This is a genomic window from Ruegeria aquimaris (assembly GCF_025751555.1).
GTDB classification, from domain to species: Bacteria; Pseudomonadota; Alphaproteobacteria; order Rhodobacterales; family Rhodobacteraceae; genus Ruegeria_B; species Ruegeria_B aquimaris.
In genome coordinates this window covers 57,435-111,760 of the sequence record NZ_JAOWLB010000005.1, presented here as the reverse complement: position 1 = coordinate 111,760, position 54,326 = coordinate 57,435, and the positions used below count along the sequence as shown (strand labels likewise).

Here is a 54,326-nt window from a genome sequence, read left to right as displayed (position 1 = left end):
TTTTGGCGACAAGGCCAGCGGCCCCAACCATGTGCTGCCCACTTCGGGCGCGGCCCGCTATACCGGCGGACTCAGTGTGCACAAGTTCCTGAAGACCGTGACCTGGCAGCAGGTCGAGCCGCGGGCGCTGCCCGATCTGGCCCGCGCCACCGCCGCCATCTCGCGCGCCGAAGGGATGGAGGGGCACGCCCGCACCGCCGATATCCGGCTCGACAAACTGCGCCCCGCGCTCAGGCAGGTCGGCAACGGCTGAGCAAACGAAAAGGCGGGCCCCAAGCCCGCCTTGCGCTGCAAAACCCCATTACTGGCAGATCGCCTGCGCCAGCTCGCCGAAGGCCTTGTAGCGCTGCCACAGCGCCTCGTCGCTGCTCTTGTCCGACATTCGCACTTCCTGTGCCTGATGCGGGTCCTTGAACCATTTGGCGACCTTGCGCCGGTCCGACCGGGTCAGCGCCTTGTTGGCGGCCTGCTGAATGCAGCCGCAGCGCTGCGGCGTCGCCTCGGACCGGCCGCTCTGGCGGCAGGCATCATTGATCACACCGGTCGCTGCGAACCCCTGCGCCGGCACCGTCAACCCCATCAGCGCGGCACAGACCGCCCCCGTCAAAATCCGTCTCACGTTCCTGGCCTCTTGCTCTGTCCGCGGGGTCTGCCGCCCCGTCTGTCGGCGCATACTATGGCAAAAGAGCGCGCCCGGATCAATCGGGTGCGACAATCGGAATGTATGGCTGGTGGAAAAGTGATCGGGCAAGCCCCGCGCCACGTGTAGGGTGGGCAGTCCTGCCCACCGCACCCGACATGTCAGGCAATGGTGGGCAAACTGCCCACCCTACGGGGGTTGGTCAGCAGATGCCCGAAACTCGGATTGAAGAACGCGCACGGATTGGGCGACGGGAAAGTGTCATCACCCGGGTGGCAGGGTTTTGACAAAAGCCCCGATAGCTTTGAAAACCTGTTGGATGCCCTCGTTCTGCGAGGCCAGCGAGGCGATTACAATGGGCGCGCCCCATTTGACAACGACCTTTCCAGCCTCCTTCGAGGCCTCGGTCAAGGCGAGGTCGATCTTGCCCCCGCAATAGGTCGCAATCCGCACCGAGATATCCCACAGTGTCTTGGCGATGGCTTTGAGCCTGCCGGGTGATGGCTCGGGTTTGGCAATCTCCGCTTCCAGGTCCTCGATCTGATCCCAGACCAGCACGAAATCGTCACGCACGGCCCGCTGAACCCCATCGTCCAGAGGTGGTCCGCCATTGTCGCCGATCAGACTTGTCGAGGACAGCGCCGAACGGAGCGGCAACATGTTCTTCAGGGCAGCGATTTCGCGTTCAAGGTCAAAGAGCTGCTCGATCCGTTCGATCTCTTGCGCTACGGCCTCCGCTCCAGCCTCCCAGATGGCATCGTCGATCAGGGCAACCCGGCGCTGCAACTCCCAGTCGAGGGGTTTGCCGTCCAGCATGCCGCGATACCATTTGGCCCAGAAGGCCCAAGGCGTTCCGGGGGAGCTGTTTTCGAAGTTTCGGATCGCGTTGGCCAATACATCAGGCGCGCCTGATGGCCAGAGCGATGTTGCGAAAAGTTGATGGGTTTCGTTCGGTGCGAAAGAGAGAGCCGCAGAATCGGCGACATCGGCAGAGAGATCGGAGCGGGCGGCACCGCGAGAAGAGACGGCGGCGGCGCGAGCGTGTCGCGCTGACAGGGTGGAGACGGCGGCGGAGAGGGCGGCAAAAATCGCACTGCGGGCGGCTACAATGTAGTTATGGGATCCTCTTTCGTTGGGATCGTCTGAATCGGCTATTGCGAAGGAGAATTCAGTAGACCTATCAAATTCCGAATTTATCTCGGAGACGGTCAGCGTTGCAGCAGTTGCCGCAACGAGATTGGCACGAATGCAGGTCAACAGGTACTTCTGACGGAAAGAGTCGAAATGCTGTTGAGAAGCTAATTGAAATGCCGCAGGCGCTGCCCGAAGCGTTGCCCTCGCGGCAAAGCTGACACGTGCTCGATGGGGCAGGGCGCTCAGGAATTCCTCCAGCTCTTCTTCGTTGTTTAAGTCAACCATTCAACCCCTGACCCTATCCCGCGTCAGCTTGCCGGGGTGCGCCCTTGTGCGCAAGCGTTCACGAGCCTATTGACCAAGTCTCAAATCCTCATCATATGCCCAATCCATGACAGACCTCGCCCATATCCGCAATTTCTCCATCGTCGCCCATATCGACCATGGCAAATCCACCCTTGCCGACCGGCTCATCCAGGAGACCGGGACGGTGCAGGATCGTGACATGAAGGAGCAGCTGCTCGACAGCATGGATATCGAGCGCGAGCGGGGCATCACCATCAAGGCCAACACCGTCCGCATCGACTATACCGCCGACAATGGCGAGCAGTATGTGCTGAACCTGATCGACACGCCCGGCCATGTCGACTTTGCCTATGAGGTCAGCCGCTCGATGCGCGCGGTCGAAGGGTCCTTGCTGGTCGTCGACAGCACCCAGGGGGTCGAGGCGCAGACACTCGCCAACGTCTATCAGGCGATCGACGCCAACCACGAGATCGTGCCGATCCTCAACAAGATCGACCTGCCCGCCAGCGAATGCGACCGGGTGGCCGAACAGATCGAGGATGTGATTGGCATCGATGCCTCGGGCGCGATCCGGGTTTCCGCCAAGACCGGCGTCGGCATCCACGAAACGCTCGAGGCCATCGTGCATCACCTGCCCGCGCCCAAGGGCACCCGCGACGCGCCCTTGAAGGCGATGCTGGTCGACAGCTGGTACGACAGCTATCTGGGCGTCATCGTGCTGGTCCGCATCATGGACGGCATTCTGAAGAAGGGCATGCGGGTCAAGTTCATGTCGAACGGCACCCTGCACCATGTCGACCGCATCGGCGTCTTCCGCCCCGCCATGCAGATGGTGGACGAGCTCGGCCCGGGCGAGATCGGCTTCCTCACCGCCTCGATCAAGCAGGTGCGCGACACCCGCGTCGGCGACACCATCACCAATGACCGCAATGGCGCCGACAAGGCGTTGCCCGGCTTCAAACCTGCCCAGCCGGTGGTGTTCTGCGGCCTCTTCCCGGTGGACTCGGCCGAATTCGAAGACCTCCGCGACGCCATCGAGAAACTGGCCCTCAACGACGCCTCCTTCTCCTATGAAATGGAAACCTCGGCCGCCCTCGGCTTCGGCTTCCGCTGCGGCTTCCTGGGCCTTCTCCACCTCGAGGTCATCCGCGACCGGCTGGAACGCGAATACGATATCGAGCTGATCACCACCGCGCCTTCGGTGGTCTACCACGTCTTCATGCGCGACGGCGAGATGCGCGAGCTGCACAACCCCGCCGACATGCCCGACCTCAGCAAGGTTGACCATATCGAGGAACCGCGCATCAAGGCCACCATCCTTGTCCCCGACGACTATCTGGGCGATGTGCTGAAACTCTGCCAGGACCGCCGCGGCATTCAACAGGACCTCTCCTATGCCGGCTCCCGCGCCATGGTCGTCTATGACCTGCCGCTGAACGAGGTGGTGTTCGACTTCTACGACCGGCTCAAATCGGTGACCAAGGGCTATGCCAGCTTCGACTACCAGCTCACCGGCTATCGCGAGGACAGCCTGGTGAAAATGTCGATCCTGGTGAATGACGAGCCCGTCGATGCGCTGTCGACCATGGTCCACCGCGACCGGGCCGAGGCGCGCGGGCGGGCGATGTGCGAAAAGCTCAAGGACCTGATCCCCCGCCACATGTTCAAGATCCCGATCCAGGCGGCCATCGGCGGCAAGGTCATCGCGCGCGAGACCCTCTCGGCGCTGCGCAAGGACGTGACCGCCAAATGCTACGGCGGCGACGCGACGCGGAAAAAGAAGCTGCTGGAAAAGCAGAAGGCGGGCAAGAAGAAGATGCGCCAGTTCGGCAAGGTGGATATCCCGCAGGAAGCTTTCATCAGCGCGCTCAAGATGGACAGCTGAGGCTGTCCATCTCGCGCGATGATGAAAGACGGTGGGCGAAAGCGTTTGGCAAGGCCAAACGCGTGCCCACACCGTCGAGAACTGAATGACTGTGGACAGCTGAGGCTGTCCATTTTGGTTTTCACAATAATGAAAATGACTTTTCAGATTTTTTCTATTTTATTTAGTTAATCTCTTCAAAGCCAAGAGCGGTGTAAGTGATACTAACCGAGCCGTTGGGCTTTCTAATTTCTGCGATCTCGATATCCGCTCTAAAGCGAGCGCCAAGCAACAAGCCGTCACTTTCGATTCTTTCCAGGTAATCTTGACTAATTTGCCTGTCAAACTTTCCGGATACAATCCGAGATTCACCTTCCTTGTGAAAATCGAAGGTGCGATTGCTTGGAGAAAGCCCGATTAGTTTACCGACCCACTCCTCAGTAAAAAATTCATATTTCGTGTTGGTTAACCGATTGAAGGCACGTTCAATGTCGGCAGAGGAGTGGTAGTCCGAGCGGCTCGGCAGGTTTGTTTTGAGTGACGCTTCGTTGTTGTGCAGATGAGTGAAAAAATCGGTTAAACTTGAAAAAAGGCGAGGGTTTATCTCATCTATCTCCAAAAGAAACCGATCATCATCTCTCTGCGTCAATTCGTTGATCGCCTCGATGGCAGTGTTCAAGGCTTCCCGCGCGGAAGTTGGGATTACGCTGGATTGCTCGGTATCATCCTCTTGCAATACAAACCCAAAAGAGCCGAATGCTAAATCTGTGATGCGCAATGCGGATTGCGTGCTCTTGGCTACTTGTCCTCGCGTTCCCTTTAGGCCATTTTTTGAGTTCGCTGCATAAAGTTTGGCTACAATGTCTTGGAAAAAAGATAGGGCTTTAATGGCGAACCTGGCGTCAATAGATTTTTGACCGCGCACAGGTTTGCCGTCAAACAATAGCGCCACCTCTGCAACATTGGCATCGGTTCTCTCAATTAGCTCTAGTTCTTCCCTAATAGCATCTAGACGAGATTGGAAATTTAATCTAGCAACAACATCTCCAAGCTCTTTTGCCTCGAAAAGAAGCGCCTGAACCTTAACTTGTTCAGAACGAAGGTGTTCCAGATTCGAAATGTCAGACATCAAATCTCCCCCTCACCATCGCTTCAATGTTTTGGAATTCCATCACATCTAAGGGCAACGGAATCTCCACGATGCCTTTTCGGCGAGCACTTCCTCTTTGCTCCGAGAAAAGCCCTAACCAGTATGATGACCAGTGCACAAGGTAGCTAGCGTCTGCATCTAGATCAAGACTGTAGCTGTCACAACTGTAGTTCGCCTTGTTGCTCCTTGGGTCAAAAAACTTGAAGTGAAGCTCGTTTTCATAGTCGGTGTTCCACCTAAGCCCATCATTGGCGTACCTTATCGGTCTCCGGAAAAGTGTGACAAGGTCAATGTCGTTGGGTGGGCGCCCTCTTACTTTTTCGATATCTTCAACAAAGCTGCCGTCTATCCACTGTGAGCCGACCACAAAGCCGCCTCGGAACAAATGTTCTCGGTAACGGTTCAGGCCAAGAACCAAACGTGCTCTCTGTGGAGAAGTGACAAAGCGCTCCACAAAGTTCTGTATCGTTGACCTATACGGCGATCTGAGCGCTGGTTTAGTTGGATCTGATCCAATAAATGCGGGGAGGGTTCCGCCGATATCAAAATCTGGGATGGTCATTACTGCTACCAACTTAAGTTGTAGCAAGTTAACAGAATGCTACTATGAGGCAAGCGCTTGATGAGTTCTTGTTGCGGATGCTTGGTCCTTTGTGTCGGTTCAGCCTCCATGTCGTTTAGGTTTGAGATGTGATTAGAAGTCTCTAGAAGTTGTTACCCAGTAACCTATGATCCACCCCCTCACCAAAACCACCCCTTCCTTACCTCCCCCGCAACCTCGCCGCCTTCCACCCCCTCAATCCCGCCCGCCTTCAGGATCCGGCGTTCCTCGGCGCGGGTCATCTGGATCTTGCGGACCTGGATTGCCGCCTCGCGCGCGGTGACATAATTCCCATCCGGCCCCGGCTCCATCCCCGGCACCGTCGGGCGCCGGTGCCACCAGCCGCGCATCCCCGCCAGTACGTGCCGCCAGCCGGTGCGGTCGTCATCGCCAAGGTCCCAGATGCGTTCTACCTCTGGCATCGATACCAGCGCCGCCACCGGGCGGCCGTGGCGGGTCAGCACGATCACTGCGCGCGGGTCCTGTGCCCGGGTGACGAGCTGGCCCAGCTGCGCGCGGGCCGCGGAAACGGGGATGTACATGGCGAATCTCCTCTGTACAAAACGGTCAATCAGGGTTCTGAGGCTGGGACAAAACGGTTAAAACGGCCCGATTCCAGCGTACGATCCCCTTTGCGGGCGCAGAAAGCGGGCATTGGTCCCGCGTTAACCTCTGTCCCCCCGCAACCCTGCCGCGCGGCTGGATTTGTCAGCTTTGTCCACAGGCGCTGCCAAGGCTTATCCCCATGTTATCCCCGGCAAAATTTCATGCTGCGGTGCTATTTTCTTGCCTCGGGCCCGGCAGCGGTGCCAGATTTGGCTTACCGCAACGGAGCCTCGGTTTCCGAAGCGGGACGCAGGGGCCAGGGGGCCGGGCGGCGCAGCGGGAGCCTTAGGGAGATCGCAGCGAAGTCAGGAGCTTACCGGGAGGCGGTTCGTCGCACAGGGTCTTCGGAGCCGGGCGAGGGGTCATCTCTGACACGGGTCTTGCGGGCGGGTTAACGTTTACGGACGTTAATCGGCAAACCGGACGGGGGTTCGCCCTCGCTCGGCAAGGCGTCAGGGCGTGTCCTTAGGGATGCATGCAAAGACCGCGTCTGAGCACCTGACGCCTTTTCCTATTCTGGCAGCGATTTCAGGGGCTTACCTTGACCAAAAGCAGAAACGGGGATCGGCCGTGCGTGGCTGATCCCCGTTGTCCGTGTCTTTGGATGCAATGCCGCGTCTGTTGCACCTGTGGTTAACACCTACCCCATGCGTCTATGGGGCGCAACAAGATATTGTCTGCGCCCTGGTGTTGCACGCTATATACGTGGTGTTTTACGGGCTTTGAGCGCTCGGACCGTCGTGGTGACGACAAAAATCAGTGAGGCGGCGCAAACGATACTCGGCCCGGCCGGAGTGTCCAAAATGTACGCCGCATAAAGCCCTGATAACGCAGAGAACCCTCCGATCAGCGCGGCGCCCGCGGCCATCTCTTCCGGCGTTCTGGCCAAAGGTCGCGCCGCCGCCGCCGGGATCACCAGCATCGCCGCAATCAACAGTACCCCCACCACTTTGATCGCCACCGCCACCACCAAAGCTAAAGCCAGCGTTAACCATAGTTCGGCTGTCCGTGGGTCCACGCCTGCGGCCCGGGCAAGATCTGGATTAAGCGTGGAAATCAACAGGTTAGACCATTGCCATGCGATGAGGCCAAGCACCATCGCGCCACCGCCCCAGATCACCACAAGGTCGCCGCGGGACACCGCCAGGATGTCCCCGAACAGGAACGCCATCAGGTCCAGCCGCGCGTCGGAGATCAAGGAGACGGCGACCATGCCGGCCGCCAAGGCGGTGTGCGCCATCACCCCCAGCAGAGTATCCATCGCATAGCCATGTCCGCGCAACAGCGTCACCGCCGATGCCATGGCCAGAGAGGCCAGGATCACGGCGGGAAGGACCGGCGATGACAGCGCCAGCGCCAGAGCGACGCCCAGAACCGCGGCATGCGCGGTCGCCTCGCCGAAATAGGCCATCCGCCGCCAGACCACAAAGCAGCCCAAAGGAGCCGAGGTGGCGCCGATGCCAACGCCTGCCAGGGCCGCCCGAACCATGAAATCATCCAGCATCAGTTCGCTCCGTGGCCGTGATCATGTTCGCAATCGGCGTCATGTCTGTGGCTGTGCTGGTGACGATAGAGTGCCAGCGTTCCCTTGGTGCCGGTGCCGAAAAGCGCCCGGTACTCGGGGGCGTCGGCCACGACCTCTGGGGCGCCCTCGCAGCAGATGTGGCCGTTCAGGCAAAGCACCCGATCCGAGGCGGCCATGACCACGTGCAGGTCGTGGCTGACCATGACCACCGCGCATCCAAGGTCGCGGCGGACCTCTTCGATCCGCTGATAGAAGGCGGCGGCGCCCGGTTGATCCAGGCCTTGGGTCGCTTCATCAAGAAGCAGCAGGTGCGGGCGCTCCAGAATGGCGCGGGCAAGCAGGACACGCTGAAACTGTCCGCCGGACAGGTCGGTCATCTGGCGGTTTTCCAAGCCGGGCACGCCCGCGCGCGACATGGCCTCGGTGACAAGGTCGTCGGAGATCCGGCGCGGCAAGCTCAGGAAGCGCCGCACGGTCATGGGCAAAGCCGCGTCGAGTGCCAGTTTTTGCGGGACATAGCCGATACGCAACCCTGCCGCCCGCTCCACCCGGCCCGAGGCCAACGGAACCGCACCGATCAGGGCCCGCAGGAATGTCGATTTTCCCGACCCGTTCGGGCCGACTATGGTGACAATCTCGGCCGGCTCGACTGTCATCGAGATATTGCGCAGGACCTCGCGCCCGTCGAGGCGGATGGACAGATCCCGTGCGGTGATGACGGGAGAGGTCATGCCGGATGCTCCTGACAGGCGGGGCAAAGCCCCTCGGCCTCGACCACAATCCGCTCGATGGCAAAGCCGGTGGCCTGCGCCGCGGCGCCCAACCGGCCTTGTTCAAGTTCCGTCTCTGCTTCGGCCACGGCCTTGCATCCCCGGCAGATCAGAAAGGCCGGGATATGGTCCTGCTCGGGATGGGCACAGGCGGTGTAGGCGTTTATCCTTTCGATCCTGTGCGCAAACCCGTGTTGGACCAGAAAATCCAGGGCACGGTAGGCGACCGGTGGCTGTGACCCCAGACCATCGGCTGCCAGCAGGTCGAGGATTTCGTAAGCGCCCATCGCCCGATGGCGTTGCAACAAGATCTCCAGCGCCCGGCGGCGGACTGGCGTCAGTTGCAGTTTCTGGTCAGCGCAGCGCGTTTCCGCCTCGGCGAGGGCAGTTGCGATGCAGCGGTTATGGTCGTGCTTCTCGAAACCGATGGCAGTCATTTCTGGATCCCGTCGAAAGGTTATGGGTTGATATGTTATAACATCTCGCATATCAACCCAGCCGATGAATGTTATAACATAACAAATCGTGAGGAATCCATGCTCCGTCCGTTTCTTGTCGCTGGCTCTATCTGCGTCTCTGGCCCCGCTATGGCAGAGGTGCCGCATGTGGTGACCGATATCGCTCCGGTTCATTCGCTTGTCGCGCAGGTGATGGCGGGGGTGGGTGTCCCCGAGCTGATCGTGCGGCCAGGGGTGTCACCACATACCTATGCGATGCGCCCGTCCGAGGCGCGCGCCTTGCAAGAGGCGGATCTGGTGGTCTGGATCGGCAGCGATCTGACACCCTGGCTCTCCAAGCCGCTTGAGGCTCTGGCAAGCGGCAGCAGGCAGGTTGCGCTGCTGGAGCAGGAGACGACGCAGACGCTCCCATACAGGGAGTTTGACCATGAGGATGGTCATGAGGAAGAAGGTCACGACGCGCATGACGACGATGGGCATGATGGCCACGACCACGAAGGGGTTGATCCGCATGCCTGGCTGGATCCCCTGAATGCGCGCGCCTGGCTGGGAGTGCTTGCCGACGAACTGGCTGAACTCGACCCGGAACATGCCGCGCTTTACCGTGAGAACGCGGTTGCGGCGCAGCTTAGGCTGGACGAGGTGTCGGCCGCGGTTGCCGCCGCGGTAGCGCCCATGCGAGAGGTTCCCTTTGTGGCCTTGCACGACGCATTTCAGTATTTTGAGCATCGCCATGGGCTGACGCTTGTGGGCACCGTGTCACTGGGCGATGCCAGCCGCCCAAGCCCGGCCCGTTTGGCCGAGCTGCGCGCGGATATCGAGGCGATGGGCGTCACATGCGCATTTGCCGAACCGCAGTTCGATACTGCCTTGCTAGAGGCCGCGGTCGAGGGCAGCGGCGCGCGTATTCTGGTGCTTGACCCTCTGGGGGCGCATTTGGAGCCGGGGCCGGAGCTTTACAGGGACCTGCTGACGACATTGGCCGCAGGGTTTGGTGCCTGTGCCGACAACTGAGAGCGCATCGTGCCCTGACCTAGTCCGCGAGGCTGAGGCCTTCGATCAACTGGCGCAGGCCCAGTGCGGCACCGGCGAAGATTGCCAGGAATGTCACCGGGGCGCTGAAGGACAGCAGGCTGAACGCCGTCAGGCCCTGGCCGACGGTGCAGCCCATTGCGATCACGGCGCCGGTACCCATTATGGCCGCGCCGATGATCTGCCGGCGCAGCTCGCGCGGGTCCTCGCAGGCCTCCCAGCGGAAATGGCCGCGGATCATCGATCCGATGAACGCGCCGAGCCAGACCCCGGCCACCGATCCGACCGCAAAGGAAAGCGGCCGGACCGAGCCCGTCATGGCATAGAGGATGGTTTCCCCGACCGGTGCCGAGAAGCTGTGCGAGACCACGGGTTCGGCGTCAAACCCATGGTTGGCCACCCATTGCGTGCCGACCCAGCCGGACACGATGGCCAATGCCACGACCAGGGACCAGAAGATTGATTTCGGCTCTTGCCTTAGGTTTGCCGAGGCCAGCGCACCGGCACAGATGACCAGCCCGATGGTCGTTCCGATGGCCCAAAGGGGCAGGCCGGTCAGGGCCTGTGCATGATGGGCCAGCCCGGGAGGGGGCTGGGTTGCGACCTCGATCTGCGGAAACAGCGCGTTGCGGATTGGCGCCAGGGGGCCGGAGAGGGTGACATAGGTGAACACCCCCATGACCAGAACGATCACGAAAGCCCTGAGATCGCCACCGCCCAGACGGGCGATCGCCCCATAGCCGCAGTTGCCCGACAGGGCCATTCCGTAGCCGAACATCAGCCCGCCCACGACCGAGGCCAGCGGCATCCAGCGGATCGACAGATAGTAGCTGTCCGCCGGATTGATCAGGCCCGCGCCGGTCAGGGCAAAGCTGCCGGTGATGGCGGCACCTATGGCCAGAATCCACATCCGCATGCGAACGTCGGAACCGCCGTAAAGAAGGTCTTCGATCGCGCCCAGGGTGCAGAACCGGCCAAGCCGGGCGGCAAGCCCCAAGGCGATCCCGCCGCAGAGCCCCACCAGTGCAACGATCTGACTGTCACTGAACCAAGCCAGCATGTCTTCCTCCCGCGTTCGCGGCTCCGATCGTTCCGTACGCGGGCCGGTCGGGCCGGGTCAGTCGGCGTTGCAGAACAGATCGTAGACCACTTCCAATATGCGACGCGGACGGTCGTCTGCCAAACGATAATAGATCGCTTTGCCATCACGGCGCGGAACGACCAGCCCTTCGAGCCGAAGGCGCGACAGTTGCTGCGACACCGCCGCCTGCCGGGCCGAGAGGAGGTCTTCGAGTTCGGTGACGGATTTTTCACCGGAGACCAGGTGGCACAGGATCATCAGTCGGCCTTCGTGGCTGATCGCCTTGAGAAAGTTGGAGGCAAGCGTGGCATTGTCTACCATCTTGTCCAGTTCGTCCTCGGCCATGTCGGTCGAAAATTGCGGAAGTGCCATTTGTCTTTCCTCGTTCCCGGAGCGCGCCGGGGTCTAGATATCCTTGCACCGTCTAAAGCGCTTTTGGCGCCTATTAATTCGATTTGGCGACCTATTCCACCGGTAATATCGGAATACGATCACATGTGATGCCCGTTCGCCTCAGATGCTGCCCGTCCCCGGAGGCCGGTAATCCGTGTTCTCGATCAACAGCTTTTCGAGAACGGGCCAGAAGAAATGTTCGCCAGGGTATCCTTCGATGCGTCCGACCTCGCGCCCGTCTTCGACGATCAGAAAGGTTGGCGTGAATATGACCTTGCGGTTCAGTTCCAGGTCATCGGGAATGGCGCGCAGGTCCACACGCTGGAGCGGGGCAAAGCGCCCCTCAGCGGAAAGCGGATAGATTTCTCCGATTTCCTTGTTCCAGAGCGCGCACCATTCGCAGCCGGGCTGTTCAACCATGACCAAATCCGCCGCCCAGAGCGGTGAACCGGCAAGGACCAGACTGACCGATGCGATAAGATTTCGTAGCGGATTCATGCGCGACCCGTTGACCTTTTGGTTTTACACAACGTAATTTGAATGTGTGAATAATTCAAGAGTTCCGACTCTTGGCTGCTCTCACGAGGAGGTGAGATGCTGGAAATTTCGTTCCTTGGTGCTCTGCTCGCCGGTTTGCTGAGCTTCTTTACGCCGTGCATCCTGCCGATGGTGCCTTTTTACCTCTCCTATCTCGGGGGGCTCAGTATCGCGGAACTCAGGGCAGATGGGCGAATCGAGACGGGGGCCCAGCGTCGGCTGATCGTCTCGGCCTTGTGCTTTGCCGCCGGTGTGACGACGGTTTTCATGGCCTTGGGCATGGGCGCAACCGCCTTGGGGCGTTTGTTTGTGACCTATCTTGATACCCTGGCCTGGGGGGCGGCCGCCATTCTGGTGGTCTTTGGGTTGCATTTTCTGGGCGTCATCCGGGTTCCGTTGCTCTATCGCGAGGCGCGACTGGAAAGCAGTGCATCGGCATCGACGGTGTTTGGCGCCTATCTGATGGGGTTGGCCTTTGGTTTCGGATGGACCCCCTGCGTCGGACCGGCTCTGGCCTCGATCCTGATGATCGCCAGCGGCATGGGTGATATCTGGCGTGGGGGTTTGCTGCTTTTGGTCTATGGGATCGGCATGACCGCGCCCTTCGTTTTTGCCGCCCTTTTCGCCAAGCCGTTCCTGTCATGGGTTCAGCGCCACCGGGCCGCATTCGCCTGGGTCGAAAAAGGCATGGGGGTAATGTTGATCCTTTTTGCTATCCTGATCGCGACCGGTGGCGTGACCTGGATTGCCGAGGCGATGATTCGCTGGATGCCTGGGTTTTCGTCGGTCGGTTAGCGGCCGTTTCCAAATGGGAGGAAGACGATGAGACGACTTCTGGCTGTGATTCTGGCGCTGGGCTTTGCCGCAGCGGCGCATGCGGTCGAAATGGGCGATGATGGGCTGCACAAGCCCGAGTGGCTGCGCGACACGTTCAAGGATCTGCAAGAGGACCATGCCGAGGCGCAGTCGGAGGGCAAGCGCCTGTTGTTGCTGGTTGAACAGCGCGGCTGTCTGTATTGCAAGGACATGCACGAGAACACCTTTCCCGATCCCCGGGTTCTCGCCCTGCTTCAGGAAACTTACTATCCGGTGCAGATCAACCTGCACGGCGATATAGAAATCGTGGACACCGACGGTGAGACGCTGACCGAGAAGGAGGCCACCCGCAAGTGGCGGGTCTTGTTCACGCCGACGATGATTTTCCTGCCGCCAGACCTCGACGAAAGCATGTCGGCCGTGGATCAGGCTGTCTCGGTCATGCCCGGAGCGTTCTCGCCCGGCACCACGCTGGACATGATGACCTGGGTCAAGGAAGAGCGTTACCTTGATCAATCCGAAGAGGATTTTCAGCGCTATCACGCGCGCATGATCAAGGAACGCAACGACGGCGACACGCGCTGATCGCGCGATAAATGGCGTGCTGGTTTGGGAAACTTTCCTTAGTTTCCCGCGATGTTCTGTGCAACAAAATAACAATTCACATTCGTGAATTTGATGTTGCGTAAAGGTGTGCTGTAGCCTACGGTATGCAAAGAGTGATTAGCCGCGTGGTCAGAAACGTGGCAGCCAAGGGAGGATACATGAAACTGACAACGCTGACGCTGGCCGCCGCATTGATCGGTGGCGCCGCCTGGGCCGCTGAAACCGCGCCCAAAGACGTCGTCTTTGCCGAAGGGGGTGCTATCGAGGTTTCGTTGACGGGCGTGGCCGGTGACCCGGTCGAAGGCGCCAATGTCCTGAGTAAACGCAGCCTTGGCAATTGCGTGGCCTGCCACCAGGTTTCTGCGCTTGCTGATGTGCCGTTCCACGGCGAGATCGGCCCTGCTCTTGATGGGGCGGGCGACCGCTGGAGCGAAGCTGAGCTTCGCGGATTGGTTGCGAATGCCAAGATGACTTTCGAAGGCACGATGATGCCGGCGTTCTACAAGGTCGATGGCTATATTCGTCCGGGAGATGCGTTCACCGGAAAGGCGCCGGAAGCACCGCTGTCGCCGCTGCTGACGGCCCAGCAGATCGAAGATGTTGTCGCGTTTCTCGCGACCCTGAAAGAATAATTGGCCGTGTCCCTGGGGCAAGGCCTGTATCAAAGGAGAAATACGATGGACTTTACGCGTCGTGATACCCTCGGCTTGGCCTTGGGCGCAGCGGCCCTGACGGTTCTGCCGTTTCGGGCGAACGCAGCAGTAGACGACCGGATCGCCGAGTTTACCGGCGGTGCCGATATGGGTGAGGGTGGTCTGACCCTGACCGCGCCCGAGATTGCCGAAAACGGCAACACTGTTCCGATCGAGGTCAGCGCACCGGGTGCGGTTGCGATTCTGGTTCTGGCCGCGGGCAACCCGACGCCTGGCGTGGCGCAGTTCAACTTCGGACCGCTGGCCGCGACCCAGTCGGCATCTACCCGTATTCGACTGGCCGGAACGCAAGACGTCATCGCCATTGCAAAGATGGCCGACGGTTCCTTCGTCAAGGCCAGCTCGACCGTGAAAGTGACCATCGGGGGCTGCGGCGGCTAAGCCCGTCCTTCCGGATAATCAGGAGACAAGACAAATGGCATCTGGTGTAAAACCCCGCGTTAAGGTTCCGAAATCGGCCGCTGTCGGCGAGGCGGTGACGATCAAGACCCTCATCAGCCACAACATGGAAAGCGGTCAACGCAAGGACAAGCAAGGGAATGTGATCCCGCGCTCGATCATCAACCGCTTTACCTGCGAGTTCAACGGACAGTCGGTCGTCGATATCAAGATGGAACCGGCGATTTCCACGAACCCGTATTTCGAGTTCAACGCGACCGTGCCCGAGGCGGGTGAGTTCGTGTTCACTTGGTACGACGATGACGGCTCTGTCTACAACGACAACAAGCCGATCACGATCGCCTGATCCGCGGTCCAGGGAAAATGTTGCTTTCGCCCGGTTCGGATGGGCCGGGCGAGGCCAACCACCAAAGGGAGGAATTTGAATGAGATTCAAGGCAATGACCGCGATTGCCGCATTGGTGGCCGCGCCTTTGGCGGTGATGGCTGGCCCCGATGACGACGAATTGGTCATCAATGGCGAGATCAATATCGTCACCAAGACCGCCGCGCCTGCCCACCTCGACGGTGCGCTGACCGAGATCTATTCCGGCTGGCGGTTCCGTTCGGACGAAACCCAGGCGCTGGAGATGGACGATTTCGAAAACCCGGGCATGGTGGCTGTAGACGCCGCGCGCGAGGTCTGGGACACGGTCGACGGGTCGGAGGGCAAGGCTTGTGCGTCATGTCACAACGCAGTCGAGGACAGCATGGTTGGCGTAAAGGCGGTGTACCCGAAGTGGAACGAGGGTGCTGGGGAAGTCCGTACGCTGGAAATGCAGGTCAACGACTGTCGAACATCTCGCATGGGGGCTGAAGCCTGGAAATACGAGGGCGGCGAAATGACGGCAATGTCGGCGCTGATCGCGATGCAGTCGCGCGGTTTGCCGGTAAACGTGGCCATCGACGGCCCGGTTCAGACGGCCTGGGAACAGGGCAAGGAAATGTACTACACGCGTTACGGTCAGTTGGAGCTTAGCTGCGCCAATTGTCACGAGGACAACTGGGGCAACATGATCCGCGCGGATCACCTTAGCCAGGGGCAGATCAACGGGTTTCCGACGTATCGCCTGAAGAACACCAAGCTGAATGCGGTGCATGATCGTTTCAAAGGGTGTATCCGCGACACGCGCGCGGAAACCTTCAAGCCGGGCAGCCCCGAGTTTGTCGCTCTGGAACTCTATGTCGCCAGCCGCGGCAATGGTCTGTCGGTCGAAGGTCCGTCAGTCCGGAACTAAGTAGGGGACCCCGTGTCGCACTTGCCGACGCGGGGTCTTTTCGATAGAACAAATTCACACATGTGAATTTATTATTAATGTGATCAAGAACGGAAAGCATCAGCTCATGATCTCACGTCGCGACTTCCTTCAGGTTTCGATGGCAGCCTCGGCCCTTGTCGGGGCTTCGGGTTTTGGTAACTGGTCCCGTCTGGCGGCGCAGCAGGCGCTGACTCAGGACCAACTCTTGGAATTCGATACGTTCGGCAATCTGACGCTGGTCCATATCACCGACATTCATGCCCAGTTGATGCCGATTTACTTCCGCGAGCCCGAGGTGAACCTGGGGATCGGCGCGGCAAAGGGACAGATGCCGCATATCACCGGTGCCGATTTCCGCCGGTTCTACGGGATCGAGGATGGTAGCCCGTCGGCCTATGCGCTGACCTATAACGATTTCTCGTCACTGGCGCGTGCCTATGGCCGGGTGGGGGGCATGGACCGGGTCGCCACCGTGGTCAACGCCATCCGCGCCGACCGGCCCGATGCGTTGCTCTTGGATGGCGGCGATACCTGGCACGGCTCCTACACCTGCTTCCACACCGAGGGGCAGGATGTGGTCAACGTGATGAACGCGCTGAAGCCCGATGCGATGACCTTCCACTGGGAATTCACCCTGGGCACCGACCGGGTCAGTGAACTGGTCGAGAGCCTGCCTTTCGCCGCGCTGGGACAGAACATCTTTGACGCCGAATGGGATGAGCCGGCGGAACTCTTCAAGCCCTACAAGTTCTTCGAACGCGGCGGCGTCAAGGTTGCGGTTATCGGCCAGGCCTTCCCCTACATGCCGATCGCCAACCCCGGCTGGATGTTCCCCGAGTTTTCGTTCGGCATTCGCGAAGAGAACATGCAAGCCATGGTCGACGAGGTCCGCGCGGACGGAGCCGAGGTCGTTGTGGTCCTGAGCCATAACGGGTTCGATGTGGACAAGAAGATGGCGGGCCGGGTCACCGGTATCGACGTCATCCTCAGCGGCCATACCCATGATGCCCTGCCGGAACCGGTGGTGGTGGAAAAAACCCATGTGATCGCAAGCGGATCGAACGGCAAGTTCGTCAGCCGCGTCGATCTGGACGTGCGCGACGGTCAGATGATGGGGCTCAAGCACAAGCTGATCCCGATCTTCTCGGATGTGATCGCGCCCGATCCGGCAGTCACCGCCCTGATCAACGCGCAGCGCGAACCGCATATCGACCAGTTGCGCGAGGTCATTGGCAGGACCGATGAGAACTCGCTGCTTTACCGGCGTGGCAATTTCAACGGAAGCTGGGACGACCTGATCTGCGACGCGCTGCTGAGTGAGCGCGAGGCCGACATCGCCATGTCGCCTGGCGTGCGCTGGGGGCCGTCGATTCTGCCGGGCCAAGAGATCACCCGCGAGGATATCTGGAACGTCACCTCGATGAGCTATGGCGCCGCTTATCGCACAGAGATGACGGGCGAGTTCCTGCATGTGGTGCTTGAGGATGTGGGCGACAACCTGTTCAACCCCGATCCCTATTACCAGCAGGGCGGCGACATGGTGCGCGTCGGCGGATTGGGATACCGGATCGACGTCAGCAAGCCGCAAGGCAGCCGGATCAGCGACATGACGTTGTTGAAAACCGGGGAAAAGATCGACCCGGCCAAGAGCTACGTCGTGGCCGGATGGGCCAGTGTCAACGAAGGCACCGAAGGGCCGCAGATCTGGGATGTGGTCGAAAACCACATTCGCAAACTGGGTACTGTCTCGGTGACACCCAACACATCGGTCGAGGTCGTGGGGGCGTAAGGCATTTCCACACCGATGATTTCCAACGTTTTGCATCCCGGCAAGGGACGCATGAATTGATAGGAGGCATTCATGAGTGAAAGCTCTGGCAAGAAAGGTGCGTCGCGCCGCCAGTTCCTGACCAGCGTCGCGGCGGTCGGGGCGGGGGCGGTGGCTGCCGGTGCGGCCCGCGCGGCGGCGCCGGACCCGTTGATCACCGAGGTTCAGGACTGGGCGCGCGCCACCGGCGACGGTGTGGACGCGACCCCCTATGGCCTGCCCATCGAATACGAAGGCGACGTGATCCGACGCAACGTGGAATGGCTGACCGCCGACACGATCAGCTCGATCAACTTTACCCCGATCCATGCGCTGGATGGCACCATCACTCCGCAGGGCTGCGCCTTCGAGCGGCACCATTCGGGCGCCATCGCACTGAAGAAGGAAGATTACCGCCTGATGATCAACGGGTTGGTCGATCAGCCGCTGGTCTTCTCCTATGCCGATCTGGAGCGTTTCCCGCGCGAGAACCACGTGTACTTCTGCGAATGCGCGGCGAACTCGGGTATGGAATGGGCGGGTGCGCAGCTGAACGGCGCGCAGTTCACCCATGGCATGATCCATAACATGGAATACTCCGGTGTTTCCCTGCGCACCCTGCTTGAAGAGGCAGGCTTGGGCGCGGCTGGCGATCTCAAGGACAAATGGGTCTACGTTGAGGGTGCCGATGCGTCGTCGAATGGCCGCTCGATCCCGATGGAAAAGGCGCTGGATGACTGCCTGATCGCCTTCAAGGCCAATGGCGAGGCGCTGCGCAAGGAACATGGCTATCCCGTGCGCCTGGTCGTGCCCGGCTGGGAAGGCAATATGTGGGTCAAGTGGCTGCGCCGGATCGAGGTGATGGACGGCCCGGTCGAAAGCCGCGAGGAAACCTCGAAATACACCGACACGCTCGAGGATGGGACCAGCCGCAAATGGACTTGGGTGATGGACGCCAAATCGGTCGTCACCTCGCCCAGCCCGCAGGCGCCGATCACCCATGGTGCCGGTCCGCTGGTGATTACCGGTCTGGCCTGGTCTGGCCGCGGCGCGATCACCGGGGTCGATGTCTCGGTCGATGGTGGCAAATCCTGGCAACCCGCCCGGTTGGCGGCACCGGGACAGGACAAGGCGCTGACTCGTTTCTATCTGGATATCACCTGGGACGGGTCGGAAATGCTGTTGCAAAGCCGTGCGCGCGACGCGTCGGGCTATGTGCAGCCGACCAAGGCGCAACTGCGCGAAGTGCGCGGACTGAACTCGATCTATCATAACAACGCAATCCAGACCTGGTGGGTCAAGGCAAGCGGAGAGGCCGAAAATGTCGAAGTTTCCTAATCTGACGCTGACCGCATCAATCGCTGCGCTGATTCTGGCAATGCCGGCCTGGGCGGGCAACTATGGTCTGGGGCGTCCGGCACTGCCCGAGGAAATCGCCGCCTGGGATGTCGACGTCAGCCCCGACGGAACCGGCCTGCCCGAAGGGTCGGGGTCGGTCGAGGATGGCGAGGCGATCTTTGCGGACTATTGCGCTATCTGCCATGGCGACTTTGCCGAAGGTGTCGACAACTGGCCCAAACTGGCGGGCGGCGCGGATACTCTGGACCGTGAGGATCCGCTCAAGACGGTTGGGTCTTATTGGCCGTATCTCACAACGACCTGGGACTATGTGCACCGGTCCATGCCGTTCGGCAACGCGCAGACGCTCACGCCGAACGAAGTCTATGCCATCGTGGCCTATATCCTCTATTCGAACGACCTGGTGGACGACGATTTCGTTCTGTCGAACGAAAACCTCCTCGACGTGGAAATGCCCAACGCCGAAGGGTTCATTGTCGACGATCGAGAGACCAGCGAGGCGCATTTCTGGACGGCCGAGCCGTGCATGACCGGGTGCAAGGACACTGTCGAGATCACCATGCGCGCCGCCGTTCTGGACGTGACGCCCGAGGAAACCCGCGCCAAGAAGGTTCAGGAACTGATCCGGCGCACACGGCCCGAACCATCGCGCGAAGACGTCACGGCGGCCGCCGTTCCCGCCGATCAGCCAGCGACCGAGGTCGCAGCGAGCGCCGAGGTCGACCCTGAGCTCGCGGCGGCTGGCGAAACAGTGTTCAAGAAGTGCAAGGCTTGTCACCAGGTCGGGGACGACGCCAAGAACAAGACAGGCCCGATCTTGAATGGTATCGTGGGCGCGTCGGCCGGTCATGTCGATGGCTTCAAATATTCCAAGGCGATGCAGGAGGCGGCAGAAGGCGGGTTGGTATGGTCCGACGCTGAACTCGCCGCCTTTCTGGCGAAGCCCAAAAGCTACATGAAAGGTACCAAGATGTCCTTTGCCGGGCTCAAGAAGGACGAAGATATCGAGGCGGTCATCGCCTATCTAAAGAGCTTCCAGTAGTGTCATGCGCTACGCTGGGGGAGTAGTAGTGATCTGGGCCGCGCTTTCAAGTGCGGCCCAGGCCGATGAAAAGGCACTGCAAATCGGTGATGCCGCGCGTGGCGCCGAGGTGTTTCAGGTTTGCGCGCAATGCCACCAGGTGGGAGACGGCGCATCGCATGGAACCGGCCCACATCTGAATGGAATTTTTGACCGCAAGGTCGCCCAGTTTGACGATTTTGACTATTCGCAGGGCATCCTGCGCGCCCGCCGCGACGGAATGGTCTGGGATCTCGAACATCTAGAAGCCTACCTGACCAACCCCAAGACACTTGTTTCCGGGACCAATATGGAGTTCGCGGGGCTGAGTGATCCGAAAGACCGAGGGGATGTCCTGGCCTATCTTCGCGGTTTCTCGGCGAATCCTCAGAATATTCCAGAAGCCGCGCCGACCGCACTGAAACAGGACGTTGAACTGCCTCCCGAAGTGTTGGCGATGGTGGGTGATCCCGAATACGGCGAGTACCTGTCGACCGAATGCACGACCTGCCATCAACTCGACGGAGATTATGACGGAATTCCTGTCATCACCGGATGGCTGGAAGAGGATTTCGTGCTGGCCATGCACGCCTACAAGCAGAAGATCAGGCCCCATCCGGTCATGCAGATGATGGCGGGCAGGCTGGCCGATGACGAGATTGCAGCACTTGCTGCATATTTTGGAGCGCTGGAGTAACACTCCATCGCTTTTTTGGAGGAGGTCGTTATGAAGTTCAACAGACGCAGCTTTATTGGAACCGGGATCGTCGCGGCGGCTACCCTGCACGCGCCGATCGTCCTGGGGGCCGGAAAGCCCCGTGTGGTCGTCATCGGCGGTGGCGCCGGAGGTGCGACCGCTGCCCGCTACATCGCCAAGGACTCGGATGGCGCAATCGACGTCACTCTGGTCGAGCCGACCCGCAGCTACTACACCTGCTTTTTCTCGAACCTCTACATTGGTGGTTTCCGCGACCTTAAGAGTATCGTCCATTCCTACGGCAAGCTGGCGAGCGAGTACGGGATCAACGTGGTGCACGACTGGGCCGTCGGTATCGACCGGAGCGCCCGGACGGTCACTCTGGCCGGTGGCGCGGTACTGCCTTACGACCGGCTGATCCTGAGCCCCGGTATTGATTTCATTGACGGTGCGGTACCCGGCTGGGACGTCACTCAGCAGAACAAGATGCCTCATGCCTACAAGGCCGGCAGCCAGACCGAACTGCTCAAGGCGCAGATCGAGGCGATGCCCGAAGGTGGGGTTTTCGCCATGGTGGCGCCGCCCAACCCGTTCCGCTGCCCGCCGGGGCCCTACGAGCGGATCAGCATGGTGGCGCATCTGCTCACGCAAATCAATCCGACCGCCAAGATCCTGGTTGCGGACCCAAAGGAGAAGTTCTCCAAGCAGGCACTGTTCGAAGAGGGCTGGCAGAAGCATTATGCCGGCATGATCGAACGGCTCGGTCCGGATTTCGGCGGGGGCAACGTAACGGTGAATCCCGATGCGATGACGATCACCATCGACGGGACCGAGGAAAAGGTCGATGTCTGCAACGTCATCCCGGCACAAAAGGCTGGCCGGATTTGCGAGATGGCCGGGATCACCGAAGGTAACTGGGCTCCGGTCCATGCTCACACGATGCAGTCGCGGCTGGACGAGAACATCTATGTCCTGGGTGATGCATCCAATCAGGGCGACATGCCCAAATCGGGCTTTTCCGCCAACAGCCAGGCCAAGGTCGCGGCAATGGCCGTGCGTGGGGCGCTGACCGGATCAAAGGTCTTCCCGGCCAAGTACTCCAACACCTGCTGGTCGCTGATTGCGACCGATGATGGGGTGAAGGTGGGCGCGGCCTACGAAGCGACCGACGAAAAAATTGCCAGTGTCTCGAGTTTTGTCAGCCAGACCGGAGAAGATGCGGCCATGCGCCAACAGACCTACGAAGAAAGCATCGGCTGGTATGCCGGAATAACCGCGGATATCTTCGGCTGATCGCCTTCCCCTGCATCGCGTGGTCCTCTCAGGACCACGCCTTGCGGAACGAATGGGGCGACGTGCCATAGCGCGCGCGAAACTGGCGTGACAGGTGACTGGTGTTGGAAAACCCCGTGGCAGCCGCAATTTCGGCAACCGTCATGTTGGTCTCGTTCAGATAGGTAAAGGCGCGGGATATCCGGAGTTCCAGATAGAACGCCATCGGCCCTTGTCCGAGATAACGTTTGAACAGCCGTTCCAGTTGTCGACGGGAGATGTCAAGGCGGCTGCACATCTCGTCATTTGTGAGCGGCTCTTCCAACTCGGCTTCCATCAATTCGATTGCCTTGATCAAGGCCTTGTTCCGGCTTCCGATTGCCACGGAATGGGCGGCGCGTTGCGGCGACCTGCTCCCGGATCGCATGTGTATGCACATGTCAGCGACCATGATCGCCAGATTGGCGCCATGCTGTTTTTCGATCAGCGCCAGTATCATGTCGATAGCAGTGTTTCCGCCGCCGCAGGTGGTAATGCGCCCGTCCAGTTCATAGATGTTCGGAGTGGGTGTAAGTGACGGGAATGCCTCGATAAACCCCGGCTGATTTTCCCAATGGAGTGTGAATCGCCGCCCGTCCAACAGGCCGGCGCGGGCCAACGCAAACGCGCCGGTGCATATGCCACCCAATGATCGACCGTGGCGGTGTTCGCGTCGAAGCCAGCCCAGAACCGCTGGCGAGCAGGTTTTTTCCGGCTCGACACCGGCGCAGACAAAGCCGAAGGCATCGCTGGGCAGTGGAGCGAGAGCCTGATCCGGGGTGATCCGCAACCCGTTTGAGCAGGTAACCGGCGCCCCGTTCTCTGTCATCGTGTGCCAGGTGTAGAGCGTCTGCTTTGTCAATTGATTGGCGATCCGCAACGGCTCGATCGCGGCCGCAACCGCAAGCATCGTGGCCTTTGGCAGCAGCAGGAACCTGAAATCCTGCGGCGGCCCGTCATAAGACAGGGCCAAAGTAGCGGATGCGCCTTTTTGTACGAACTGGTCTCTGGTCATGATGCGGGAATGGAAGGGAGCCGGGAATGTATCCGCGCCCTGTCATGGGCGCCTACTTCTACAGTGCTGTGCCCGGGCCTATCGGTCAACATACGCCGCTCTGTAACCCGTTTGCGCCATTCCCCGCATGATCTCTGCGTCTAAGGAATTCGTCCAGCGGCCCTTGCGGCCCCCCCACGGCGACACTAAGACTCGGGTAATCCCGTCGGGTTATTGTCCCGATCCATCGCAAGAAAGCAGGCAGGTCCCGAATGTTCGATCCAGTTCATAACTTCACCAACACGCTTGTCCCCATGGTCGTGGAGCAGACCAGCCGGGGCGAACGGGCCTATGACATCTTCTCGCGCCTGCTCAAGGAGCGGATCATTTTCATCAACGGTCCGATCCATGACGGGATGAGCCACCTTATCGTGGCCCAGCTCTTGCACCTGGAGGCCGAGAACCCGAAAAAGGAAATCTCGATCTACATCAACAGCCCGGGTGGCGTCGTGACCAGCGGCCTGTCGATCTATGACACGATGCAGTATATCCGCCCGAAATGTTCCACCCTCGTGATCGGCCAGGCGGCCTCGATGGGCTCGGTCCTGCTGGCGGGTGGGGAGAAGGGCATGCGTTTCTCGCTGCCCAACAGCCGCATCATGGTGCATCAGCCCTCGGGCGGGTATCAGGGGCAGGCGAGTGACATCATGATCCACGCCGCCGAGACGCAAAAGCTCAAGGACCGGCTCTATGACATTTATGTCAAGCACACCGGGCAAAGCAAAAAGGCCATCGAACGGGCGCTGGACCGCGATAACTTCATGTCGCCGGAAGAGGCCAAGGAATGGGGCCATATCGACGAGATTGTCGAAAGCCGTGGGAAAATGGGCGACGAGGCCTAAGACAACGCTTCCGGTCGCCCGGTCGGCGGTTGGGGCTTTTTGACATTGTGGCGGCCACCGTGCTGGCCTAATCTCTACGAACAGGCGGCTTCCCGGTTTCCGGGCCGGGGCGCCGAGACGAAGCCGGAAAGGGTGATCATGGCAACGAACTCAGGCGGTGACAGCAAGAACACGCTCTATTGCAGCTTTTGCGGCAAGAGCCAGCACGAGGTTCGCAAGCTGATCGCGGGCCCGACAGTGTTCATCTGTGATGAATGTGTCGAGCTCTGCATGGACATCATCCGTGAAGAGACAAAAAGCAGCGGGTTGAAATCCTCGGATGGTGTTCCCACGCCGCGTGATATCTGCGACGTGCTGGACGATTATGTGATCGGGCAGGCCACGGCAAAGAGAGTGCTCTCGGTCGCTGTGCACAACCACTATAAGCGTCTCAATCATTCGCAGAAGGCCGGGAACGACATCGAGCTTTCGAAATCGAACATCCTGCTGATCGGACCGACCGGCTGCGGAAAGACGCTGTTGGCGCAAACATTGGCGCGTATCCTCGATGTGCCGTTCACCATGGCCGATGCGACCACGCTGACCGAAGCGGGTTATGTTGGTGAGGATGTCGAGAACATCATTCTCAAGCTGTTGCAGGCAAGCGAATACAATGTCGAACGCGCACAGCGTGGCATCGTCTATATCGACGAGGTCGACAAGATCACCCGCAAGTCCGAGAATCCCTCGATCACCCGCGACGTGTCGGGCGAGGGCGTGCAGCAGGCACTCTTGAAGCTGATGGAAGGTACGGTGGCCAGTGTGCCGCCGCAGGGCGGGCGCAAGCATCCGCAGCAGGAATTCCTGCAAGTGGACACCACGAACATCCTGTTCATCTGTGGGGGTGCTTTTGCCGGGTTGGACAAGATCATTGCGCAGCGCGGCAAGGGCAGCGCCATGGGCTTTGGCGCCGACGTGCGGTCGAATGACGACCGCGGCGTGGGCGAGTTGTTCAAGGAGCTGGAACCCGAGGATCTGTTGAAATTCGGGCTTATCCCAGAGTTTGTAGGCCGCCTGCCGGTACTGGCAACACTGGAAGATCTGGACGAGGACGCGCTGGTTACCATCCTCACCAAGCCGAAGAATGCGCTGGTCAAACAGTACCAGCGTCTGTTCGAGCTTGAGGATACCGAGCTGGACTTTACCGACGATGCGCTCAAGGCGATCGCAAAGCGCGCGATCGAGCGTAAGACTGGTGCACGTGGTCTGCGCTCGATCATGGAAGACATTCTGCTCGACACCATGTTCGAACTGCCCAGCATGTCGAACGTGACCAAGGTTGTGGTGAACGAAGAGGCGGTAACGACCGAGGCACAGCCGCTGTTGATTTATACCGAGAACGAAAAGGGTTCGGCCACAGCGGGCTGAGGTTCGCGATCTGACTTGTGAAGCGGCGTGGCAATTTCTGCGCCGTTTTCGTTTTTGGGAAAGAGGTAAGGGGCGCTGCCCCCGCCGCCCGTTCCGGGCGACTCCCCCGGGATATTTTGGCAAGAGGAAAGACCAGTGGCGGACCAGAGAAAAGGGCAGGATCAGCGGTGAGCATCAAACGCATTTCATCTGGCGGTGAGTTCGAAGCCAAGATCGGCTATTGCCGCGCCGTGGTTGCCGGCGGGTTTGTCCATGTGGCGGGAACGGTCGGACAGGGCGAGAACGTGATCGAACAGGCGCGGTCTGCCATGGATACGATATCGGCGGCCTTGCAAAAGGCGGGTGCTTCTTTGGCCGATGTGGTTCGTGTTACCTATTATCTGCCTGACCGGCGTGAGTTCGAACCCTGCTGGCCGGTTCTGCGAGAGGCATTCGGCGCCAATCCGCCGGCCGCCACGATGATTGAATGCGGGCTGATCGACCCCAAGTACCGGATCGAGATCGAGGTTACGGCGCTTGCGCCTCAATAGGGATGCGCGCGCCTGTCACGGGCGAGGGCTCTGGACCTTCGCGCGCGCATGCGCCATATCTGCACAAGAGAAATTGCCGGAGGCACCGATGGGAATCCTGAACACCCTGCTGCGCGCCGTGACCTGGTGGAACGGGTCGACGCTCAACACTCAGCTCTACACTGCCCGCAAGGGTAAGAAGGTGGGTGAGGATTCACAAGGCAACGTGTTCTACACCAATGCCGACGACAGTCAGCGCTGGGTCATGTTCAATGGCGAGGCCGAAGCCAGCCGGATTGATCCCGAATGGCATGGCTGGCTGCACCGGACCTGGGATGAGCCGCCAACGAAACGGCCGCTCAGGCACAAGGCTTGGGAAAAGCCACATCAGGAAAACCTGACGGGAACGCCGCTGGCCTATGCGCCGGCCGGATCGTTGCGCCACGAAAAACCGGCGGATCGTCGGGATTACGAGGCTTGGAGCCCGGAATAAAGAGGCCAACATGTCCAGTCACAACATGACAGAAGTCCTGGTCGGCGGCGCGGTTCTTGCCGCTGCGGTCACCTTTGCGGTTTATGCCGGTCAGGCCACCGGCCTGTCGCGCGGTACCGGCGGATACGAGTTGAACGCTTCGTTCCGGTCGCTGGAAGGCGTGACCGTGGGTACAGATGTCCGCCTTGCAGGCGTTAAAATCGGAACCGTGACCGGGGTGGACCTCAACCCGGAGAGTTATCGCGCGGATACCCGATTCACGGTGGCCGAGGGCATCCAGATACCCGATGACAGTGCGGCGGTGATCTCCTCCGAAGGGCTGCTGGGCGGCAACTTTCTGGAAATCATGCCTGGTGGCTCGGCTTTCTATTTCGAACCCGGCGACGCGATCGAGGATACTCAGGGCGCCGTCAGCCTGATCTCTCTGCTGGTCAAATTCGTGGCCGGTGACGGGAGCGACAGTCAGTGATCCGACGCGGCCTGCTGATCCTGGGCCTGTTCGCCGGGTCGGTTTCGGCGGATGAGGCGGTCACCTCGGGGACGGGGGCGATCTTGCGCGGCCTCGACAAGGTGAGCGGGCAGACACAGGATTTTCGGGTAACGAACGGGTCTACAGCGGAGATCTATGGGTTGGATGTGGCACTGGGGGATTGCCGGTACCCGGTCGAGAACCCGACCGGCGACGCTTTTGCCTATCTGACCATATGGGAGAGGGACCAGCGGCAGGCGATTTTCGACGGTTGGATGATTGCCTCGTCGCCCGCGCTCAGCGCGCTGGACCATTCGCGTTATGACGTTTGGGTCATTCGCTGTATGACGCCCTGAGGGCGCTGGTCAATACTCGCGGCGATGTCCGCGGACCCGTTCAAGGCTTTCTCCAAGCGGCGCCGGTACTCTGCGCGGGTGATCTCCACCGCGCCCAGAGAGGCAAGATGTGCGGTCAGGAACTGCGTATCGAACAACTGGAAACCGGTCAGGCGAAGGCGGTCAATCAAATAAGCCAAGGCGACCTTCGAGGCATCGGTGCGGCGCGAAAACATGCTTTCGCCGAAAAAGGCGGCGCCAAGGACCACCCCGTAAACGCCGCCCGCAAGCGTGGAGCCTTGCCAGACTTCTACCGAATGGGCATGCCCCAAGCGGTGCAGCGCCTGATAGCTGTCGCTGATTTCCGGGTTGATCCAGGTCTCTGCCCTGTCTGCGCAGCCTTGCAGCACGCCTGCAAAATCATGGTCGAAACTCACATGGTATTCGCCACGCCGGATTCGCCGGGCCAGGCTGCGGGACAAGTGGAACCCATTCAACGGAAAAACCCCCCGACGAAGCGGGTCGACCCAGAACACCTCCGGGTCGTTGCGATGTTCGGCCATGGGAAAGATGCCGACGGAATACCCATGGAGCAAGAGCTCAGGCGAGAGGGTCACACCGGTCCCTCTTGGCCGGAAAGAGCCGGGCAATTTGCCCGGCCCGTCTGATCAATCGGGCAGGTTCGCGGCAAGCCAGCGCTCCAGCCAGTGGATATTGTAACTGCCGTTGTGGATGTCCGGCTCTTTCAGCAAGGCGTGAAACAGCGGAATTGTCGTGTCGATACCGTCCACGATCAATTCACCCAATGCCCTATGCAGTCGCGCAAGGGCTTCGCTTCGGTCGCGACCGTGCACAATCAGTTTGGCAATCAGCGAGTCATAGTAGGGCGGGATCGAATAGCCGTTATAGAGAGCCGAATCCATCCGAACGCCCAGACCACCCGGCGTGTGGTAGGCGGTGATCTTGCCGGGGCAAGGAGAGAAATTCGGAAGTTTCTCGGCGTTGATCCGCACCTCGATCGCGTGTCCGTTGATCTGCAGCTCGTCCTGGGTAAAGGACATCGGCAGCCCGGCGGCAACGCGGATCTGTTCGCGCACCAGATCTACACCAAAGATACCTTCGGTTACCGGATGTTCCACCTGAAGGCGGGTGTTCATCTCGATGAAGTAGAATTCGCCATTCTCGTAGAGGAACTCGATCGTCCCTGCACCGATGTAATTGATCTTGGCCACCGCGTCGGCGCAGATCTTGCCGATCCGGGCGCGCTCTTCCGGTGAGATGCAGGGACCGGGGGCTTCTTCGAACACTTTCTGGTGTCGGCGTTGCAGCGAGCAGTCGCGCTCGCCCAGATGCACCGCATTGCCCTTGCCATCGCCAAACACCTGGATCTCGATATGGCGCGGTGTGGTCAGGTATTTTTCGATATAGACCTCGTCATTGCCAAAGGCGGCCTTGGCCTCGGCCCGGGCGGTGGTAAAGGCGCGCTCCATCTCCTTTTCATCGCGGGCGACCTTCATGCCCCGACCGCCGCCGCCAGCGGTGGCCTTGATGATCACCGGATAGCCGATGCTCTCGCCGACTCGCTTGGCCGCGGCCAGATCGGGTACGCCGCCATCCGATCCCGGGACCACGGGAATGCCAAGCTCCTTGGCGGTTTCCTTGGCTGTGATCTTGTCCCCCATGATGCGGATATGCTCTGCCGAGGGGCCGATGAAGGTGATGCCGTGGTCTTCGACGATCTGAACGAAACCGGCGTTTTCGGACAGGAATCCGTATCCGGGATGGATCGCCTGGGCGCCGGTGATTTCGCAGGCCGAGATGATCGCGGGAACTGAAAGATAGCTTTGCGGGCTGGGCGCCGGGCCGATGCAGACCGACTCGTCGGCCATGCGCACATGCATGGCGTCGCTGTCGGCGGTTGAATGCACGGCAACCGTCGCGATCCCCATCTCGCGGGCGGCACGGATCACACGCAGGGCGATCTCGCCTCGGTTCGCAATCAGGATCTTGTCGAACATGGATTGTCCCTTATTCGATGATGACCAGCGGGGTGCCGAATTCCACGGCGTCGCCGTCACCCACCAGGATGCGTTTGACGGTACCGGCGCGCGGGGCATGGATGTGGTTCATGGTCTTCATCGCTTCGACGATCAGCAGCGTATCACCTTCCGAGACGCTGGCTCCGACCGACACAAAGGGCGCCGCGCCCGGTTCAGCCTGGAGATAGATCGTTCCGACCATGGGCGAGGTGACGGCGCCGGGATGGGCCGCAGGGTCTTCGATTGCTGCGGGGGCGGCGGTGGGTGCCGCCGGTGCAGCTGCTGCGGCGACAGTGGCGGGAACCGCCACTTGCATCGGTGCGGCGGCCAGCGCCGGTGACACTCGGCTGACGCGCACGTTCAGGCTGTCGTCCTCGCCATACTCGCGTTTTACCTGCAACTCGGTCAGGTCGTTTTCCCGCAGCAACTCGGCCAATGCCTTGATGAATGCCACGTCCGCTTCGTGTCTGGTATCTGTCATGAGTGTCCTCGACGGTTCCCCTGGGCCCGTTGTTGACTGCCGGGCTCGTGTATTACGCGGCGTTATAGGCCAAGCGACTGCCCATGAAAAGCGCCGTGTCGACTGCAAAGATGGGAGCAGGAGCGGTATTTTGCGAGAGCCAATGAGATCAAAGAGGCATACCGGACAGTTTCGCCACAAGTTCCGGCAGCTTACGGGCGCCGAATTTCTCAAGCAGGCGCGCGCGATGTGCTTCGATCGTGCGATAGCTCAGCCCAAGCTCGGCCCCGACTTCCTTGGCGGAGAGACCGCGGCAGGTCAGCAGCGCCACATCCCGCTCGCGAGGTGTAAGTTCGATCACCCGGCGCTCTTCCGAGATATCGGCAAAGCTCCATATCCCATGGCGAAACGGGTCGTCCGGTGTCAGGGACTTGCCGCGCGCTCGACACCAGAACAGATCCCCATTGCGCCGCCGCATGATCCGCTCGTCGGTGTAGTATCCGGTCTCCAGCATGGCTTGCAGGCCGCGTTTTCCGATGCGTTCGAAATCCTCGTGGCTGGGATAAAGGTTCAGCAGCGGCATATCGCGATAGTCGCCCTCGTCCCCCCCGAACATCGAGGCAAAATGCAGGTTGCACCGGCGAATGACGCGGTTCTCCAGTTCCACAAGGCCGATGGGCGCATATTCGAAGGCGGGGTCGCTCATGTCCCTATGGTGGCGGGTATTTCTACGGAATTGAAGCGAAAGCTTTGTCTTGGCAGGATTTGACGCAAGTCTTTGGGAGAGGAAGCCATGGTTTATATCGCTGGTTGGGGACATACGAAGTTCGGAAAGCTGACGGACATGTCGCTGGAGGACATGATCACCGCGGCGGGCCGCGAGGCTCTGACGGATGCAGGTATCGGGGCCGAGGCTGTCGATGGCGTCTGGATCGGGCATTTCAACGGCGGGCTGGTGCCGGATGGGTTTCCGGCGTCGCTGGCGATGAGCGTCGATCCGGCGCTACGCTACAAGCCGGCAACCCGGCTTGAGAATGCCTGCGCGTCGGGGTCGGCGGCTGTCTTTGCCGCCCGTCAGGCGATCCTGTCGGGCGAGGCGCGTGTGGCGCTGGTGATCGGGGTGGAGAAGATGACCCACCTGCCCACCGCCGAAGTGGCCGCCGCCCTGGGTCACGCTGCCTATCAAAAGGAGGAGGCGGGCCTGTCCTTTCCCGGTGTCTTTGCGCTCTTCGCACAGGCCTATTTCGACCGCTACGGCGACCAGAGCCGGGCGCTTGCCCGAATTGCCGCCAAGAACCACGGTAACTCGGTGAACAACCCGCTGGCGCAGCTCCAGAAACCGTTTGACGAGGATTTCTGCGCCGAGGTCTCGGATCGCAATCCGATCATCGCGGCGCCGCTGAAGAAAACCGACTGTTCGCTGGTGTCCGACGGCGCGGCGGCGCTGGTGCTGGTGTCCGACGATATGCTGGGTGACGTGACCAAGGCCGCGCGCCTGCGTGCGGTGGCGCAGGTCAACGACATCATGCCAATGTCCCGGCGTAACCTACTGGCCTTCGAGGGGCCGCGCAAAGCCATACATCAGGCCTATGGTCGGGCGGGCATTACGGTGAACGATTTGGACGTGGCCGAGGTGCATGACTGTTTCACCATTGCCGAGTTGCTGATCTATGAGGCGATGGGGCTGGCTGCCCACGGACATGCCGCCGACGTGCTGGAGGGTGGCGTCGTTCACGCCGGGGGGCGATTGCCGGTGAACCTGTCTGGCGGCCTCAAGGCCAAGGGGCACCCGGTCGGTGCCACCGGTGTGTCAATGCACACGCTGATTGCGCGTCAGGTGCTGGGACAGGCGGATGCCATGCAGCATCCGGGTGCCGAACTGGGGCTTGTCTTCAACATGGGTGGGTCCGGGGTTGCCAACTATGCTTCGATCATCGAGGCGGTGAAGGCATGAACATCGGTCACTGGCTCTCCCGGCAGGCGCAGTTGAACGGGAGGCGCCCGGCGCTTTACGCCGGGCGCGATCCTGTGGCGGACTATGCTGGGTTTCATGATCGCGCCGCGCGCGTGGCGGGCTGGCTGCGGGGGCAGGGCGTGCAACCGGGGGACCGGGTCGCTATCTTCATGAAGAACTGCCCCGACTATCTGATCGTGCAATATGGCATCTGGTATGCCGGCGCGGCCGCCGTTCCGATCAATGCCAAGCTGCACGGGCGCGAGGCGGCGTTCATTCTGGACGATTCCGACACCACGATCACCTTCGCCTCGCCGGAGCTCGGCCTCGCGCTGGCCGAGGCCGGAGCGCGGGGGCGGATTGTCGATACCGGGTCCGGTGATTTTGGGGCGGTACTCGAGGCCGACCCCATTGCGGAACCCGGGGAACGCGATCCGACCGATCTGGCCTGGCTTTTCTACACTTCGGGCACCACCGGCAAACCCAAGGGCGTGATGATCACCCACCGGATGCTCATGGCCGTCTCGCTCGCCTATCCGGTGGATGTGGATGCTGTCGATCCCGAGGATGCGATCCTCTATGCCGCGCCGATGAGTCATGGTGCCGGGCTCTACAACATGATCCACGTGCTGCATGGGGCGCGCCACGTCTGCCCGGTTTCGGGCGGGTTCGAGCCCCAGGAGATTCTTGACCTCGCCCGGCATTTCGACCGCGTGCAGATGTTTGCCGCACCCACCATGGTCAAACGCATCGTCGAGGTCGCCCGTGCGACCGGCAAGGCCGGGGAAGGATTGCGCACCGTGGTTTATGCCGGTGGGCCGATGTATCTGGCCGATATTATTGAGGCGGTGGAGGTGTTCGGCCCGATCTTTGTGCAGATCTACGGGCAAGGCGAATGCCCGATGGGGATTACGGCGCTGTCGCGCCATGATGTGACGGACCGTACCCATCCGCGCTGGCGCGCGCGGTTGGCCAGTGTCGGGCGCGCGCAAGCCCCGGTGGAACTGCGCATCGGCGATGCCGATGGACAGGCGCTGCCTCCGGGCAGCCATGGAGAGATCATGGTGCGCGGTGATGCGGTCATGCCCGGGTATTGGCGGAACCCCGAGGCGACCGCCAAGACGATCCGCGACGGTTGGCTGATGACCGGGGATATGGGGTTCATGGATGATGACGGCTATGTCACGCTACAGGACCGGTCCAAGGACATGATCATTTCGGGCGGTTCGAACATCTATCCGCGAGAGGTCGAAGAGGTCCTGCTGACACATCCGGAGGTGCGCGAGGTTTCAGTCGTCGGTCGCGCACATCCCGAATGGGGTGAGGAGGTGGTGGCCTTTGTCGTCGGCTCCGCAACGGCCGAGGAGCTGGACTGTCTTTGTGTTGAGAACATCGCGCGGTTCAAGCGCCCCAAACACTATCGCTGGTTGGATGAATTGCCCAAGAACAACTACGGCAAGGTGCTCAAGACCGAGCTGCGCCGGATGCTGGAGGAAGAAAAATGACGGATCTGAGTGGAAAAACAGCACTGGTCACCGGGTCGGTCCAGGGGATAGGTCTGGCCATTGCCGAGGCACTGGCCAGGGCAGGTGCACGGATCGCGGTTCATGGACTGGCCGATGTAAAACAGGCAGAAACCGTTTGTGCCGGACTGCGGGATAAAGGCGCGCCCGAGTCGCGGTTCTTTGCCGGTGATCTGCGCGACCCGGAACAGATTGGAGCCATGATGCAGGAGGTCGCCCATTGGGGCGGGGCCGATATTCTGGTGAATAACGCGGGCATCCAGCATACCGCATGGCTGTCCGACATGCCCGGCACGACATGGGAGGCGATCCTGGCCGTCAACCTGAGTGCCGCCTTCTACACCATGCAGGCGGCCATGCCAGCGATGGCCGAGCGAGGCTATGGGCGGGTGATCAATATTGCATCGGTACATGGATTGGTGGCCTCCAAGCAGAAGGCGCCCTATGTTGCGGCCAAACACGGGCTGATCGGGCTGAGCAAGGTTGCGGCGCTCGAATATGCTTCTAGAGGAGTTCGGACAAAAGGTGCGGTCACGGTCAATTGCATCTGCCCGGGCTGGACCGATACCGCTATCCTCGAACCGCAGATCGAGGCGCGCATGGAGGCGTTGAACGCGGATCGAGACACCGCCATGGCGGACATGATGAAGGAAAAGCAGCCGTCTCTGCGCGCATCGGACCCGTCCGAGATCGGGGCGCTGGCGGTGTGGCTCTGTTCCCCGGTGGCGCATAACCTCACGGGGGCCGCGATCCCTGTCGATGGCGGCTGGACCGCGCAATAGTCACATATCGGCGAACCAGCCGGGCAAGCGGGTGCGGATGCGCGGCGTGTCACGCCGTGCCCGGACGACACCGCGTTGCTCTTCGCGCACCGGCTCGACCGAGATATCGGCGTATGCGCGCGGCTCGGCCTCTTCCCAGGGCCGTTCCGGCAGGGCCTCGAGCTGCTTGAAAAACCGGCGCGCATCGGCTCCGGGATCGAGCCAGGCCGGCCCCGGGTTTCCGGTGCCGGGCTGGTCCGCCACCTCGCGCCGGTGTTGCGCCGATTTTGCCAGCTCGGTTGCGTTTGCGTATTTCAGATGAACCAGATAGGCGCCGCGCGGCATCACGAAGGGAAAGCGCGCGACGCGCGCTGGTCGCAGTTGAACCCCGTGCAGCTTCATCCCCACACGGTTTCGAACGGCCCAGGCCTTAGAATAGTTTCCGGTGAACACTGCGCTGCGACGTGCGCTCAGAACCGGTTGGTCCTGGCCAAGTGTAGCATCGCTTTCGGTTTCGCCAAGGTTCAATCCGAGGGCAAACAGCGCGCTTGCATTCTGCTGTGCGAAGAAGTCGGGGAAACTCTGATGTTGCGCTGGGTCCAGGCAAATCAACTCGTCAGCATCGGTTCGGATCACCCAGTCATAGATCCGGTTCAGCCCGTTCTGAAATGCGTTCAGCATGTCGCCCCGGCGGTTGTCGAAGTTGCTCAGATCCTCGCGCGGAATGGTGATCACGCTCGCACTAGGGCAGATACGGGCGATTTCGGGATCTGCCCCATGGGCAACGACAAAAAGGTTCTCTGCTCCCAGATGGCGGGAAAAATGTGCGTACCATTGGCCCAGAGCCCAATAGTCCCGGTAAACCATCGTGATGGCGCAAATCTTCATGCGCGCATCTAGTCAGGTCACAGCCTGACCGGCAAGCACCGGCGAAAAAAAAACCGACGCCCTTCGGGCATCGGTCCAAGTGTGTCGGCGCAGGCGAAAGCCCGCGCGACGGGGAGTGTGGGTTCAGATCGCCAGGTATTCGGCCCGCAGTTCGGCGTTGCCAAGTACGTCGGCGGCCGATCCGTCGAACACGATGGTGCCGGTATCCAGGATCACGGCGCGGTCGGCCAGTTCCAGCGCACGCACGGCGTTCTGTTCGACGATGATCGTGGTCATGCCCTGTTCCTTGATGTGGATGAGCGTCTTTTCGATCTCGTCCACGATGACCGGCGCCAGACCCTCATAGGGTTCGTCCAGCAGCAGCACCTTGATGTCACGCGCCAGCGCGCGGGCGATGGCCAGCATCTGCTGTTCGCCGCCCGATAGGGTCACGCCTTCCTGCTTGCGCCGCTCACCCAGCCGCGGAAAAAGCTCGTAGAGCCGTTCAAGCGACCAGCCTATGGGCGGGGCGATCTGGGCCAGTTGCAGGTTCTCCTCGACCGTCAGTCCGGGGATGATCCGGCGATCTTCGGGTACCAGACCCAGCCCCGCCTGCGCGGCCTCGTAGCTGGTCATCTTGTGCAGCGGCTGATGGTCCAGCCAGATCTCGCCATGGGTCACCAGCGGAGAGCCGGTGCGCGCGATCGAGCGCAGGGTCGAGGTCTTGCCCGCCCCGTTGCGCCCCAGCAGGGCGAGGATCTCGCCCTCGTGCACGTTGAAGTTCACACCCTGCACGATATAGCTCTCGCCGTAATAGGCGTGCATGTCCCAGACCGACAGAAAGGCGGGCGCCGTGGTGGCCTGATTGGCGTTCTTGGAGAAATCGGGTTTTACGTTCATCGTTTATCCTTTCTCACTCATCTTGTCCGAAAACCGGTTCCCGATTTTGGGGATGAGTGACGCACTCCCTTACGCACTTTCGCCCAGATAGGCTTCGCGCACCTTCGGATGACCCTTGATGTTTTCCGGCGTGTCCTCGACCAGGGGCGTGCCCTGGGCCAGAACGGTGATCCGCTCGGCCAGGCTGAACACCACATGCATGTCATGTTCGATGATGGCGATGGTGATGTCGCGTTCCTGTTTGATCTGCTTAAGCAGGTCGATGGTATTGTTGGTATCGGCCCGCGCCATGCCCGCCGTCGGCTCATCCAGCAGCAGCAGTCGGGGTTCCTGGCTCAGGCACATACCAATTTCCAGCCGCCGCTTGTCGCCGCGTGACATGGCGGCGGCATGCATGTTGCGCTTGTCGGCCATCCGCATCTCTTCCAGCATGTGCATGGCGCGATCCATGACATCCTTCTGACTGCTGACCGAGGGCAGGGCGTTCAACTCGAACGCACCATCCCGTTTAGCGAAACAGGGGATCATCATGTTTTCCAGCACGGTGAGATCGCCAAAAATCTCTGGCGTCTGGAAAACGCGGGAAATGCCCATCTGGTTGATCTCGTAAGGCGCGCGGCCCAGCACCGACTGACCGTCGAACATGACGCTGCCACTGTCCGGGATCAGCTTGCCTACCAGACAGTTGAGCAAGGTGGACTTGCCCGCGCCATTTGGTCCAATGATCGCGTGAACGGTGTTTTCGGCCACACTCAGGTTGACATCGGAAAGTGCCTGAAGGCCACCGAACCGCTTGCCCACATTCTTGACTTCGAGAATTCCCATGGTCCCGGCTCCTTATTCCGCAGGCTCTTGCTTGGTCTTGGCGTCCGTCGCGCCCTTCCCGCGATTGCGGATCCATTTGCCCAGCCTCTGGCCACCTTCGACGAGGCCACCTGGCAGAAAGATCACCACCAGCATGAACAGGATACCCAGCGTCAGGTGCCAGCCCTTGCCGATGAACGGATGCACGATGAAGACCATGAAATCCTCGATCCCGTCGGGCAGGAAGCTGAACCACTGGTGCAGGATATTGTCGTTGATCTTCGAGAAGATGTTCTCGAAATACTTGATAAAGCCCGCGCCCAGAACCGGCCCGATCAGGGTGCCCGCACCGCCGAGGATGGTCATCAGCACCACCTCGCCGCTTGCGGTCCACTGCATCCGCTCGGCACCGGCCAGCGGGTCCATCGCGGCCATCAGGCCACCGGCCAGACCGGCATACATGCCCGAAATCACAAAGGCCGCCAGCGTGTAGGGACGCGGATTGAGCCCGGTATAGTTCATGCGCTGCTGGTTCGACTTCACCGCCCGCAGCATCATGCCGAAGGGCGAGCGGAAGATGCGGATTGCCAGGTAGAACATGACCATCATGATCACCGCGCACAGATAGTAGCCCGCGTTGAAGTCGAAGCTCCAGGCGCCGATGTCGAGCTTGTAGGTCGAGCGCATCGATAGGCCGAACAGATGCGGCATGTCGGGCAGGCTGTCACGATGAAAGATCTGCGGGTCGTCGGCATAGACCTGAAGCCCGGTTTCCCCGTTGGTCAGGTTGAACTTGGGGTTCGACAGGACCGAATAGGCCAGGGCAAAGCTCATCTGCGCAAAGGCCAGCGTTAGGATCGAGAAGTAGATGCCCGAGCGCCGCAGACTGACATAGCCGATCAGCAGCGAGAACAGCGCGGCAACGACAACGCTCAGCGCGATGGCCGGGATCACGTTGTAGCTGAGCAGCTTGAACATCCACACGGCCGAGTAGGAGCCAACGCCAAGGAAGGCAGCGTGACCAAAGCTGAGATAGCCGGTCAGGCCGAACAGGATGTTGAAGCCGATTGCGAAGATCCCGAAGATCACGAACCGCTGCATCAGGTCGGGATAGCCCGCGTTGAACTGCGCCATGGCGCTGCCTGTGGGGAAGGGGTTCAGGATGAACGGCGCCAGCAGTGTGAGGATCGCCACGATGATGAGAAGCGAGGTGTCTTTCTTGTCCAGTCCCAGCATAGGTTACTCCTCCATCACGCCCTTGCGGCCCATCAGGCCCCGCGGACGGGTCAGCAGAATGATGATCGCGACCAGGTAGATGATGATCTGGTTGATGCCCGGGATGGTCGTCGTGGCCCAGGTGGTGGAGGCGAAGCTCTCCAGGACGCCGAGCAGGAACCCGGCCGCGACCGCGCCGGGCAGGCTGCCCATGCCGCCGACCACGACGACGACAAAGCTGAGCACGAGGAAATCCATCCCCATGTGATAGTTGGGCGGATTGAGCGGCCCGTACATCACGCCGGCCAGTCCGGCCACTCCGGCTGCGATGCCGAACATGATGGTGAACCGCTTGTCGATGTTGATGCCCAGCAGGCCCACGGTCTCGCGATCCGCCATGCCGGCGCGCACGACCATGCCGAAGGTGGTGAATTGCAGGAAGGCGAAGACGCCGCCGATGATCACCGCCGCGAAGGCGAAGTATACGAGACGCCAGATCGGGTAGATGATGGCATTGGGATCAAAGCCCAGCATCAGCCCGATATCGAGCGAGCCCTTGAGTGCCGAGGGTTCCGGCGTCTGGATCGGGTTGGCGCCGAAGAAGTACTTGATGATTTCCTGCAACACGATGGCAAGGCCGAAGGTCACCAGGATCTGATCCGCATGGGGGCGCTTGTAGAAATGCTTGATCAGCCCGCGCTCCATCGCATAGCCCACGGCCAGCATGATCGGGATGGCGAAAACAACGGCCAGCGGTACCGACCAGTCGATGATCGTGGCCCCGACCTCGGGGCCGAACCAGGCTTCGACATAGGGGGTGTCGACCTTCAACGGATTGCCCAGAAAGTCCTTCTGGGTCTCGTCCACGGTCTGAAAGCTCAGGTTGAGCAGGCGCTGAACGGTGACGGCGCAGAAGGCGCCGATCATGAACAGCGCCCCATGGGCGAAGTTGACCACGCCCAGCGTGCCAAAGATCAGTGTGAGGCCCAGCGCAATCAGCGCATAGGCAGAGCCCTTGTCGAGCCCGTTCAGAATTTGCAGGATGATTGCGTCCATCGTCCCCACCTTGTGGCTAGTACCGCACGCCCTTCCCGGCCAGGGCCGGGAAGGGCGGCTTTACGGAAATCAGAGAATTTTCGACGAAAATTCTCTGGCCCGGATTATGCGCCCGAGTTGCACTCGCCCAGCGAGGCCTCGGCACCGCCGAACATCGGGTGATCGGGGGCGTACATGACCTGCTCGACCGGTGTGACCTCGACGATTTCCAGCGTGTCATAAGCGTTGGTCGGGTTCTGCGCGCCGCGCACGACCAGAACGTCCTTGAAGCACTGGTGGTCTTCGGCACGATAGAGAGTCTTGCCGTTGCCCAGGCCGTCGAATTCGAAGCCTTCCAGCGCCTCAGCCACACCGCAGGGGTTGAAGGTTCCGGCCCGCTCGCAGGCATCGGCATAAAGCAGAACCTGTGCATAGCAGGTCTGGGCCGAGTTCGACGGTGGCTTGCCGTACTTCTCGCCGAAGGACTTTACGAACGCCTTGGAGCCTTCGTTGTCCAGCTGCCAGTTGTAGTTCATCGAGCCCAGCACGCCCTTGATGTTCTCGCCCGCACCGGCGGCCATCAGCTCCGAATAGAGCGGCACGACAATCTTGAAGTCCTTGCCGTTGGCGACCTTGTCGAGCAGGCCGAACTGGATGGCGTTGGTCAGCGAGTTGACCATGTTGCCGCCGTAGTGGTTCAGAACCAGCACGTCGGCGCCCGAGTTCAGGACCGGCGCGATATAGGACGAGAAGTCGGTCGATGCCAGCGGCGTCAGCACGTTGTTGACGGTTTCCCAGCCCATGGCCTCGGTCGCGGCTGCGATCGATTCCTGCTGCGTCCAGCCCCATGTGTAGTCCGCGGTCAGGTGATAGGCGCGGCGATCGGCCCCCATCTCCTTGGACAGCACCGGCGCCAGGGCGGCCGCCGACATATAGGCGTTGAAGAAATGGCGGAAGCCGTTCTTCTTGCGGTCCTTGCCGGTGGTGTCGTTCGAGTGGGTCAGACCCGCCATGAAGATCACGCCAGCATCCTGGCACAGGCCCTGCACGGCCACGGCCACGCCCGAGGACGAGCCGCCGTTGATCATGATGGCGCCATCTTTTTCGATCATCGACTTGGCCGATGCGCGGGCGGCGTCCGACTTGGTCTGGGTGTCGCCGGTCACGAAGGTGACTTTCTTGCCCAGGATGCCGTTGCCCTTGAGCGCCTTCGAGGTGAAGGTGTTCAGGCAGCCGCCGTCGCCTTCGCCGTTCAGGTGCTCGACGGCCAGCTGTTGTGCCAGCAACTCGTCGTTGCCTTCGTCAGCATAGGGGCCGGTCTGTGGCACGTTGAAGCCAAGGGTGACCGTGCCGCCGGTCGGTTCGTTGGTATAGGCCGCAGCCGACGAGGCGGTAAAGATTGTCGGCAAGGCGACACCTGCGCCAGCGACGGCGCCTGTGCGCAGCAAGCCGCGGCGCGTGAGTTCGTTGTTTGACATGTTTTCCTCCCAAAATGGCGTGCGCGATCAGCTCCTCTTCCGACCGGCGTGGCACATCTGTGCAAATAAATAATGCGTGATAAAACGAAAATTACGCAATAAGTGCTTTATTTAGAAAGAAAATTCTGTAAATATATATACACATGAGACGGACAAATGGTAAACTATCTTATGTTGCGACGCAGAAACCCATTGATTTACATTCATATTCGGAAGGCATGATGCGATGGCGCGTGACACGCTGACGGGAAGTCGCATCCGAGAACGAAGGCAGGTTGTCGGGTTTCGGCAGGCCGATCTGGCGCGCAAGGTGGGGATATCGGCCTCATACCTCAATCTGATCGAGCACAACCGGCGCAGAATCGGCGGCAAACTTCTGGTGAATATCGCGTCCGCCTTGTCCGTCGAGCCCTCTGCCCTGACCGAAGGGGCCGAGGCGGCACTGATTTCAGCTCTGCGAGAGGCAGCCGCGACGGACGGCGCGGCCATCGCTGAAACGGACCGCGCGGACGAGCTTGCCGGTCGGTTCCCGGGCTGGGCCGAGCTTCTGGCGCAGCTGTTTCGCCGCGTAACCTCTTTGGAGCGGACGGTGGAGACCCTGTCCGACAGGTTGACGCATGACCCGAACCTCGCGGCATCGCTGCACGAGGTGCTTTCGACGGCGGCGGCGATCCGTTCGACCGCTGCCATTCTGGCCGAACCCGGTGAACTGGCGGCGGAGTGGCGCGACCGGTTTCACCGAAACCTGCACCAGGATGCCGAGCGTCTGGCCGAAAGCTCAAAATCGCTGGTCGCGTATCTCGACGATACGGATGCCGGTGAGGACCGTACGGGTGTTCCGGTCGAGCAGGTCGAGACGTTTGTCGCTGCGCGAGGTCATCATTTCGCGGAGCTGGAGCGGGGAGAAGCGGTTGCCAGTGTTCCGTTGACGGAACTGCGGTCGGGAGCGGCCCGCGAGATCGCACGCCGATGGCTGAATATCTACGCGGGCGATGCCCGGGCGATGCCCTTGGACCGCTTCGTCGATGCCCTTGACCGCAAGGGGCTGGAACCCATGGCGCTATCGCGAGAGTTCGGGGTGGACCTTGTCGCCGTTTTTAGGCGCCTTGCAAGTTTACCCGAAGGGGTCCTGCCGCACGAGGTGGGTCTTGTCGTCTGCGACGCGTCGGGCAGTATTCTGTTTCGAAAAGCAATTGCCGGTTTCGCCTTGCCAAGGCATGGGGAGAGCTGCCCGCTATGGCCTCTGTTCACCGCGCTGGGCCGTCCGCTTGTTCCTATCCGCAGACGGGTCTCGCAACTGGGCAGAAACACGGCTGAATTCGATTGCCTCGCCGTTGCCTGGCCTCAGGAGATGCCGGATTTCAATGTTGATCCGGTTTATCATTCAATCATGCTGATTCTTCCGGTGCCAACTGGAGAGCGGGGCGAAACCGCGCCGTTGCCGGTCGGATCGTCGTGCCGTGTTTGCCCCAGCAAGGATTGCGCCGCCCGTCGCGAGCCCTCGGTTTTGTCCGAAGGGTTTTGACAGCATCGCAGAAGCGGGGCTAATCTTGGAACGGCATATACGAGCGGGTGCAAACCCGCCTGCCTTTTAGGGGGAGGACAGGGCGAGGATGAGCCGACGGGTTCTGCTGATCGAGGACGAGCCGAACATTGCCGAGGCGATCCGGTTCCTGCTCACTCGGGATGGCTGGCATGTGGAAACCCATGCCGACGGTACGGATGCTGTGGAAAAGATTGCCGGTGCTTCGGCCGATCTCATCATTCTGGATGTGATGCTGCCCGGAAAAAGCGGCATGGATATCCTCAGAGAGTTGCGGGATCGTGACGATACCCGGGATCTACCGGTGCTGATGTTGACCGCGCGCGGCCAGTCGCGTGACCGCGACATGGCTGAAAAGGCCGGTGTCAGTCGTTTCATGACCAAACCCTTCTCCAATGCCGAGGTCCTGACGGCTGTGCGCGATCTGCACGCCCAGGCCTCGCAAACGTGAGCGACAGGCGCGAGCCGGGCAAGGACCAGGTTCAGCCGCCACCGGTGTTCCTGGAAAGGCAGAGCTATCGACGGCGCCGCCTGATGGATGCTGCCCGCTTGCTACCGTTGCTGGGCGCTGCGCTGTTCGCCGTACCGCTGCTCTGGCCGACCGGCGGGGAGAACCCGATCCGCATGTCGGCTGCGATCACCTATGTGTTCAGTGTCTGGGCGGTGCTGATCCTGGTCAGTGTCGGGTTTGGTGTGGCCGCGCGGCGGGGGCAACCCTCTGATCCGCAAGATCCGGAGCGGGACGCATGACCTCGCTCAATGTCCTTGTCGCGGTGTGCCTGTGTTACGTGGTGTTGCTTTTCGGCGTTGCCTTTGCCGCTGATCGTCTGGCCTCGGTCGGGCGGTCGACCTGGTTGCGGTCGCCTCTGGTCTACACCCTGTCCCTGTCGATCTATTGTACGGCCTGGACGTTTTATGGGGCCGTTGGATATGCCGCGCGCTCGGGGTTGGAATTTGTCACGATCTATCTCGGCCCCACACTGGTGATGATCGGATGGTGGTGGGGCCTGCGAAAACTGGTCCGTGTGGGGCGGTCTCAGCGGGTTACGTCGATCGCCGACCTTATTTCCTCACGCTACGGGAAATCCAACACGCTGGCCGTCTGCGTGACCATTCTCGCCGTCATCGGGGTGACGCCCTATATTGCGCTGCAATTGCAGTCGATCACCCTGAGTTTCAGCATTTTCGCCGAAACCGACCCGTCCGGCAGCTATGTCGAAGGGTCCAGCGCGTTTTGGGTGGCGGCCGGGCTGGCAGTTTTCGCCATTCTGTTCGGTACACGCAACCTGGACGCCAACGAACGGCACCACGGCGTTGTCACCGCCGTCGCCATCGAAGCCGTGGTCAAGCTGATCGCGCTGCTGGCGGTGGGCGTTTTTGTTGTCTGGGGTATCGCCGGTGGCGTTTTCGATACGCTCCAGCGCATAGACGCCTCCGAGATCGGTATCTGGCAAGTGGATCACGGGCGATGGGCGACGATCACCTTTCTTGCCGCCGCAGCCTTCGTCTGTCTGCCGCGCATGTTCCAGGTCATGGTGGTGGAAAACGACGACGAACGTCACCTGCGCACCGCCGCATGGGCATTTCCGCTTTACCTGATGCTGATGAGTCTTTTTGTCGTCCCGATTGCGGTGGTCGGACTCGAGATATTGCCCCGGGGCTCGAACCCGGACCTTTTCGTTCTGACGGTTCCCTTGGCGCAGGGGCAAGAGATGCTGGCCATGCTGTCCTTTCTGGGTGGCTTCTCCTCGGCCACATCCATGGTGATCGTTGCCGCCATGGCGCTGTCGACGATGGTGTCGAACCATATCGTGATGCCGATCTGGTTGAATGCCAAAGGAGGCGGTGCTTCGGTGTCGGGTGATGTGCGATCCGTCGTGCTTTATGCGCGTCGGATTTCCATCGCCGCGGTTCTGGCGCTTGGGTATTTCTACTATCGCCTATCGGGCGGCGGTGCGGCGCTGGCCTCGATCGGCCTGATCGCCTTTGCCGGGATCGCGCAGATCCTGCCCGCGCTGGTTGGGGGGCTGTTCTGGCGCGGGGCAACCCGTACTGGCGCGCTGGTTGGGCTGACTGTCGGCTTTGTCTTGTGGCTCTTCACCTTGCTGCTGCCGGGAATGGGGGCGGGCGTGCTTGCACCGTCGGTGATCGAAGAGGGGTTGTGGGGTTTGTCCTGGCTTCGGCCGCAGGCCCTGTTCGGGATCGAGGGGCTCGATCCGATGGTGCATTCGGTGATGTGGTCCTTGTCACTGAACACGGCAGCTTTCTGCATCGCCTCTCTTCTGAGTTTTCCCAGTCCACTGGAACGGTTGCAGGGCGCGCAGTTCGTAAACGTTTTCGACCATTCGGCGGGGCCACGCGGGTGGAGCGGATCCGTCGCCCAGAGCGAAGATCTCATGATCATGTCGCAACGGATCATGGGCGCGCGCGAGGCGCAGGAGTTCTTTCAGGCCGAAGCAAAGGCGCAAGGCAGCCGCGCGCATTTCCCCGAACCGACGCCAGCATTTCTGGAGCGGCTGGAACGGGAACTGTCGGGCTCGGTCGGCGCTGCAACGGCGCATGCGATGATTGGTCAGATCGTTGGTGGCTCTTCGGTTTCGGTTGAGGATCTGCTTGCGGTGGCCGACGAGTCCGCACAACTGATGGAGTATTCCAGTCAGCTGGAGGCCAAGTCGGCCGAATTGAGCCGCACAGCGCACAAGTTGCGGGATGCCAATGAAAAACTGACCCAGATTTCGTTGCAGAAAGACGCCTTTCTTAGCCAGATCAGCCACGAGTTGAGAACGCCGATGACCTCTATTCGGGCGTTTTCCGAGATTCTGAGAGACACCGATGGTCTGGCCGTGGCGGAAAAAACCCGTTACGCCGCGATCATCCATGACGAGGCGATGCGGCTTACGCGCCTTTTGAACGACCTGCTGGATCTCAGTGTCCTGGAAAACGGCCAAGTGTCTCTCAATGTGACCGAGGGCATGTTGGTGGACGTAATTGACCGCGCGAGTTCCACGGCGCTGACCGGCACTGCCAACCCGTTGAAACTGCGGCGGAACCGAGCGGCCGAACGTATCGCCATTCGAACCGATCTCGACCGGTTGACCCAGGTATTCATCAACCTGATCGCAAACGCCCAGAAATACTGTGAGGCACACGAGCCGACATTGTCCATTTCCGTACATGATGTCGGTGGGCAGGTTGTTGTCGACCTTGTGGACAACGGCAAAGGTATTCCGCTTCATTCCCAGAAGATGGTGTTTGAGAAATTTGCCCGCGTCAGCGCTGAAAAGGCCGGCGGCGCCGGTCTGGGCCTGGCAATCTGCCGCGAGATCATGCAGCGGCTTGGCGGCAATGTCACCTATCTGCCTGGGCAAGAAGGAGGCGCGTTCCGCGTCAGCCTGCCGCTGGGACTGGAAATTGCTGCGCAGTGACCCCGGGTAAAGGTCTTGGTAACCCCTCGCGCGGTACACGTGGAAGGGAGCAAGAACGGCGGAATGAACGCATCGGGTGATGGCTACGCAACCGGAAATACGGTCGACCTTGGAACGAAAGCTGGCGCTTGCCCGTGACGAGAGGCAAGGCGACACCCGATCCATTCTGCGGGCTTTAAGACTGGCCCTCGCGCGCGCGGCGGACGATGCAGTGGGGTTGGCAGTGGCCGTGATAGGTGCGACGCAGGCCCGTTACGAGCTGGATGAGCTAGCACGTGCCGTGCCCGAAGGCCGCCTTTATCTGCTGCTTTCGGGGCTGGGGGAGGGCCTGGGGGCGATATGCTTTGACCGCGCGTGTGTCTCGTCCTTGTTGCAACAGCAGACCATGGGGCAGGTTCTGAACGGAGACAGCCCCGGGCGGGCCTATACCGAAACAGACGCCGCCATGGCAGCACCGTTGGTGGACGCGTTTCTGCCCAGGGCGAGCGAGCTGGCCGAGATACCTGCGGATCGCAATTGTCTGGCCGGATACAGCTATGCCGCCCGGGCCGACGGCCGCCGTGCCCTGCTGCTGCTGCTGGAGGCGGAACAGTACCGCGTTTTTGACCTGACGGTCGAGATCGCGGGGGGAAAGCTACAGGGTCAGATTACCTTGATCCTGCCCGACCAGCCCGAAATCCGGGATGAGGATGGCCGCGATAGGGAAGACGAAAATCCGGGGCTGGAGCAATCCTTTGGCGTGGTTCGGGCGGAGCTGAACGCTGTGATTTGCCGGTTTAAGCTCCCTCTTTCGGCCTTGGCGGACATGCAGCCGGGGTCGCTTCTACCGTTGAACGAGCCAAAGCTGGACAAAATCGACATGCTTACGATCGAGGGGCGCTCGGTGGCGGTCGCCCGACTGGGGCAATGCCGGGGGATGCGGGCGGTCAGGCTGAACGAAAAACCGCCTGCACTTGAAAAGCAAGACACTGGCCCAGGCGAGTTTTCTGGTCATTCCACCACCCGGGAGAAGGCGCCCGCACATGCTCCAAGACCTGATGGTCAGGAGGGCACCAAGCGTCCCCGAAAGGGGCATGACAAGGCCAATGACTACCAGGATCTGGATACCGAGGCCGAGGAACGCTTCTCAGCCTATGACATCTCGCTTCCTGCGTTGAACCCGGAGCAAGCTGCGGCGGAGATCTGCGAACTCGCGGGTCTTGCCGATTTCGAGGAAAATGGGGAGCGAACCTAGCCGCTCTGACGCGGATCAGTTTCCTGCGGCGCAGATTTCCTCGAGGCGAGGGCGCAAAGCATCCAGTTGATAACCGGCCGAGGCGGTCTTTTGCAGGATTTCGTCCGGGTTCATATCACCACATTGCCCCAGCGCCCAGACGACCGAGCATCTGGTGCCCGAGGCGCAATAAGCCAGCACCGGCCCTTGCTCCGCAGCGGCAAGCGCTTTTTGACGGGCGACGTTTTCGGGTGTCATGGTTTGATGCGTCAATTCGAGAACTTCGAATTCCAGACCAGCCGCCTGCGCCGCGGCGCCGATCGCCGCCGCCTGGTGGCTGGGCGGCACCTCGGCATCGGGCCGGTTGCAGATAATCCGGGTAAAGCCCGCTGCTGCGATTGCTGGAATGTCCTCGACCGAAATCTGCGGCGAGACTGCATAACGGGGGGTGATCGGTCGAATGTCCATTGGCGTTCCTTATGCTGTCGCCGCGAGTCTGTCCAGTTGGCTTCCGACTCTGGGTGCGAAGGCCATTCCGGTAATCATGGCGGCGAGGAACACCAGCCCGCCGATGCCGCCATAGGTAATGGAGGCCAGCGCCGGCCCCGGGCAGAGACCGGCCAGCCCCCAGCCCATGCCGAACAACACCGAGCCGGTGATCAGGCGATGGTCAAGCTCCGGTCTGGGCAATGATGGAAAAGAGTCCGCGGCAAGGGGCTTGCGGCCCTTGGTGAACCGCCAGGCAACGAACATCGGGAGGATCGCGCCGCCCATGACAAAGGCCAGCGTCGGATCCCAGTCACCGAACACATCAAGCCAACCCTGAACTTTGCGGGTATCGGTCATGCCCGAAACGAACAGTCCGCCGCCGAACAGGGCACCGGCAACAAGCGAAATCAGTGGACGCATCAGATCACTCCAAGGACGTGACGAAAGATGGCAAGCGTCAACCCGCCAGCAAGGATGTAAAAGACGGTGGCAACGATGCCCCGCAACGAAAAGCGCGAGATCCCGCATACGCCATGTCCGGACGTGCAGCCGTTTGCGATACGTGTTCCGACACCCACCAGCAGGCCGGCGATGACCACAACCCAGATATCCTGAGTCAAATGAGTGTCGATCTCGACAGAGTAGAGCGGCCACAGGACCAGAGGGGCGATGACCACACCCAGGATAAAGACAAGCCGCTCGACCCAACTGGGCCAGCCTGACCCATCTACCAGCCCGCCCAGAATACCGCTGGCCCCCATGATCCGACCATTTCCCAGCAAATACACCGCGCCGCCGGTGCCAATCAGCAGGCCACCGACGAGGCCCCATATCCAATCCGTTTCCATATGCCCTGTCTCTTTTGTTCGCGCTTGTTTGTTTCGGTACGGTCAGAGCTTGTTGACCGGAAGTTTCAGATAAACGTTACCCTGTTCGTCCGCTGGCGGCATGTGTCCGGCGCGCATGTTCACCTGCAAAGAGGGCAGGATCAGGCGCGGCATTGCCAGGGTCGCATCGCGGGTGTCGCGCATGTGTACGAACTCTTCGATGCTGCGGCCTTGACCGATGTGGATGTTCAGCGCCTTCTGTTCGCCCACGGTGGTTTCCCAGGCATATTCGTCCCGCCCGGGCGCCTTGTAGTCGTGACCGACAAAGATGCGAGTTTCGTCAGGCAGGGCCAGGATTTTCTGGATCGACTGGTAGAGGGTCGCCGAAGAGCCGCCAGGAAAATCACAGCGCGCCGTTCCGAAATCGGGCATGAACAGCGTATCGCCCACAAACGCTGCATCGCCGATGACATAGGTCAGGCAGGCCGGGGTATGGCCGGGCGTATGCAGCACATCGCCGCGCATCTGGCCGACATGGAAACTGTCGCCGTCCTGGAACAGGGCATCGAACTGACTGCCGTCGCGCTGGAATTCGGTGCCCTCGTTGAACACTTTTCCGAACGTGTCCTGAACGATGGTGATGTTCTTGCCGATACCGATTTTCCCACCCAAAGCTTCTTGCAGATAGGGTGCGGCAGACAAATGGTCGGCGTGAACATGGCTTTCCAGAATCCACTCCACCCGCAGGTCTTCGGCTTTGGCGTATTCGATGATCGCATCCGCCGATTTGGTGTTCGTCCGCCCCGAGGCGTGATCGAAATCCAGCACGCTGTCGATGATGGCGCAGCTTTTCCCCTGCGGCTCGCGCACCAGGTAGGACACGGTAAAGGTCGCCTCATCAAAGAAAGCTTTCACAAAGGGGGTCATCGTCGTCTCCAGTGGTTCTCTGCATGACATATAGGTAAAGATGAATGTGATGCAACTGTTTCAGTCTCTTTCGCAAATCGGTACGCGTTTGACGTGGGTCAAGTCGGCAGGCACCGGTTTGCGCGATACTTTGGCAAGTCGCTCCGGTGTGCTTCGGGAATGAGCACATTCGTTGGAACTGTCCTTAGACAGACCGAAAACATCGGAGAGTTCTTGGCCCTGTTACACACAGGCGGCAAGATACAGGGAAAAGGGAGGAAAATCATGACCGATCAAGAGCTGTTTCGCGTGGCCGAGATGTTGGAGCGACGGGTTGCGGGGGCGGGCCTTGCAACACGGCTTGAAGTTCAGCCGCAATTCAGCCGCATCATGGATCAGATGCGCGGGCGCGGCGTAAAGCTCCCGTCGCGGCTGCGTCAGCTTGATGCTGCGCTGTGCGAGGATGCGGTCGAAGCGCGCTTCGACAACATGCCGGTCTGATCGGGCTGTTTTCAGCCGAGCGATATTCCCAGGATTACCATCATCAGTCCAAGGACCGAGACAAACAGCGCACCCAGATTCCAGGGTAAGACCGCCTGTACCGCTGCGCGCAGATCATCGTCGCTCAGCCCGGCCTTTCGGGCCTTGTTCACGCGCAGAATGCACCAGACCAGTCCGGCCAGCCCGGCCAGCGACAGGCTTGCGCCAGCCCAGATGATGATGTCGAACAGCATTCCCGCTCCACCTTGCAGCATTCAGGCCCCGCGTTAGCCGATCGGTCCATTGGGTGCAAGGTTGGGGAAATGCGCCTTGCAGGCGAACCGGGCTCAGGCTATGCCGCAGGCGCGTGTCGGACCAACGGAGAATGCACCATGGATCAGCCCCAGGCAGATGCCACCTATAACATTGCCGCAGGCGAGTTGCGCCAGTTCATCGAGCGGATCGAACGGCTGGAAGCCGAGAAAAAAGACATCGCCGAGCAACAAAAGGAAGTGATGGCCGAAGCCAAGGCACGCGGCTACGACACCAAGGTGATGCGCAAGATCGTCGCCCTTCGCAAGCGCGACAAGGACGACATCGCTGAAGAAGAAGCAGTGCTGGAAATGTACAAGGCCGCGCTTGGCATGTGAGCGCCTGCGCCGCAGCGGTAGTCAGGGCGCGATGAACTGTACACCCGGGATACGTTGCAGCGCAAAGACGTCTTCGTCGTACAGTTCGGTCAGCCTGTCCACCAGTTCGTGCGTCCACCCGGGCAGATCAAGCTCTTCCTCGACCGCGTCTTCCAGCGCGTATTTGTCGAGGAAGGCTGCAATTACCCGACGTTTCTGCATCTCGGTCAACTCGGGGTGCTCGGCCAAGTAGGCGCGAAAGCGCAGCATGCCTTCCTTGGACATGATTTCGGACAAGAGAGAGAAGCCTCCCACAATCTTGGTGCCGTGCTCCAATCCGGCCAGGTCGCGAATGATTTGCGACCAGATCAGGGGCGTGTCCTCGTTACACCATATGGTCAGCTGGATCTGAGGCGCTGCGTCGCGAATCGCCTGCACCATCTGGGTCCAGTGCAACACTTCCAGGTCGAGCTCGTCCATCGCCTCGGCGACGCCTTTTTCCGGCAGGGCCGTCAGGACATTGGGAATGAAGCTTGCCGGATTGCGGATCGCCATGAACACTTCGACCTGATCATAGCTGAAGATGCTCTGTAGATAGGCAAGTCTTTGCGGCGCGCGTGGATAGAACATGCCCTTGCCGATTGCCGACCAGCGGGTGCCGTACATGTTGCTGTCGGACAAGACCACCCTGTCTGCGACCTCGCCGTCGAGTATCGTGTCGAGCAGAATATCACGCGCATCCGGGTCCGGATCGGTCTCGGCTTCGTCCAAAGCCGAAAGGACCTTCTTGAACAGACCGCGATACTGCGCGGGGCCGGGAACCGCGATCCCGTTTTTCGAGAACGGTTCCTTGTTAACGAGCAGACATTTGATCAGCCGTTCGTCGTCCGTTCCATGTGCGCCGGTGTGGAAAACCACTTGCATGGGGGCCGGGCTTCCTTTGAAAACAATCAGATACGTCTTGAGTATCCGCTTGCTCGGCACCAGTCAAACCGAAGAATTACATCCGTTGTCAACTGTGGCGGGATATGCGGCACGGCGGTGGTAGCGCGTTGCCCGATTCCAAGCGGGATTGTGTCCTGACCTCTCGCTCGGCAGGTGTTGCAACGCACCAGGCCTTGGTGGTCACGCTCTTGGGGCAGGTGGTCCGGGCGAGGCCAGCGTCACAGGCTATCATGCGGCAGTCGCAAATCCAGCAGGCGGGGCGTTCTTCGCAAAACCGGGTTTTGGAGGATTGCGCTTTGCGAAGCGATCGTTTAAACGGCGGCACATGTGGAACGGGATTGCTGCGTCGGCTATCGTCAGGCAAGACCGCTTTCGTGAAGACCAAGAAAGCAGGAATGCTTTCAATGGCTTGCCCCTATAGCTCAGCTGGTAGAGCAACTGATTTGTAATCAGTAGGTCCGCGGTTCGAGTCCGTGTGGGGGCACCATAAAATCAATACATCCTGAGTTTTCCGTATCAGGGCTATGTTATGATTGCCCCGTCACTGACCTTGACCGAGGCCGTTGACGGGGCGGTGTATGGCGTTTGGCCCTAACCGATGCGCGGCCAGAGATGTGTGCACATGCGTCCTATGCGTGTCTCGATCGCTGCGGCGGCGTCCACCGCCATATCTTCGCGCCAGCGGCGGGCGGTGATTTGCACGCTGATCGGTTGCGGTCCCTTTCCCAGATTGGCCAGCCGTGTCGGCACGCAGGCGGCGGGCAGGCCCATGAAATTCATTGCATAGGACCAGACCGCGGCCCCCAGTACTTCGTGCACGCCCTCGGCGCCCTCAGTGTCACGGTCGGGACCAAAGAAGGGTTGCGGCAGGAACGGACCCAGCACCAGGGGATATTGCTCCAGGAACAGCGACCATTCGCGGGCGTAATGGCTGCGCTTGGCCATCACCTGCAACAGTTCGGTGCCGTGAAAGGGCGGGAACTCCTGAAAATAGACCTCGAAGATATCGCGCACGGTTTGCGAGCCATAGGCGTCCACATCCGCCTTCATCAGCGCCCAGACCTCGCCCATCAGGGCGCGATAGCCGGCGCGCCCGGCCTCGAACGCGTCGGGGGTCTCGACCTCTTCGACCAGATAACCGGCATCGCGCAGCGCGTCGCGGGCGGTGTCCAGCGCCGCTTCGACCTCGGGGTGCAGGTCATAACCATATGTCGCCTTGGTAAAGGCCACGCGGATCGGCCCATCGAGCGGGGCACCCAGCCAGGGCAGGGGTACGTGGAACGGGTCGCGGGGATCGGGGGCGATCAGGCTCGGCATGGCCAGATGCAGGTCGGCGGCCGACCGGGTGATCAGCCCCTGCACCGACATGGATTGCGCCAGCATGCCACGCTCGGCCTTTTGGCTGGGGTTCCAGGCGGGCACTCGGCCCAGGCCGGGTTTCACCGTCACGGCGCCATTCGCCGCGGCGGGAAACCGCAGCGAGCCACCGATGTCGTTGCCATGCGCCAGCGCGCCGATGCCGGCCATCACGGCGGCGCCTGCGCCACCCGATGAGCCACCGGGCGAGATATGCCGTCCCCAGGGGTTAAAGGTGCGCCCGTGCAGCGGATTGTCTGTATCGGCACGGAACGAGAATTCGGGCGTATTGGTGCGCCCGATCACCACCGCGCCCGCTTCTTGCAGGTTGCGAACAACTGGCGCATCATCGGGCGCAATCATGTCTTTCAGCGCGGTCACGCCGTTGGTGGTGGCATATCCGGTCTGGTCCACGTTGACCTTGATGGTGACCGGCACGCCGAACAGGGGTCCGGGCGCCGCACCCTCGGCACGAGCCTTGTCCAGCGCGCGGGCGCGGTCCATCGCCTGTTCGGCGCAGTTTTGCACCACCGCATTCAGGACGGGATTCACGGCCTCCATCCGCTCGATCGCTGCGCCGACCGTCTCTTCGGCGCTTAATTCTCCGGTGCGTGTCCGCGCGACGATTTCATGCGCATCCAACTGCCAAAGCTTTGCCTGCGTCATTCTCCGACCTCCCTTGCCGTCATCGAAAGGTTAGGCGGGGCGGCGTGGGTTGACCATGGGTTAGGAAAATCGGTGACGCAAGGTCACCTGGCGTCTTCCGGCAGATACTTCCGTGCCAGTTCGACCACTCTGTCCGAGGTCAGGATCGGGGGAAACAGGGTCAACACTTCGCCCTTGGCGCTCAGCAGGTAGACAAAGCTGCCATGTGTGTAGACCGGCCCGTATTCGGGATCGACATAGGCCAGTTCCTTTTCTATCGAAAACGCATCATAGGCCGTCTGCAAATCTGCCTCGGAGCCGGTCAACCCGATAAAATCCGCATGATATCTGGCCAGCGGTTCATCCATGCTGCCGGGTCGATCGCGGTCCGGGTCGACGGTGATCATCACAGGGGTGACGGTGCGCCCCTCGGCCTTCAGCCGATCGACCGCATCGGCCATCATCGGCATGGCGGCCGAACAGATGCCGGGGCAGTTGGCATACCCAAAGAACAGCAACTGTCCATGTCCGTCCGGGTCGATCTGGCTGCGGCGTTGGCCGTGCTGATCGGTCAGCTCGAAGGCGCCACCGACAGCAAAGGGAAGCGGGCTATTGCCCGCGCCCGATGTTGTGGCCGCCAGCAGGGCGGTCACAAGAGTCAGCCGGGCCAGCATCAGAACCAGTCCTCGATAAACGCCTTGTCGGTTTCCAGACCCAGCCCGAGGTAACCGTCCTTGGCAATCTCGGCATTCACACGCGGATCGCGACGGAACCAGGGGCCTTCGCCGGCCGCGTCGGGGTTCTCGGCATCCCAGACCTTGGTGAAGCGGTTGGCTTTTTCCCATTCGCCCCCAAGCAGCCGGATCTTCTGCACCTGATAGATATGTTTGGCACCCAGATCGGGGTCGTCGATCAAGAGTCCGTCCACCTCAACCATCTGGCCGCAATAGGGGGCCAGATCGGAGGCGGCCCCGGAAAACACCGGCTGTCCGTTCTTGACTGGAAGGACCATGACATTGTCGGCGCTGCGCAACAGGCCGAGCTGACGCTTGCCCGCACCGCAATCGGCGGGGCAGTCGCCGGTCAGGTCGCAGAGCAGATCGACCACCTTGGCCTCAAAGAAGGCCGGTTTCTCGGCGTAGAGGTTCCAGGCATTTGCGGTCGAACCGGCCGAGAAATCCTGGGCCATTGCGGGGCTGGCCAAAAGCGCCAGCGCGAGGGAAAACCGTTTCATTCCTTGGGCTCCGGGATGGCGAAGCCGGGCACGGGGCCATAGTCTTCGTGGTTGAGATTGGCGATGCCCAGATCGCTGATCACCTGATCGACGATCAGATAGTTGATGCCGTCGCGCTCGTAATGCATCCCGTCCGCCTCGACCGTGTGAGTGGCCAGGCGGAGCGCGGTATCGCCACCGGCCAGCTGGTCGTCCTGTTCGATCTTGAGCACCATATAGATGGTGCCATCCTCGGCCTGCAACCCGACCGGGATGCCGCCCGCCGAGCACCACAGGGCGCAGGTGTGATGAGCCGAGCCGACCACTGCCTCGGGGCCGCCCATGAC

General features: G+C 60.8%; 62 protein-coding genes and 1 tRNA gene (2 of these 63 cut by a window edge). 31 read left to right on the top strand and 32 right to left on the bottom strand.

The window, feature by feature from the left end; translation table 11 throughout:
* Positions 1-253: the end of a histidinol dehydrogenase gene (gene hisD, locus OE747_RS09480; protein ID WP_263828363.1), read on the top strand. 1,049 nt of this gene lie to the left of the window's left edge; 253 of the gene's 1,302 nt are visible here — the last part of the coding sequence; its start codon lies off the left edge, out of view; the stop codon is at positions 251-253.
* Between the two features lie 48 nt (positions 254-301).
* Here hisD and OE747_RS09475 read toward each other — a convergent pair whose 3' ends face one another.
* Both OE747_RS09475 and OE747_RS09470 read right to left on the bottom strand, forming a co-directional pair.
* Positions 302-619 (bottom strand): hypothetical protein, encoded by a 318-nt coding sequence (locus OE747_RS09475; protein WP_263389274.1) that lies wholly within the window; start codon positions 617-619, stop codon positions 302-304.
* Between the two features lie 285 nt (positions 620-904).
* Positions 905-2,059 carry a hypothetical protein gene (locus tag OE747_RS09470; protein ID WP_263828362.1) on the bottom strand — a complete coding sequence of 385 codons (1,155 nt, stop codon included), beginning with the start codon at positions 2,057-2,059 and terminating at the stop codon, positions 905-907.
* Positions 2,060-2,165: 106 nt separating this feature from the next.
* Here OE747_RS09470 and lepA point away from each other — a divergent pair, with 106 nt between their 5' ends.
* Positions 2,166-3,965, top strand: coding sequence for a translation elongation factor 4 (gene lepA, locus OE747_RS09465; RefSeq protein WP_263828361.1), 1,800 nt, complete (start codon positions 2,166-2,168; stop codon positions 3,963-3,965).
* 163 nt (positions 3,966-4,128) lie between these two features.
* Here the strand turns inward: lepA and OE747_RS09460 are convergent, their stop codons facing one another.
* The 6 genes from OE747_RS09460 to OE747_RS09435 all read right to left on the bottom strand — a co-directional run bounded on the left by OE747_RS09460 (position 4,129) and on the right by OE747_RS09435 (position 9,033).
* Positions 4,129-5,073: a hypothetical protein gene (locus tag OE747_RS09460; protein ID WP_238904873.1), complete on the bottom strand. Its 945-nt coding sequence runs from the start codon at positions 5,071-5,073 to the stop codon at positions 4,129-4,131.
* On the bottom strand, positions 5,066-5,656 hold the full coding sequence (locus OE747_RS09455; RefSeq protein WP_263828360.1) for a DUF6932 family protein: 591 nt from the start codon (positions 5,654-5,656) through the stop codon (positions 5,066-5,068). The genes OE747_RS09460 and OE747_RS09455 overlap by 8 nt, the downstream gene beginning before the upstream one ends.
* A 179-nt stretch (positions 5,657-5,835) precedes the next feature.
* Positions 5,836-6,237 carry a type II toxin-antitoxin system Phd/YefM family antitoxin gene (locus tag OE747_RS09450; RefSeq protein WP_263828359.1) on the bottom strand — a complete coding sequence of 134 codons (402 nt, stop codon included), beginning with the start codon at positions 6,235-6,237 and terminating at the stop codon, positions 5,836-5,838.
* 761 nt (positions 6,238-6,998) lie between these two features.
* A complete protein-coding gene (locus tag OE747_RS09445) occupies positions 6,999-7,805 on the bottom strand; it encodes a metal ABC transporter permease (RefSeq protein ID WP_263828358.1) in 807 nt (268 codons plus the stop codon).
* Positions 7,805-8,557 carry an ATP-binding cassette domain-containing protein gene (locus OE747_RS09440; RefSeq protein ID WP_263828357.1) on the bottom strand — a complete coding sequence of 251 codons (753 nt, stop codon included), beginning with the start codon at positions 8,555-8,557 and terminating at the stop codon, positions 7,805-7,807. Before OE747_RS09440 ends, OE747_RS09445 begins: the two co-directional genes overlap by 1 nt.
* Positions 8,554-9,033, bottom strand: a complete 480-nt coding sequence (locus OE747_RS09435; protein ID WP_263828356.1) for a helix-turn-helix domain-containing protein — start codon at positions 9,031-9,033, stop codon at positions 8,554-8,556. The genes OE747_RS09440 and OE747_RS09435 overlap by 4 nt, the downstream gene beginning before the upstream one ends.
* A gap of 99 nt (positions 9,034-9,132) precedes the next feature.
* On the opposite strand from OE747_RS09435, the gene OE747_RS09430 reads away from it, so the two are divergent.
* Positions 9,133-10,068, top strand: coding sequence for a zinc ABC transporter substrate-binding protein (locus OE747_RS09430; RefSeq protein WP_263828355.1), 936 nt, complete (start codon positions 9,133-9,135; stop codon positions 10,066-10,068).
* Positions 10,069-10,087: 19 nt separating this feature from the next.
* Here OE747_RS09430 and OE747_RS09425 read toward each other — a convergent pair whose 3' ends face one another.
* The 3 genes from OE747_RS09425 to OE747_RS09415 all read right to left on the bottom strand — a co-directional run bounded on the left by OE747_RS09425 (position 10,088) and on the right by OE747_RS09415 (position 11,980).
* Positions 10,088-11,146, bottom strand: a complete 1,059-nt coding sequence (locus OE747_RS09425; RefSeq protein ID WP_263828354.1) for a YeeE/YedE family protein — start codon at positions 11,144-11,146, stop codon at positions 10,088-10,090.
* A 57-nt stretch (positions 11,147-11,203) separates the two neighbouring features.
* Entirely contained in the window at positions 11,204-11,539 is a 336-nt protein-coding gene (locus OE747_RS09420) for an ArsR/SmtB family transcription factor (protein ID WP_263828353.1), read from the bottom strand.
* Between the two features lie 141 nt (positions 11,540-11,680).
* Complete coding sequence (locus tag OE747_RS09415) at positions 11,681-11,980, bottom strand: hypothetical protein (protein ID WP_318527302.1); 300 nt, start codon at positions 11,978-11,980, stop codon at positions 11,681-11,683.
* 174 nt (positions 11,981-12,154) lie between these two features.
* On the opposite strand from OE747_RS09415, the gene OE747_RS09410 reads away from it, so the two are divergent.
* The 11 genes from OE747_RS09410 (at position 12,155) to OE747_RS09360 (ending at position 22,145) form a co-directional block, all read left to right on the top strand.
* Entirely contained in the window at positions 12,155-12,892 is a 738-nt protein-coding gene (locus tag OE747_RS09410) for a cytochrome c biogenesis CcdA family protein (protein ID WP_263828351.1), read from the top strand.
* Positions 12,893-12,919: 27 nt separating this feature from the next.
* Positions 12,920-13,498, top strand: coding sequence for a thioredoxin family protein (locus tag OE747_RS09405; RefSeq protein WP_263828350.1), 579 nt, complete (start codon positions 12,920-12,922; stop codon positions 13,496-13,498).
* A gap of 179 nt (positions 13,499-13,677) precedes the next feature.
* The gene (soxX, locus tag OE747_RS09400) at positions 13,678-14,151 is read left to right on the top strand and encodes a sulfur oxidation c-type cytochrome SoxX (RefSeq protein ID WP_263828349.1); all 474 of its coding nucleotides are present in this window, start codon (positions 13,678-13,680) and stop codon (positions 14,149-14,151) included.
* Between the two features lie 45 nt (positions 14,152-14,196).
* Positions 14,197-14,613, top strand: a complete 417-nt coding sequence (gene soxY / locus OE747_RS09395) for a thiosulfate oxidation carrier protein SoxY (RefSeq protein ID WP_263828348.1) — start codon at positions 14,197-14,199, stop codon at positions 14,611-14,613.
* A gap of 34 nt (positions 14,614-14,647) precedes the next feature.
* Complete coding sequence (soxZ, locus tag OE747_RS09390) at positions 14,648-14,977, top strand: thiosulfate oxidation carrier complex protein SoxZ (protein ID WP_263828347.1); 330 nt, start codon at positions 14,648-14,650, stop codon at positions 14,975-14,977.
* Positions 14,978-15,056: 79 nt separating this feature from the next.
* Positions 15,057-15,908 (top strand): sulfur oxidation c-type cytochrome SoxA, encoded by an 852-nt coding sequence (gene soxA / locus OE747_RS09385; RefSeq protein ID WP_263828346.1) that lies wholly within the window; start codon positions 15,057-15,059, stop codon positions 15,906-15,908.
* A 106-nt stretch (positions 15,909-16,014) separates the two neighbouring features.
* Complete coding sequence (gene soxB, locus OE747_RS09380; protein ID WP_263828345.1) at positions 16,015-17,718, top strand: thiosulfohydrolase SoxB; 1,704 nt, start codon at positions 16,015-16,017, stop codon at positions 17,716-17,718.
* 72 nt (positions 17,719-17,790) lie between these two features.
* Entirely contained in the window at positions 17,791-19,074 is a 1,284-nt protein-coding gene (gene soxC / locus OE747_RS09375; protein ID WP_263828344.1) for a sulfite dehydrogenase, read from the top strand.
* Complete coding sequence (locus OE747_RS09370; RefSeq protein ID WP_263828343.1) at positions 19,058-20,137, top strand: c-type cytochrome; 1,080 nt, start codon at positions 19,058-19,060, stop codon at positions 20,135-20,137. Before soxC ends, OE747_RS09370 begins: the two co-directional genes overlap by 17 nt.
* Before the next feature lie 4 nt (positions 20,138-20,141).
* Positions 20,142-20,852: a c-type cytochrome gene (locus tag OE747_RS09365; RefSeq protein ID WP_263828342.1), complete on the top strand. Its 711-nt coding sequence runs from the start codon at positions 20,142-20,144 to the stop codon at positions 20,850-20,852.
* A 30-nt stretch (positions 20,853-20,882) separates the two neighbouring features.
* Positions 20,883-22,145 carry an NAD(P)/FAD-dependent oxidoreductase gene (locus tag OE747_RS09360; RefSeq protein ID WP_263828341.1) on the top strand — a complete coding sequence of 421 codons (1,263 nt, stop codon included), beginning with the start codon at positions 20,883-20,885 and terminating at the stop codon, positions 22,143-22,145.
* Positions 22,146-22,173: 28 nt separating this feature from the next.
* Here the strand turns inward: OE747_RS09360 and OE747_RS09355 are convergent, their stop codons facing one another.
* The gene (locus OE747_RS09355) at positions 22,174-23,178 is read right to left on the bottom strand and encodes a GlxA family transcriptional regulator (RefSeq protein ID WP_263828340.1); all 1,005 of its coding nucleotides are present in this window, start codon (positions 23,176-23,178) and stop codon (positions 22,174-22,176) included.
* A 251-nt stretch (positions 23,179-23,429) separates the two neighbouring features.
* Between OE747_RS09355 and OE747_RS09350 the strand changes: the two genes are divergently transcribed.
* The 6 genes from OE747_RS09350 (at position 23,430) to OE747_RS09325 (ending at position 27,293) form a co-directional block, all read left to right on the top strand.
* Positions 23,430-24,059 (top strand): ATP-dependent Clp protease proteolytic subunit, encoded by a 630-nt coding sequence (locus OE747_RS09350; protein ID WP_263828339.1) that lies wholly within the window; start codon positions 23,430-23,432, stop codon positions 24,057-24,059.
* Between the two features lie 138 nt (positions 24,060-24,197).
* The gene (clpX, locus tag OE747_RS09345) at positions 24,198-25,466 is read left to right on the top strand and encodes an ATP-dependent Clp protease ATP-binding subunit ClpX (RefSeq protein WP_263828338.1); all 1,269 of its coding nucleotides are present in this window, start codon (positions 24,198-24,200) and stop codon (positions 25,464-25,466) included.
* Positions 25,467-25,633: 167 nt separating this feature from the next.
* The gene (locus tag OE747_RS09340) at positions 25,634-25,996 is read left to right on the top strand and encodes a RidA family protein (RefSeq protein WP_263828337.1); all 363 of its coding nucleotides are present in this window, start codon (positions 25,634-25,636) and stop codon (positions 25,994-25,996) included.
* 88 nt (positions 25,997-26,084) lie between these two features.
* On the top strand, positions 26,085-26,468 hold the full coding sequence (locus tag OE747_RS09335) for an NADH:ubiquinone oxidoreductase subunit NDUFA12 (RefSeq protein WP_263828336.1): 384 nt from the start codon (positions 26,085-26,087) through the stop codon (positions 26,466-26,468).
* Positions 26,469-26,478: 10 nt separating this feature from the next.
* A complete protein-coding gene (gene mlaD, locus OE747_RS09330) occupies positions 26,479-26,937 on the top strand; it encodes an outer membrane lipid asymmetry maintenance protein MlaD (protein WP_263828335.1) in 459 nt (152 codons plus the stop codon).
* Positions 26,934-27,293, top strand: a complete 360-nt coding sequence (locus OE747_RS09325; RefSeq protein ID WP_164129905.1) for a DUF2155 domain-containing protein — start codon at positions 26,934-26,936, stop codon at positions 27,291-27,293. The genes mlaD and OE747_RS09325 overlap by 4 nt, the downstream gene beginning before the upstream one ends.
* On the opposite strand, the gene aat is transcribed toward OE747_RS09325, so the two are convergent.
* The 4 genes from aat to OE747_RS09305 all read right to left on the bottom strand — a co-directional run bounded on the left by aat (position 27,257) and on the right by OE747_RS09305 (position 30,477).
* A complete protein-coding gene (gene aat, locus OE747_RS09320) occupies positions 27,257-27,889 on the bottom strand; it encodes a leucyl/phenylalanyl-tRNA--protein transferase (RefSeq protein ID WP_263828334.1) in 633 nt (210 codons plus the stop codon). The two genes, OE747_RS09325 and aat, sit on opposite strands and share 37 nt — an antisense overlap.
* A 51-nt stretch (positions 27,890-27,940) precedes the next feature.
* Positions 27,941-29,290 (bottom strand): acetyl-CoA carboxylase biotin carboxylase subunit, encoded by a 1,350-nt coding sequence (gene accC / locus OE747_RS09315; protein ID WP_263828333.1) that lies wholly within the window; start codon positions 29,288-29,290, stop codon positions 27,941-27,943.
* Between the two features lie 10 nt (positions 29,291-29,300).
* Entirely contained in the window at positions 29,301-29,792 is a 492-nt protein-coding gene (gene accB / locus OE747_RS09310) for an acetyl-CoA carboxylase biotin carboxyl carrier protein (RefSeq protein WP_263828332.1), read from the bottom strand.
* A 148-nt stretch (positions 29,793-29,940) separates the two neighbouring features.
* Positions 29,941-30,477, bottom strand: coding sequence for a LuxR C-terminal-related transcriptional regulator (locus tag OE747_RS09305; protein ID WP_263828331.1), 537 nt, complete (start codon positions 30,475-30,477; stop codon positions 29,941-29,943).
* A gap of 87 nt (positions 30,478-30,564) precedes the next feature.
* Here OE747_RS09305 and OE747_RS09300 point away from each other — a divergent pair, with 87 nt between their 5' ends.
* Genes OE747_RS09300 through OE747_RS09290 form a run of 3 tightly spaced genes read left to right on the top strand, consistent with a single transcriptional unit; the run spans position 30,565 to position 34,030 of the window.
* Positions 30,565-31,725 carry an acetyl-CoA acetyltransferase gene (locus OE747_RS09300; protein WP_263828330.1) on the top strand — a complete coding sequence of 387 codons (1,161 nt, stop codon included), beginning with the start codon at positions 30,565-30,567 and terminating at the stop codon, positions 31,723-31,725.
* On the top strand, positions 31,722-33,230 hold the full coding sequence (locus OE747_RS09295) for a class I adenylate-forming enzyme family protein (RefSeq protein WP_263828329.1): 1,509 nt from the start codon (positions 31,722-31,724) through the stop codon (positions 33,228-33,230). The genes OE747_RS09300 and OE747_RS09295 overlap by 4 nt, the downstream gene beginning before the upstream one ends.
* A complete protein-coding gene (locus OE747_RS09290; protein ID WP_263828328.1) occupies positions 33,227-34,030 on the top strand; it encodes a 3-hydroxybutyrate dehydrogenase in 804 nt (267 codons plus the stop codon). Before OE747_RS09295 ends, OE747_RS09290 begins: the two co-directional genes overlap by 4 nt.
* Here OE747_RS09290 and OE747_RS09285 read toward each other — a convergent pair whose 3' ends face one another.
* The 6 genes from OE747_RS09285 to OE747_RS09260 all read right to left on the bottom strand — a co-directional run bounded on the left by OE747_RS09285 (position 34,031) and on the right by OE747_RS09260 (position 40,308).
* Positions 34,031-34,897 (bottom strand): glycosyltransferase family 2 protein, encoded by an 867-nt coding sequence (locus OE747_RS09285; protein ID WP_263828327.1) that lies wholly within the window; start codon positions 34,895-34,897, stop codon positions 34,031-34,033.
* Between the two features lie 123 nt (positions 34,898-35,020).
* Positions 35,021-35,776 carry an ABC transporter ATP-binding protein gene (locus OE747_RS09280; RefSeq protein WP_263828326.1) on the bottom strand — a complete coding sequence of 252 codons (756 nt, stop codon included), beginning with the start codon at positions 35,774-35,776 and terminating at the stop codon, positions 35,021-35,023.
* 69 nt (positions 35,777-35,845) lie between these two features.
* Positions 35,846-36,601 carry an ABC transporter ATP-binding protein gene (locus tag OE747_RS09275; protein ID WP_263828325.1) on the bottom strand — a complete coding sequence of 252 codons (756 nt, stop codon included), beginning with the start codon at positions 36,599-36,601 and terminating at the stop codon, positions 35,846-35,848.
* Between the two features lie 12 nt (positions 36,602-36,613).
* Positions 36,614-37,816, bottom strand: coding sequence for a branched-chain amino acid ABC transporter permease (locus OE747_RS09270; RefSeq protein ID WP_263828324.1), 1,203 nt, complete (start codon positions 37,814-37,816; stop codon positions 36,614-36,616).
* A 3-nt stretch (positions 37,817-37,819) separates the two neighbouring features.
* Positions 37,820-38,851, bottom strand: coding sequence for a branched-chain amino acid ABC transporter permease (locus OE747_RS09265; RefSeq protein WP_263828323.1), 1,032 nt, complete (start codon positions 38,849-38,851; stop codon positions 37,820-37,822).
* A 104-nt stretch (positions 38,852-38,955) separates the two neighbouring features.
* Positions 38,956-40,308, bottom strand: a complete 1,353-nt coding sequence (locus OE747_RS09260) for a substrate-binding protein (protein ID WP_263828322.1) — start codon at positions 40,306-40,308, stop codon at positions 38,956-38,958.
* 226 nt (positions 40,309-40,534) lie between these two features.
* On the opposite strand from OE747_RS09260, the gene OE747_RS09255 reads away from it, so the two are divergent.
* The 5 genes from OE747_RS09255 (at position 40,535) to OE747_RS09235 (ending at position 46,510) form a co-directional block, all read left to right on the top strand.
* Positions 40,535-41,833: a helix-turn-helix transcriptional regulator gene (locus tag OE747_RS09255; protein WP_263828321.1), complete on the top strand. Its 1,299-nt coding sequence runs from the start codon at positions 40,535-40,537 to the stop codon at positions 41,831-41,833.
* Between the two features lie 88 nt (positions 41,834-41,921).
* Complete coding sequence (locus tag OE747_RS09250) at positions 41,922-42,302, top strand: response regulator transcription factor (RefSeq protein WP_263828320.1); 381 nt, start codon at positions 41,922-41,924, stop codon at positions 42,300-42,302.
* A complete protein-coding gene (locus OE747_RS09245; protein ID WP_318527300.1) occupies positions 42,299-42,601 on the top strand; it encodes a hypothetical protein in 303 nt (100 codons plus the stop codon). Before OE747_RS09250 ends, OE747_RS09245 begins: the two co-directional genes overlap by 4 nt.
* The gene (locus OE747_RS09240) at positions 42,598-45,276 is read left to right on the top strand and encodes a sensor histidine kinase (protein WP_263828319.1); all 2,679 of its coding nucleotides are present in this window, start codon (positions 42,598-42,600) and stop codon (positions 45,274-45,276) included. The genes OE747_RS09245 and OE747_RS09240 overlap by 4 nt, the downstream gene beginning before the upstream one ends.
* 109 nt (positions 45,277-45,385) lie before the next feature.
* The gene (locus OE747_RS09235; RefSeq protein ID WP_263828318.1) at positions 45,386-46,510 is read left to right on the top strand and encodes a FliM/FliN family flagellar motor C-terminal domain-containing protein; all 1,125 of its coding nucleotides are present in this window, start codon (positions 45,386-45,388) and stop codon (positions 46,508-46,510) included.
* Between the two features lie 15 nt (positions 46,511-46,525).
* On the opposite strand, the gene OE747_RS09230 is transcribed toward OE747_RS09235, so the two are convergent.
* From OE747_RS09230 to OE747_RS09215, 4 genes are read right to left on the bottom strand one after another with little or no spacing between them, the layout of a single operon-like run.
* Positions 46,526-46,957, bottom strand: a complete 432-nt coding sequence (locus OE747_RS09230; protein ID WP_263828317.1) for a TIGR01244 family sulfur transferase — start codon at positions 46,955-46,957, stop codon at positions 46,526-46,528.
* A gap of 9 nt (positions 46,958-46,966) precedes the next feature.
* A complete protein-coding gene (locus OE747_RS09225; protein WP_263828316.1) occupies positions 46,967-47,398 on the bottom strand; it encodes a DUF6691 family protein in 432 nt (143 codons plus the stop codon).
* Positions 47,398-47,826, bottom strand: coding sequence for a YeeE/YedE family protein (locus OE747_RS09220; RefSeq protein WP_263828315.1), 429 nt, complete (start codon positions 47,824-47,826; stop codon positions 47,398-47,400). Before OE747_RS09220 ends, OE747_RS09225 begins: the two co-directional genes overlap by 1 nt.
* Before the next feature lie 42 nt (positions 47,827-47,868).
* Positions 47,869-48,732 (bottom strand): MBL fold metallo-hydrolase, encoded by an 864-nt coding sequence (locus tag OE747_RS09215; protein ID WP_263828314.1) that lies wholly within the window; start codon positions 48,730-48,732, stop codon positions 47,869-47,871.
* Positions 48,733-48,996: 264 nt separating this feature from the next.
* Between OE747_RS09215 and OE747_RS09210 the strand changes: the two genes are divergently transcribed.
* The gene (locus OE747_RS09210; protein ID WP_263828313.1) at positions 48,997-49,212 is read left to right on the top strand and encodes a hypothetical protein; all 216 of its coding nucleotides are present in this window, start codon (positions 48,997-48,999) and stop codon (positions 49,210-49,212) included.
* Between the two features lie 11 nt (positions 49,213-49,223).
* On the opposite strand, the gene OE747_RS09205 is transcribed toward OE747_RS09210, so the two are convergent.
* Positions 49,224-49,445, bottom strand: coding sequence for a hypothetical protein (locus OE747_RS09205; RefSeq protein ID WP_404818308.1), 222 nt, complete (start codon positions 49,443-49,445; stop codon positions 49,224-49,226).
* Between the two features lie 138 nt (positions 49,446-49,583).
* On the opposite strand from OE747_RS09205, the gene OE747_RS09200 reads away from it, so the two are divergent.
* Entirely contained in the window at positions 49,584-49,841 is a 258-nt protein-coding gene (locus tag OE747_RS09200; protein ID WP_164129857.1) for a DUF2312 domain-containing protein, read from the top strand.
* A 21-nt stretch (positions 49,842-49,862) separates the two neighbouring features.
* Here OE747_RS09200 and OE747_RS09195 read toward each other — a convergent pair whose 3' ends face one another.
* Complete coding sequence (locus OE747_RS09195) at positions 49,863-50,744, bottom strand: hypothetical protein (RefSeq protein WP_263828312.1); 882 nt, start codon at positions 50,742-50,744, stop codon at positions 49,863-49,865.
* Between the two features lie 432 nt (positions 50,745-51,176).
* Here OE747_RS09195 and OE747_RS09190 point away from each other — a divergent pair.
* Positions 51,177-51,252: transfer RNA gene (locus OE747_RS09190), tRNA-Thr, on the top strand.
* A 104-nt stretch (positions 51,253-51,356) separates the two neighbouring features.
* Here the strand turns inward: OE747_RS09190 and OE747_RS09185 are convergent.
* From OE747_RS09185 to OE747_RS09170, 4 genes are all read right to left on the bottom strand, one after another.
* Positions 51,357-52,787, bottom strand: coding sequence for an amidase family protein (locus OE747_RS09185; protein WP_263828311.1), 1,431 nt, complete (start codon positions 52,785-52,787; stop codon positions 51,357-51,359).
* An 83-nt stretch (positions 52,788-52,870) separates the two neighbouring features.
* Complete coding sequence (locus tag OE747_RS09180; RefSeq protein ID WP_263828310.1) at positions 52,871-53,440, bottom strand: SCO family protein; 570 nt, start codon at positions 53,438-53,440, stop codon at positions 52,871-52,873.
* Positions 53,440-54,000, bottom strand: a complete 561-nt coding sequence (locus OE747_RS09175; RefSeq protein WP_263828309.1) for a hypothetical protein — start codon at positions 53,998-54,000, stop codon at positions 53,440-53,442. Before OE747_RS09175 ends, OE747_RS09180 begins: the two co-directional genes overlap by 1 nt.
* Positions 53,997-54,326 carry the 3' portion of a hypothetical protein gene (locus tag OE747_RS09170; RefSeq protein ID WP_263828308.1) on the bottom strand. 126 nt of this gene lie beyond the right edge of the window, so 330 of the gene's 456 nt are visible here — the last part of the coding sequence; its start codon lies beyond the right edge, outside the window; it ends in the stop codon at positions 53,997-53,999. Before OE747_RS09170 ends, OE747_RS09175 begins: the two co-directional genes overlap by 4 nt.

Excerpts from the sequence above, each read along its gene's own strand:
- OE747_RS09355 (WP_263828340.1), bottom strand. The coding sequence starts at position 23,178 with ATGACCAGAGACCAGTTCGTACAAAAAGGCGCATCCGCTACTTTGGCC.
- OE747_RS09295 (WP_263828329.1), top strand. The coding sequence starts at position 31,722 with ATGAACATCGGTCACTGGCTCTCCCGGCAGGCGCAGTTGAACGGGAGG.
- OE747_RS09470 (WP_263828362.1), bottom strand. The coding sequence starts at position 2,059 with ATGGTTGACTTAAACAACGAAGAAGAGCTGGAGGAATTCCTGAGCGCC.
- OE747_RS09185 (WP_263828311.1), bottom strand. The coding sequence starts at position 52,787 with ATGACGCAGGCAAAGCTTTGGCAGTTGGATGCGCATGAAATCGTCGCG.
- OE747_RS09175 (WP_263828309.1), bottom strand. The coding sequence starts at position 54,000 with ATGAAACGGTTTTCCCTCGCGCTGGCGCTTTTGGCCAGCCCCGCAATG.
- OE747_RS09305 (WP_263828331.1), bottom strand. The coding sequence starts at position 30,477 with ATGAGCGACCCCGCCTTCGAATATGCGCCCATCGGCCTTGTGGAACTG.
- soxA (WP_263828346.1), top strand. The coding sequence starts at position 15,057 with ATGAGATTCAAGGCAATGACCGCGATTGCCGCATTGGTGGCCGCGCCT.
- soxB (WP_263828345.1), top strand. The coding sequence starts at position 16,015 with ATGATCTCACGTCGCGACTTCCTTCAGGTTTCGATGGCAGCCTCGGCC.
- OE747_RS09285 (WP_263828327.1), bottom strand. The coding sequence starts at position 34,897 with ATGAAGATTTGCGCCATCACGATGGTTTACCGGGACTATTGGGCTCTG.
- OE747_RS09215 (WP_263828314.1), bottom strand. The coding sequence starts at position 48,732 with ATGACCCCCTTTGTGAAAGCTTTCTTTGATGAGGCGACCTTTACCGTG.
- OE747_RS09195 (WP_263828312.1), bottom strand. The coding sequence starts at position 50,744 with ATGCAAGTGGTTTTCCACACCGGCGCACATGGAACGGACGACGAACGG.
- OE747_RS09365 (WP_263828342.1), top strand. The coding sequence starts at position 20,142 with ATGCGCTACGCTGGGGGAGTAGTAGTGATCTGGGCCGCGCTTTCAAGT.
- OE747_RS09255 (WP_263828321.1), top strand. The coding sequence starts at position 40,535 with ATGGCGCGTGACACGCTGACGGGAAGTCGCATCCGAGAACGAAGGCAG.
- OE747_RS09205 (WP_404818308.1), bottom strand. The coding sequence starts at position 49,445 with ATGCTGTTCGACATCATCATCTGGGCTGGCGCAAGCCTGTCGCTGGCC.
- soxX (WP_263828349.1), top strand. The coding sequence starts at position 13,678 with ATGAAACTGACAACGCTGACGCTGGCCGCCGCATTGATCGGTGGCGCC.
- OE747_RS09450 (WP_263828359.1), bottom strand. The coding sequence starts at position 6,237 with ATGTACATCCCCGTTTCCGCGGCCCGCGCGCAGCTGGGCCAGCTCGTC.
- OE747_RS09435 (WP_263828356.1), bottom strand. The coding sequence starts at position 9,033 with ATGACTGCCATCGGTTTCGAGAAGCACGACCATAACCGCTGCATCGCA.
- OE747_RS09405 (WP_263828350.1), top strand. The coding sequence starts at position 12,920 with ATGAGACGACTTCTGGCTGTGATTCTGGCGCTGGGCTTTGCCGCAGCG.
- clpX (WP_263828338.1), top strand. The coding sequence starts at position 24,198 with ATGGCAACGAACTCAGGCGGTGACAGCAAGAACACGCTCTATTGCAGC.
- OE747_RS09240 (WP_263828319.1), top strand. The coding sequence starts at position 42,598 with ATGACCTCGCTCAATGTCCTTGTCGCGGTGTGCCTGTGTTACGTGGTG.
- soxY (WP_263828348.1), top strand. The coding sequence starts at position 14,197 with ATGGACTTTACGCGTCGTGATACCCTCGGCTTGGCCTTGGGCGCAGCG.
- OE747_RS09200 (WP_164129857.1), top strand. The coding sequence starts at position 49,584 with ATGGATCAGCCCCAGGCAGATGCCACCTATAACATTGCCGCAGGCGAG.
- OE747_RS09350 (WP_263828339.1), top strand. The coding sequence starts at position 23,430 with ATGTTCGATCCAGTTCATAACTTCACCAACACGCTTGTCCCCATGGTC.
- OE747_RS09445 (WP_263828358.1), bottom strand. The coding sequence starts at position 7,805 with ATGCTGGATGATTTCATGGTTCGGGCGGCCCTGGCAGGCGTTGGCATC.
- OE747_RS09370 (WP_263828343.1), top strand. The coding sequence starts at position 19,058 with ATGTCGAAGTTTCCTAATCTGACGCTGACCGCATCAATCGCTGCGCTG.
- OE747_RS09430 (WP_263828355.1), top strand. The coding sequence starts at position 9,133 with ATGCTCCGTCCGTTTCTTGTCGCTGGCTCTATCTGCGTCTCTGGCCCC.
- OE747_RS09335 (WP_263828336.1), top strand. The coding sequence starts at position 26,085 with ATGGGAATCCTGAACACCCTGCTGCGCGCCGTGACCTGGTGGAACGGG.
- accC (WP_263828333.1), bottom strand. The coding sequence starts at position 29,290 with ATGTTCGACAAGATCCTGATTGCGAACCGAGGCGAGATCGCCCTGCGT.
- OE747_RS09460 (WP_238904873.1), bottom strand. The coding sequence starts at position 5,073 with ATGTCTGACATTTCGAATCTGGAACACCTTCGTTCTGAACAAGTTAAG.
- soxZ (WP_263828347.1), top strand. The coding sequence starts at position 14,648 with ATGGCATCTGGTGTAAAACCCCGCGTTAAGGTTCCGAAATCGGCCGCT.
- OE747_RS09415 (WP_318527302.1), bottom strand. The coding sequence starts at position 11,980 with ATGGTTGAACAGCCCGGCTGCGAATGGTGCGCGCTCTGGAACAAGGAA.
- OE747_RS09410 (WP_263828351.1), top strand. The coding sequence starts at position 12,155 with ATGCTGGAAATTTCGTTCCTTGGTGCTCTGCTCGCCGGTTTGCTGAGC.
- OE747_RS09455 (WP_263828360.1), bottom strand. The coding sequence starts at position 5,656 with ATGACCATCCCAGATTTTGATATCGGCGGAACCCTCCCCGCATTTATT.
- OE747_RS09275 (WP_263828325.1), bottom strand. The coding sequence starts at position 36,601 with ATGGGAATTCTCGAAGTCAAGAATGTGGGCAAGCGGTTCGGTGGCCTT.
- OE747_RS09300 (WP_263828330.1), top strand. The coding sequence starts at position 30,565 with ATGGTTTATATCGCTGGTTGGGGACATACGAAGTTCGGAAAGCTGACG.
- OE747_RS09440 (WP_263828357.1), bottom strand. The coding sequence starts at position 8,557 with ATGACCTCTCCCGTCATCACCGCACGGGATCTGTCCATCCGCCTCGAC.
- mlaD (WP_263828335.1), top strand. The coding sequence starts at position 26,479 with ATGTCCAGTCACAACATGACAGAAGTCCTGGTCGGCGGCGCGGTTCTT.
- OE747_RS09425 (WP_263828354.1), bottom strand. The coding sequence starts at position 11,146 with ATGCTGGCTTGGTTCAGTGACAGTCAGATCGTTGCACTGGTGGGGCTC.
- accB (WP_263828332.1), bottom strand. The coding sequence starts at position 29,792 with ATGACAGATACCAGACACGAAGCGGACGTGGCATTCATCAAGGCATTG.
- OE747_RS09360 (WP_263828341.1), top strand. The coding sequence starts at position 20,883 with ATGAAGTTCAACAGACGCAGCTTTATTGGAACCGGGATCGTCGCGGCG.
- soxC (WP_263828344.1), top strand. The coding sequence starts at position 17,791 with ATGAGTGAAAGCTCTGGCAAGAAAGGTGCGTCGCGCCGCCAGTTCCTG.
- OE747_RS09270 (WP_263828324.1), bottom strand. The coding sequence starts at position 37,816 with ATGCTGGGACTGGACAAGAAAGACACCTCGCTTCTCATCATCGTGGCG.
- OE747_RS09225 (WP_263828316.1), bottom strand. The coding sequence starts at position 47,398 with ATGCGTCCACTGATTTCGCTTGTTGCCGGTGCCCTGTTCGGCGGCGGA.
- OE747_RS09280 (WP_263828326.1), bottom strand. The coding sequence starts at position 35,776 with ATGAACGTAAAACCCGATTTCTCCAAGAACGCCAATCAGGCCACCACG.
- OE747_RS09220 (WP_263828315.1), bottom strand. The coding sequence starts at position 47,826 with ATGGAAACGGATTGGATATGGGGCCTCGTCGGTGGCCTGCTGATTGGC.
- OE747_RS09290 (WP_263828328.1), top strand. The coding sequence starts at position 33,227 with ATGACGGATCTGAGTGGAAAAACAGCACTGGTCACCGGGTCGGTCCAG.
- OE747_RS09250 (WP_263828320.1), top strand. The coding sequence starts at position 41,922 with ATGAGCCGACGGGTTCTGCTGATCGAGGACGAGCCGAACATTGCCGAG.
- lepA (WP_263828361.1), top strand. The coding sequence starts at position 2,166 with ATGACAGACCTCGCCCATATCCGCAATTTCTCCATCGTCGCCCATATC.
- OE747_RS09265 (WP_263828323.1), bottom strand. The coding sequence starts at position 38,851 with ATGGACGCAATCATCCTGCAAATTCTGAACGGGCTCGACAAGGGCTCT.
- OE747_RS09180 (WP_263828310.1), bottom strand. The coding sequence starts at position 53,440 with ATGCTGGCCCGGCTGACTCTTGTGACCGCCCTGCTGGCGGCCACAACA.
- OE747_RS09230 (WP_263828317.1), bottom strand. The coding sequence starts at position 46,957 with ATGGACATTCGACCGATCACCCCCCGTTATGCAGTCTCGCCGCAGATT.
- OE747_RS09260 (WP_263828322.1), bottom strand. The coding sequence starts at position 40,308 with ATGTCAAACAACGAACTCACGCGCCGCGGCTTGCTGCGCACAGGCGCC.
- OE747_RS09210 (WP_263828313.1), top strand. The coding sequence starts at position 48,997 with ATGACCGATCAAGAGCTGTTTCGCGTGGCCGAGATGTTGGAGCGACGG.
- OE747_RS09420 (WP_263828353.1), bottom strand. The coding sequence starts at position 11,539 with ATGGCACTTCCGCAATTTTCGACCGACATGGCCGAGGACGAACTGGAC.